Source organism: Chryseobacterium camelliae (genome assembly GCF_002770595.1).
In the GTDB taxonomy this organism is placed as follows: domain Bacteria; phylum Bacteroidota; class Bacteroidia; order Flavobacteriales; family Weeksellaceae; genus Chryseobacterium; species Chryseobacterium camelliae.
In genome coordinates, this window is sequence record NZ_CP022986.1 from 1960830 (window position 1) to 2018500 (window position 57671).

Annotated in this window: 52 protein-coding genes and 1 tRNA gene (1 of these 53 only partly in view); 31 read left to right on the plus strand and 22 right to left on the minus strand. The window is 41.3% G+C overall.

Translation table 11 applies throughout. The features are described 5' to 3' along the window. Positions 1-207: the 3' portion of an RDD family protein gene (locus CGB83_RS08910; RefSeq protein ID WP_100075481.1), read on the plus strand. It extends 291 nt beyond the left edge of the window; the window shows 207 of its 498 coding nt (coding positions 292-498); its start codon lies off the left edge, out of view; its stop codon occupies positions 205-207. A 48-nt stretch (positions 208-255) separates the two neighbouring features. After that, positions 256-326: transfer RNA gene (locus CGB83_RS08915), tRNA-Cys, on the plus strand. A gap of 44 nt (positions 327-370) precedes the next feature. On the opposite strand, the gene CGB83_RS08920 is transcribed toward CGB83_RS08915, so the two are convergent. Then, positions 371-634, minus strand: coding sequence for a SemiSWEET family transporter (locus CGB83_RS08920; protein WP_249776159.1), 264 nt, complete (start codon positions 632-634; stop codon positions 371-373). Between the two features lie 498 nt (positions 635-1132). Between CGB83_RS08920 and CGB83_RS08930 the strand changes: the two genes are divergently transcribed. Then, the gene (locus tag CGB83_RS08930; protein ID WP_100075484.1) at positions 1133-1585 is read left to right on the plus strand and encodes a hypothetical protein; all 453 of its coding nucleotides are present in this window, start codon (positions 1133-1135) and stop codon (positions 1583-1585) included. Between the two features lie 111 nt (positions 1586-1696). Here the strand turns inward: CGB83_RS08930 and CGB83_RS08935 are convergent, their stop codons facing one another. Next, positions 1697-3904 carry an ATP-binding protein gene (locus tag CGB83_RS08935; protein ID WP_100075485.1) on the minus strand — a complete coding sequence of 736 codons (2208 nt, stop codon included), beginning with the start codon at positions 3902-3904 and terminating at the stop codon, positions 1697-1699. A 299-nt stretch (positions 3905-4203) separates the two neighbouring features. On the opposite strand from CGB83_RS08935, the gene CGB83_RS08940 reads away from it, so the two are divergent. Continuing rightward, positions 4204-4440 carry a hypothetical protein gene (locus CGB83_RS08940; RefSeq protein ID WP_100075486.1) on the plus strand — a complete coding sequence of 79 codons (237 nt, stop codon included), beginning with the start codon at positions 4204-4206 and terminating at the stop codon, positions 4438-4440. 236 nt (positions 4441-4676) lie between these two features. Continuing rightward, on the plus strand, positions 4677-4904 hold the full coding sequence (locus CGB83_RS08945; protein WP_100077552.1) for a glutathione synthase: 228 nt from the start codon (positions 4677-4679) through the stop codon (positions 4902-4904). 502 nt (positions 4905-5406) lie between these two features. Here the strand turns inward: CGB83_RS08945 and CGB83_RS08950 are convergent. Continuing rightward, a complete protein-coding gene (locus tag CGB83_RS08950) occupies positions 5407-5784 on the minus strand; it encodes a hypothetical protein (protein WP_157761379.1) in 378 nt (125 codons plus the stop codon). Positions 5785-6133: 349 nt separating this feature from the next. Further along, on the minus strand, positions 6134-6583 hold the full coding sequence (locus tag CGB83_RS08955; protein ID WP_100075488.1) for a hypothetical protein: 450 nt from the start codon (positions 6581-6583) through the stop codon (positions 6134-6136). Positions 6584-6826: 243 nt separating this feature from the next. On the opposite strand from CGB83_RS08955, the gene CGB83_RS08960 reads away from it, so the two are divergent. The 8 genes from CGB83_RS08960 to CGB83_RS08995 all read left to right on the plus strand — a co-directional run bounded on the left by CGB83_RS08960 (position 6827) and on the right by CGB83_RS08995 (position 16127). Next, positions 6827-7372 (plus strand): YMGG-like glycine zipper-containing protein, encoded by a 546-nt coding sequence (locus tag CGB83_RS08960; protein ID WP_100075489.1) that lies wholly within the window; start codon positions 6827-6829, stop codon positions 7370-7372. Between the two features lie 51 nt (positions 7373-7423). Then, entirely contained in the window at positions 7424-9061 is a 1638-nt protein-coding gene (locus tag CGB83_RS08965; protein ID WP_228420146.1) for an LIC_10190 family membrane protein, read from the plus strand. A 48-nt stretch (positions 9062-9109) separates the two neighbouring features. Then, positions 9110-10180, plus strand: coding sequence for a chorismate synthase (aroC, locus tag CGB83_RS08970; protein ID WP_100075490.1), 1071 nt, complete (start codon positions 9110-9112; stop codon positions 10178-10180). Between the two features lie 11 nt (positions 10181-10191). Next, positions 10192-10755, plus strand: coding sequence for a thioredoxin family protein (locus tag CGB83_RS08975; RefSeq protein ID WP_100075491.1), 564 nt, complete (start codon positions 10192-10194; stop codon positions 10753-10755). Continuing rightward, entirely contained in the window at positions 10752-11291 is a 540-nt protein-coding gene (locus CGB83_RS08980; RefSeq protein ID WP_100075492.1) for a TlpA family protein disulfide reductase, read from the plus strand. The genes CGB83_RS08975 and CGB83_RS08980 overlap by 4 nt, the downstream gene beginning before the upstream one ends. Positions 11292-11371: 80 nt before the next feature. After that, on the plus strand, positions 11372-11719 hold the full coding sequence (locus tag CGB83_RS08985; RefSeq protein WP_100075493.1) for a YkvA family protein: 348 nt from the start codon (positions 11372-11374) through the stop codon (positions 11717-11719). 159 nt (positions 11720-11878) lie between these two features. Further along, positions 11879-13258, plus strand: a complete 1380-nt coding sequence (pyrF, locus tag CGB83_RS08990) for an orotidine-5'-phosphate decarboxylase (RefSeq protein ID WP_100075494.1) — start codon at positions 11879-11881, stop codon at positions 13256-13258. 85 nt (positions 13259-13343) lie between these two features. Further along, positions 13344-16127 (plus strand): gluzincin family metallopeptidase, encoded by a 2784-nt coding sequence (locus CGB83_RS08995; protein WP_228420147.1) that lies wholly within the window; start codon positions 13344-13346, stop codon positions 16125-16127. Positions 16128-16208: 81 nt separating this feature from the next. On the opposite strand, the gene CGB83_RS09000 is transcribed toward CGB83_RS08995, so the two are convergent. After that, the gene (locus CGB83_RS09000) at positions 16209-16979 is read right to left on the minus strand and encodes a carbohydrate binding domain-containing protein (protein WP_100075496.1); all 771 of its coding nucleotides are present in this window, start codon (positions 16977-16979) and stop codon (positions 16209-16211) included. Between the two features lie 255 nt (positions 16980-17234). On the opposite strand from CGB83_RS09000, the gene CGB83_RS09005 reads away from it, so the two are divergent. Together CGB83_RS09005 and dusB are read left to right on the plus strand one after the other, a co-directional pair. After that, positions 17235-20366, plus strand: a complete 3132-nt coding sequence (locus CGB83_RS09005; RefSeq protein WP_100077554.1) for a hypothetical protein — start codon at positions 17235-17237, stop codon at positions 20364-20366. A gap of 104 nt (positions 20367-20470) precedes the next feature. Next, positions 20471-21466 carry a tRNA dihydrouridine synthase DusB gene (gene dusB / locus CGB83_RS09010; RefSeq protein WP_100075497.1) on the plus strand — a complete coding sequence of 332 codons (996 nt, stop codon included), beginning with the start codon at positions 20471-20473 and terminating at the stop codon, positions 21464-21466. A gap of 62 nt (positions 21467-21528) precedes the next feature. Here dusB and deoC read toward each other — a convergent pair whose 3' ends face one another. The 5 genes from deoC to CGB83_RS09035 form a co-directional block, all read right to left on the minus strand. Next, entirely contained in the window at positions 21529-22272 is a 744-nt protein-coding gene (deoC, locus tag CGB83_RS09015) for a deoxyribose-phosphate aldolase (RefSeq protein ID WP_100075498.1), read from the minus strand. Between the two features lie 10 nt (positions 22273-22282). Next, the gene (locus tag CGB83_RS09020) at positions 22283-22753 is read right to left on the minus strand and encodes an Lrp/AsnC ligand binding domain-containing protein (RefSeq protein ID WP_100075499.1); all 471 of its coding nucleotides are present in this window, start codon (positions 22751-22753) and stop codon (positions 22283-22285) included. A gap of 49 nt (positions 22754-22802) precedes the next feature. Continuing rightward, on the minus strand, positions 22803-23726 hold the full coding sequence (locus tag CGB83_RS09025) for an endonuclease/exonuclease/phosphatase family protein (RefSeq protein ID WP_100075500.1): 924 nt from the start codon (positions 23724-23726) through the stop codon (positions 22803-22805). A gap of 370 nt (positions 23727-24096) precedes the next feature. After that, positions 24097-24768: a tRNA (guanosine(37)-N1)-methyltransferase TrmD gene (gene trmD / locus CGB83_RS09030; RefSeq protein ID WP_100075501.1), complete on the minus strand. Its 672-nt coding sequence runs from the start codon at positions 24766-24768 to the stop codon at positions 24097-24099. Then, positions 24765-26027 carry an NAD(P)/FAD-dependent oxidoreductase gene (locus CGB83_RS09035; RefSeq protein ID WP_100075502.1) on the minus strand — a complete coding sequence of 421 codons (1263 nt, stop codon included), beginning with the start codon at positions 26025-26027 and terminating at the stop codon, positions 24765-24767. The genes trmD and CGB83_RS09035 overlap by 4 nt, the downstream gene beginning before the upstream one ends. A gap of 65 nt (positions 26028-26092) precedes the next feature. On the opposite strand from CGB83_RS09035, the gene CGB83_RS09040 reads away from it, so the two are divergent. Then, positions 26093-26956, plus strand: a complete 864-nt coding sequence (locus CGB83_RS09040; RefSeq protein WP_100075503.1) for a glycoside hydrolase family 25 protein — start codon at positions 26093-26095, stop codon at positions 26954-26956. Here the strand turns inward: CGB83_RS09040 and CGB83_RS09045 are convergent. Together CGB83_RS09045 and CGB83_RS09050 are read right to left on the minus strand one after the other, a co-directional pair. After that, the gene (locus CGB83_RS09045; protein ID WP_157761380.1) at positions 26953-27681 is read right to left on the minus strand and encodes a GNAT family N-acetyltransferase; all 729 of its coding nucleotides are present in this window, start codon (positions 27679-27681) and stop codon (positions 26953-26955) included. The two genes, CGB83_RS09040 and CGB83_RS09045, sit on opposite strands and share 4 nt — an antisense overlap. Positions 27682-27768: 87 nt before the next feature. Beyond that, a complete protein-coding gene (locus CGB83_RS09050; protein WP_100075505.1) occupies positions 27769-28089 on the minus strand; it encodes a hypothetical protein in 321 nt (106 codons plus the stop codon). A 110-nt stretch (positions 28090-28199) separates the two neighbouring features. On the opposite strand from CGB83_RS09050, the gene CGB83_RS09055 reads away from it, so the two are divergent. Next, a complete protein-coding gene (locus tag CGB83_RS09055; protein ID WP_100075506.1) occupies positions 28200-30080 on the plus strand; it encodes an ABC-F family ATP-binding cassette domain-containing protein in 1881 nt (626 codons plus the stop codon). Between the two features lie 32 nt (positions 30081-30112). On the opposite strand, the gene CGB83_RS09060 is transcribed toward CGB83_RS09055, so the two are convergent. Beyond that, on the minus strand, positions 30113-31177 hold the full coding sequence (locus tag CGB83_RS09060; RefSeq protein WP_100075507.1) for a Gfo/Idh/MocA family oxidoreductase: 1065 nt from the start codon (positions 31175-31177) through the stop codon (positions 30113-30115). 175 nt (positions 31178-31352) lie between these two features. Between CGB83_RS09060 and CGB83_RS09065 the strand changes: the two genes are divergently transcribed. The 3 genes from CGB83_RS09065 (at position 31353) to CGB83_RS09075 (ending at position 34859) form a co-directional block, all read left to right on the plus strand. Further along, a complete protein-coding gene (locus CGB83_RS09065) occupies positions 31353-33542 on the plus strand; it encodes a TonB-dependent siderophore receptor (protein ID WP_100075508.1) in 2190 nt (729 codons plus the stop codon). A gap of 82 nt (positions 33543-33624) precedes the next feature. Next, positions 33625-34140, plus strand: a complete 516-nt coding sequence (locus CGB83_RS09070) for a PepSY domain-containing protein (protein ID WP_100077555.1) — start codon at positions 33625-33627, stop codon at positions 34138-34140. Positions 34141-34268: 128 nt separating this feature from the next. After that, on the plus strand, positions 34269-34859 hold the full coding sequence (locus CGB83_RS09075; protein WP_100075509.1) for a hypothetical protein: 591 nt from the start codon (positions 34269-34271) through the stop codon (positions 34857-34859). 103 nt (positions 34860-34962) lie between these two features. On the opposite strand, the gene CGB83_RS09080 is transcribed toward CGB83_RS09075, so the two are convergent. Continuing rightward, positions 34963-35601 carry a peroxiredoxin gene (locus CGB83_RS09080; protein WP_335621880.1) on the minus strand — a complete coding sequence of 213 codons (639 nt, stop codon included), beginning with the start codon at positions 35599-35601 and terminating at the stop codon, positions 34963-34965. A 91-nt stretch (positions 35602-35692) separates the two neighbouring features. Here CGB83_RS09080 and CGB83_RS09085 point away from each other — a divergent pair, with 91 nt between their 5' ends. Next, the gene (locus CGB83_RS09085) at positions 35693-36577 is read left to right on the plus strand and encodes a mechanosensitive ion channel family protein (RefSeq protein WP_100075511.1); all 885 of its coding nucleotides are present in this window, start codon (positions 35693-35695) and stop codon (positions 36575-36577) included. A 135-nt stretch (positions 36578-36712) separates the two neighbouring features. On the opposite strand, the gene sucC is transcribed toward CGB83_RS09085, so the two are convergent. Beyond that, positions 36713-37903, minus strand: a complete 1191-nt coding sequence (gene sucC / locus CGB83_RS09090; protein ID WP_100075512.1) for an ADP-forming succinate--CoA ligase subunit beta — start codon at positions 37901-37903, stop codon at positions 36713-36715. A gap of 324 nt (positions 37904-38227) precedes the next feature. Between sucC and CGB83_RS09095 the strand changes: the two genes are divergently transcribed. From CGB83_RS09095 to CGB83_RS09110, 4 genes are read left to right on the plus strand one after another with little or no spacing between them, the layout of a single operon-like run. Then, complete coding sequence (locus tag CGB83_RS09095) at positions 38228-38899, plus strand: TetR/AcrR family transcriptional regulator (protein ID WP_100075513.1); 672 nt, start codon at positions 38228-38230, stop codon at positions 38897-38899. A gap of 5 nt (positions 38900-38904) precedes the next feature. Next, the gene (locus CGB83_RS09100; protein WP_100075514.1) at positions 38905-40569 is read left to right on the plus strand and encodes a peptidase domain-containing ABC transporter; all 1665 of its coding nucleotides are present in this window, start codon (positions 38905-38907) and stop codon (positions 40567-40569) included. Between the two features lie 10 nt (positions 40570-40579). After that, a complete protein-coding gene (locus CGB83_RS09105; protein ID WP_100075515.1) occupies positions 40580-41893 on the plus strand; it encodes an HlyD family secretion protein in 1314 nt (437 codons plus the stop codon). Further along, on the plus strand, positions 41877-43280 hold the full coding sequence (locus CGB83_RS09110; protein ID WP_172954695.1) for a TolC family protein: 1404 nt from the start codon (positions 41877-41879) through the stop codon (positions 43278-43280). The genes CGB83_RS09105 and CGB83_RS09110 overlap by 17 nt, the downstream gene beginning before the upstream one ends. Before the next feature lie 51 nt (positions 43281-43331). Here CGB83_RS09110 and CGB83_RS09115 read toward each other — a convergent pair whose 3' ends face one another. From CGB83_RS09115 to CGB83_RS09140, 6 genes are all read right to left on the minus strand, one after another. Then, positions 43332-44609: a chloride channel protein gene (locus tag CGB83_RS09115; RefSeq protein WP_100075517.1), complete on the minus strand. Its 1278-nt coding sequence runs from the start codon at positions 44607-44609 to the stop codon at positions 43332-43334. 125 nt (positions 44610-44734) lie between these two features. Further along, entirely contained in the window at positions 44735-45121 is a 387-nt protein-coding gene (locus CGB83_RS09120) for a DUF423 domain-containing protein (RefSeq protein WP_100075518.1), read from the minus strand. Between the two features lie 18 nt (positions 45122-45139). Continuing rightward, on the minus strand, positions 45140-45769 hold the full coding sequence (locus CGB83_RS09125) for an RloB family protein (protein ID WP_100075519.1): 630 nt from the start codon (positions 45767-45769) through the stop codon (positions 45140-45142). Next, positions 45759-47072 (minus strand): AAA family ATPase, encoded by a 1314-nt coding sequence (locus CGB83_RS09130; protein ID WP_100075520.1) that lies wholly within the window; start codon positions 47070-47072, stop codon positions 45759-45761. Before CGB83_RS09130 ends, CGB83_RS09125 begins: the two co-directional genes overlap by 11 nt. A 94-nt stretch (positions 47073-47166) precedes the next feature. Then, complete coding sequence (locus CGB83_RS09135) at positions 47167-48237, minus strand: hypothetical protein (protein WP_100075521.1); 1071 nt, start codon at positions 48235-48237, stop codon at positions 47167-47169. Between the two features lie 163 nt (positions 48238-48400). Beyond that, on the minus strand, positions 48401-49732 hold the full coding sequence (locus CGB83_RS09140; RefSeq protein ID WP_100075522.1) for a hydroxymethylglutaryl-CoA reductase, degradative: 1332 nt from the start codon (positions 49730-49732) through the stop codon (positions 48401-48403). 147 nt (positions 49733-49879) lie between these two features. On the opposite strand from CGB83_RS09140, the gene CGB83_RS09145 reads away from it, so the two are divergent. The 4 genes from CGB83_RS09145 (at position 49880) to gap (ending at position 54277) form a co-directional block, all read left to right on the plus strand. After that, positions 49880-51139, plus strand: a complete 1260-nt coding sequence (locus CGB83_RS09145; RefSeq protein ID WP_100075523.1) for a putative DNA modification/repair radical SAM protein — start codon at positions 49880-49882, stop codon at positions 51137-51139. A gap of 149 nt (positions 51140-51288) precedes the next feature. Then, positions 51289-52047: a TIGR03915 family putative DNA repair protein gene (locus tag CGB83_RS09150; RefSeq protein ID WP_100075524.1), complete on the plus strand. Its 759-nt coding sequence runs from the start codon at positions 51289-51291 to the stop codon at positions 52045-52047. A gap of 209 nt (positions 52048-52256) precedes the next feature. Next, on the plus strand, positions 52257-53243 hold the full coding sequence (pfkA, locus tag CGB83_RS09155) for a 6-phosphofructokinase (protein WP_100075525.1): 987 nt from the start codon (positions 52257-52259) through the stop codon (positions 53241-53243). Positions 53244-53272: 29 nt separating this feature from the next. After that, the gene (gap, locus tag CGB83_RS09160) at positions 53273-54277 is read left to right on the plus strand and encodes a type I glyceraldehyde-3-phosphate dehydrogenase (protein ID WP_100075526.1); all 1005 of its coding nucleotides are present in this window, start codon (positions 53273-53275) and stop codon (positions 54275-54277) included. 65 nt (positions 54278-54342) lie between these two features. On the opposite strand, the gene CGB83_RS09165 is transcribed toward gap, so the two are convergent. Further along, complete coding sequence (locus CGB83_RS09165; RefSeq protein ID WP_157761381.1) at positions 54343-55296, minus strand: hypothetical protein; 954 nt, start codon at positions 55294-55296, stop codon at positions 54343-54345. Positions 55297-55468: 172 nt separating this feature from the next. Between CGB83_RS09165 and CGB83_RS09170 the strand changes: the two genes are divergently transcribed. Together CGB83_RS09170 and CGB83_RS09175 are read left to right on the plus strand one after the other, a co-directional pair. Continuing rightward, positions 55469-56266 carry a LuxR C-terminal-related transcriptional regulator gene (locus CGB83_RS09170; protein ID WP_100075528.1) on the plus strand — a complete coding sequence of 266 codons (798 nt, stop codon included), beginning with the start codon at positions 55469-55471 and terminating at the stop codon, positions 56264-56266. Between the two features lie 75 nt (positions 56267-56341). Beyond that, positions 56342-57529 (plus strand): oxygenase MpaB family protein, encoded by a 1188-nt coding sequence (locus CGB83_RS09175; protein WP_100075529.1) that lies wholly within the window; start codon positions 56342-56344, stop codon positions 57527-57529. The last annotated feature ends 142 nt before the right edge of the window (positions 57530-57671 follow it).

The window sequence follows — 57671 nt, forward strand, 5'->3', positions numbered from 1 at the left end:
AGTGTTGACGGACAACAACCTGACAGAAAACAGATTTTATACAGAAGCCTGTACAGGGTGATTCCCTTTGAGCCGCTTTCTTTTTTCGGACGCGAAGGATGGCACGACAGCTTCAGCGATACACGGGTTATTAACTGGTCAAATTATATCTCTGAAAGACAGGCAAAAGACGATATCAACCGTATCGGACAGAAAGAAATTGCGTAGATTTTTTTGTTTATTAATAAATTTCGCTATATTTGCACACCTCAAAACGGTACTTTGGCCGAGTGGCTAGGCAGTGGTCTGCAACACCATCTACAGCGGTTCGAATCCGCTAGGTACCTCTTAAAGCCTCTATCATCTGATTCAGATTGTAGAGGTTTTTTAATTATAAGGCAGTGGCAAAGGCAAAGAATCCAAAGAATATCCCCGGGCTATTCGCCACAACAATCGGCCAGTCTTTTTTAGGCTTTTTAATAAGTCCATAAATTACCCAGAGACTACAATTGATTCCGGCCACCAGAGGCTGAAGCCAGTCTCCTTTATCTCCTTTCAGATTACCGCTGATTTGCGGAATATAGGAAAAATACATCGCCATTGCCGTGACCGTAGCGACCCAGCCCAACACTTGCATTAATTTTTCATTCATGATGCTTTTGTTTAAGCGACATTATGTGAAATTATTGTGCCATGAAATATAGCTTTGATTTACAGTTAAATTTTATGATAAGCTATAGGGGACAGCTGAAGAGCATTTTCTGCAATCAATCAAAGATCAAATCCAAGATCAAAGAAGAGAGAAGGATTTACTGGTATTTCTTTATAAAGGTAAACTTTTATGCAGGTGTTTTAATTTCAATTTTCATATCACCAAATGATACCATCTGGTCTAAAGCCTTCAACAAAAACAAAATCCCCGGATATCTCCGGGGATCAAAAACTAATAACCATGAAAACTCAATTAAACATGAGAATCGGGGGCAAAGATATTAATTATTTCCTTTGTGAAACAGTACATGAAAAGGTTTTATGAATTTTTTATGATTATGATTCCCCGAGTCTTAAGAAAATAATAAAATTTAGCCTCCGCAGACTATATTTCTGGCACAACTTCTGATATAAATAAGCTACACGCCTAAAATCATGAATTATGAATATAAAAATTAAAGTCGCATACTGTACCCAGTGTCAGGGATATTCATCAGCAACTCCTGTAGAGAAAAAATATATCAATCATCCAGATATTATCGATCATTTCTTTTATCATGGAGAACCTTGGTTCACTTTGGATCATGATACATTTGAGACCATTAAAAATCTGGAAAATACGGATGAAAGAGTAATTACGCTTCAGCAACATACGCAAAATGATCATTTGTATTGCCGGTGTCAGAAAGACACGGCCCATCTTCAGCCAGCGTATGCGTCAGAAGAATATATAGGCGCTGATTCGGTTTCCTGGTATGATCATCAGAGAACCGATGCCGACTATTATTTTACAGATCTTTATCATACTTACAATACCTTTCATGGTATTGCTCCCATAAGAAATAACATGAGGCATCCGGGTCAAATGTCCCGGAACCTGAGAAAAGTTAAATAGTTATTTAACAAGAAGATGTCTCTGTCTCCCATTAAAAATAAAAACCTCAGCAAAACTGAGGTTTTAATATTTTGGGATATACAAAATATATTTGATTATTCTCCCTATTGATTATGCACTTTTAACAGCCGGGAAACGCAGGAAAAAGGTTGTTCCCTGGCTTTCAACACTTTCAAAGTCTACATTTCCACTGAGTTTTTTCATGATATTCTTAACGATTGAAAGCCCCACTCCGCTACCGAGAAAAGATCTCGTATTATCCATTCTCTGAAAGATCTTAAACACATCTTCTTTTGACCGATAAGGAATTCCAATCCCGTTATCCGATATGGTATAAAGAATGTAACTCCCGTCGTAAGATGAATCTACGGTGATCTCCGCACTTTCTTTTTGTGAAGAATATTTAACGGCATTCGTAATGATATTCTGAAATACCTGGGTGATCAGGCTTTTTTCTCCGGTAACCGGATAAATATTACGTACGGTTATTGCTGCATTTTCATTGTATGAGAGCTTAGCATCCGTACATGCTTTTTCTATGATCCCTGTAGGATCTACATTCTCAAATATGTACTCCGAATATTTCAGCCTGCTCAGCCTCAGTACATTGGACATCATTCCGGACATATTATCAATTTCACTCAGAACATTCTGTATTTTTTTGATATTATACTCATCCGTATTGTGCCTGGCCATCATCTGCACGTTCAGCTTCATTACCGTAAGCGGTGTAGCCAGATCATGCGAAATGGTATGGGAATAACTGTCCAGTTCATCATTAATTCGATTCAGTTCTTCATTAATCTTGGTCAGTTCTTCATTCATCCTACTGATGTTATGCAGCTGTTCCTGCATGGTGTGATTAACAAGATCTCTGATTTTATTGATTCTCAGCCTGTCTTTACTGGACCAGTAATGAGATTTATCTGATATTTCCTCATAAAATACCTGAAAAGATTTCCTGGGCGAATATACCAGCTTCTGCTCATTGTAGAAATTTAAAGTCTCAATCTCCTTTTTATCTTTTCCGGCCCAGGAGATGTGATCCTTGAATTCCTGGCGGAACCATATCAGGAGATGCCCGTTCTGTTTGTTGATAAAAGCTAAAGCTACGCCACAGCAGTTTTTATCAAGTCCCAGTGATGCCTGATACGTTTTATAGAATGAATCGTCGAAATACGTCTTATCTTCAATATTCTGTACCGCCCATTGATAAATCCTCAGGATGATGTTTTCATTCGGAACCTTGCCATAAGATTTTACCATATTATCTGCAATGACAGCGAATCCGTCCGTTTCAGAAACATTCCGGATATTTTCCACATTGTTGATCAGTGAATCCTTGATCGTGGTGAATTTCAAAAGCTCTTTTTTAAGATTGTAGCAGATTGTATTCAGCGCAGTTTCATATCTGGATGCTTTTTTAGCCTGATAAGACGAGTAAGCATTGGAAGCAATAAAAGTTGCAATTTCTGCAAGGATCCTGTTATCCAGGTCAATATGTTTCGGCTGTGTGCTGTGGCAGGTAACCAGTCCCCATAATTCGTTATCGATAATAATGGAAACGCTGAAGCTCGAAGAAATCCCTCCGTTTTTAAGGTATTCAATGTGAATCGGAGAGATGGCTCTGACCCCGGAGTAGGTAAGATCCACCGTTTTTACCTGGCTGATGATTTTCACCGGCGTCGCATTGATATCACTGAGGATCCTTTTATGGTTCTTCAGGTATAAAGCCCTCGCCTGTTTCGGGATGTCACTTTCAGGATAATGAAGATGCATATAGCTCTCCATGGTGGCAAGCTTTTCTTCAGCCACTACCTTTCCGCTGCCATCACTATTGAATTTGTAAACCATTACCCGGTCATAACCGGTGATCTGACAGATATTTTTCACCAATGCTTTCCAGATATCTTTCCCCTTTTTCAGGGAAGGCAGGTTTTTAATCCCTTTAAGAAGGGAACTGTTGGACAAGCCGTTCAGCAAACATTTTTCAAGCTCTATGAATAGGATATCTTTGTATTTATATACACTGATATGGTATTCCCTGCCATTGATTTCAATCTTATCGCTGTTTTTGATTTCTTCCTTACTGTTGCGGTCTACATCATAAAACTGCGGGCTGTTTACAACAGATGAAAAACAGGCCAGGTCATAAATACTTTTCTGTAAAACGGTTTCGTCCACCGGAAAAAGATCCGATATATTTTCGCTGTAAAAATTAATAATCTTGCTTTCTGCATCAATTCCGATCAGATAACCGAAATCCTGTATAAAGCCGGGGTTATAAATTTCTATTTCATTGCAATTGGTAATATTCATTCTGAAAATGAGTGTTAAATCTTTCTAACCGGGCTATACATAGGCAAATTACAGGCTATTTACAGGAGTTAAAATTTGTGTAAAAGTAAGCTAATATTCTTATGAAAAAAAATAAATATTATTAACTTCCAGAACTTATTATTAGAATATTTTTTGAAGCCGAATGATAGGCTTTAATTCCTCAGAATGTTTTGAAACCATATAAAAATTATATTTCTCCATATTATCAACAAATAAAAAATATTCGGTCAGACAGGCATATATTTTGGTTAAATAATGATACCTAAAACATATTATTTATGAAATATAATGAAGCAGTGGCGCATAAGAAGGAATCTGTTGAAAATGCGCATGAATCCATCATCCGGGATTACCACATCATCATTGTTCCTGCCAATACGGATGAAAGCCAGAAATATATTGATGACTTTTGTAAGGACCCTGAAGCTTTTGACGATGCAAGCTGTAAAAAATATTGCACCGATGACAATTATGAAGTGGTAAGTTTCCGGAAAGAGCCGGAAGAATCAGAATAGAAATCAGTTGAAAATGTATTTCCGGATTAAAGAGTTGAGGAGAATATTTTATACTGAAAAAAATAATCCCCGTCTATAACGGGGATGAATAAGGGATCCTGTGAACAGGATAGTAATTATATTAAAGTATCTGGTGTGACCTCTGATCAGCAAACATTATGCCTTATCAGGCATGGCCCATAAATTTATTCAGGGAAATCATCCTTAAGATATATAACAACTATAAAAACAAACACATGCCACAAAGAATTTTCACGAAAGAAGATTTTGTAAAGAACAGCAATAATGAATATGAAATCGAATACCACATCGGTGAAGTCGGTATAGGCGCTAATCTTATTGTAGAAAAGAAAAATGAAAACGGAGAATATGAAGTGATACAACCCGAAATGACCAGAGTTGATGACAGTATGTTTATCCGTTGGAGTAAGCCTTTTGAGGGAAGGCTAATATATGAGGATTAATGGCGTCATGCCTTTTTTCATTCATAAATAAATACATAAACTTCCCGCATGACGGGAAGTTTTGTTGTTAAGAAAATAAAGATGAAAATATAAATGGATTGATTCTATATCAAAGTTATTCAATCTATTATCCGGGAAACATGATTCAGATCATATTCCTTCTTTATTTCATAGATGTAAATGGTATAAATCACAGAATTCCAGAATAGCATCAGAAGAACTATCCTTAAAAAATAAAAAAAAGGATCTTCATAAAGAAGACCCCAAAAACACAAATGATGAAAAAAAAATTTTTTCTATACAGAAGTAAATTATCTATTTATCTATCAATTAATTCTATAACAAAGATAATAAAGCGAATACCACAATTTTATGACCATGGTCATAACCACAGAAAAAGAATTATTTTAAGCCTGGTACATGATCTCATACCTGTAAAAAAAGAAACTCCTCTTTCGAGGAGTCTGATAATGGAAGGGGATATATATGGGGGTCTAAAATATTATCTTGTCCCTGACTCGGAAGCCGTAGGAGCAGAATTTGCAGCATTGGTTGTGCTGTTTTGTGTTGCTCTGCCGTTCTGAGCACCTTGTGCACCACCCTGGCTTCCCTGGCTACCCTGTCCCTGTGTTCCCTGAGTACCTTGTGTCCCCTGAGCACCCTGCGAACCTTGAGGAGAAGTATTATTCTGATTCATGCTGCTGTCTCTCACGGTTGCTGTAGTATCCATTGGCATGGTATTCATTGTACCGGCAGAATCAGACATAGATCCTGTGCTCATGGAATCGCTCATGGTATTGTTATCATTCTGTACCTCCTGCTTCTTGCAGCTTACAGCAAAAAGACCTGCTACGGCCATTAGTAACACTAACTTTTTCATATAATAATTTTTAAGTGATTGAATATTGAATATTTAATTTTTCAATATATCTCAAAATTATAAACTAAAAATTTACCGTAATATGTTTGAAATCATAATCATGGATAAGAATATTGATTAATATAAAATGGCCTCCATTTCTGGAGGCCATAAAAACACAAATGATGAAAAAAAACTATTCAGAAGTCCTGAATAGAACTTGTCCGGCTTAATTAAGCCTTATAAAGTTATGCATTGAGATGCATGATATACATAATTAAATGTAAAATACCATACCAGTTTTACATTGAAGATGCTAATATAAAAATTTTATGCAATAATTCAGCTATAACACAGCATTCCTTTTATTTTATTCTGCCCAGGCAATAGGAATGTATACCGTAATGTATCCATCTGCATCCACCTGCTGATCAGAAACCGTACCTGTTACCGAACCATAGCCTACCCAGCCACCCTGTCCCTGCTGGGCCGTAAAAGTATAGGTTCCTGCAGGAATCCCTTCCATATAAACCGGCAGTGCCTGTAAGCCGCCGCCAGCATAAGTATCATAAGACTCTCCGGTCTGGGTATTGGTCGCTATAAAACTACCGACATCATAACTCCCGGATAATGTCTTCTCTCCACTTTGTGTCATCATGCCATATCGTATCCGGTACGTTTTGGCTTTTGATGTACCGGCAGATTTAGCGGTAACATCCTGTACAGGATTCTCTGTTGTCAGGTCATTATCGGAAGAACATCCTGACATAAAACACAATACTCCGGCGACTGCCAGAACCTTAAAAATCTGATTTTTCATATTATATAATTTTGGTTCTTTAAAAGTAACCAATTACAATGAATTTGATCTAAACTGATCTTTAAATTAATATTATGTTATGAGTTATCGGATTGAGAGTCTTAAAAAGAGTGCTACTGTACAAAAATTCATGTTAGCTGATCCGATTTTAACATTACTTAACTCATGTTTGGCGCTATTATTGAAATTATGTGGTATGGATTATATGCGAGAGCAGTTATTCCACTGTTAAAAATTTGAATTATGAAACGTATAATGCTCACAGGGCTTGTATCAGTTTTCTTACTGACAGCCTGTAAAAAAGATGATCAGATTGCTGAAAAATCACTGGAACAGCAGAAAATTGAGTTTCAGATGAGGCAGCTTGAAATAGAAAAACAGAAACTTGCCATAGAAAAAGAGAGGATGGCTTATGAAACGCAGAAAAAAGCGGACAGTATTGCAGAAGCACAAAAAGCCAAAACAGCTGCAGCCGCTGCTTCTACTCCAAAAGTGATCAGGGAAACCAGAACGGTGTACAGAGACAGGAATTATAATTCCGGATCTAACGGATCATATGCCAATAACGGAAGCAGTGCATCTCAGGGAACGACCCAGAAAAAAGGGATGAGTAAAGCGGCTAAAGGTACCATCATCGGTACAGTTGGTGGTGCAGCAGCAGGAGCTATCATCAGCAGGAAGAACAGAGGTCTTGGTGCTGTCATTGGTGGGGTTGTTGGTGGTGCTACCGGATATACCATCGGTAGGTCACAGGATAGAAAAGACGGAAGGGTAACCCCTAGAAATTAACATTTCGCATACATCATAAAAAGATTGCTTATTTTTAAGCAATCTTTTTTTATGGCCTTACTGTTCCTTTCCTGTCTTTTGATTCTTCCGGTCCTTATGGGTATGGGCCATGCCATGCAGCATTATTCCGGATGCAGGTTTTCACAGGGAATAGCGGCCAAAATAATCATGGGAATGGCAGGAATAAGCTTAGTGTGGACGGTTACTGCTTTTTTTCTCCCTCTCAATACATATACTGAAATACCGGTTATCGCAGCAGGAGTGTTTTTTTTCTTCAAAGAAAAATTGTACAAAGAATTGTATTGCTTATCGAAAAAAGATAACATTCTATTATTGATAATTACATTTATTATACTGTTCAGCAGCTCTTTTTACCCTTTTATCCTGGATCATTTCGGGTATTATGTTCCCACTGTCCGGTGGCTTCATACTTACGGGCTGGCTCAGGGGATTTCAAACCTGGATCTGATTCTCGGGCAAATGTCAGTGTGGCATATATTCCAGGCGGGTTTTTCCGGAATTGCAGACCCGTTTTTAAGGATCAATTCTGTATTGCTCATTACCTATACAGTTTATATTATTGAAAAGAAAAGCTGGGTACAGCTCTGCCTGGTTCCCTTTTTTCTATTCTTCACCCAATCCCCCAGTCCGGACTTACCCGTCCTGGTGATTTCATTAATCATCCTGAATGAGATCCTGAACGGAAACAGAAATACGGCAGTCCTTTTCGGACTTTCAGTATGGGTTTTTGCCATAAAACCGACCATGATCTGGCTTCCGATCCTGAGCTTTCTCTACGCTATTTTCATTATAAAATCTTCCTTTAGGAAAATGGCTTTTGGAATCTTTATCCTGATCCTGTTTTTCTTTAAAAACCTGTGGACATTTGGTTACCCTGTGTTTCCGGTAGCATTGGGAGATTTCGGAATATCATGGAAACCGGATCCTGAAGTATTGAGGCTGTCTTCCCAATATGCAGTGCAGAAAACGTATGATATGCAGTATTCTTATGATGCTATCCGGCAATTCTCTGTCGTGGAATCCATAAGTCATTGGCTTTTTCTTACAGGAATCAAATCAGCCATTCACATTTCCTTCGTTGTTATACTGACTATTTTTATTGTTTATACAGTGATCAAAAAAAACAGAGTACTTACCTGTATATGCATTGCTTTGGTAACCAAGTGCATCCTGGTCCTTATATTCTCCGCACAATACCGCTTTTTCATTGATGTATTTTTTGTTGTCTTTTTTATTCTTTGCCGATCACATGTCAGCAGAAAAAGCGCAATCAGCATCTGCCTCGGTTTAAGCATGGCTTCCATAGGATGCCTCACTTTTCCTTTGGCACTTCAGGCTTTGGTTCCCAGTTTCAGGCCGGGACGTTTTATGGGAAATTTCGAAAGGCAACAGCTGTACCGGCCTTCTGTTTATCAGTACAACCGTTTCAGGTCTTTTAAAGTCGGTAATCTTTCTTTTCATGTATCGGAAAAATACCCTTTTAATTTTGACACTCCCCTTCCTGCCATTTCGGAAAGCTATATTTTTGAATATGCCCGGGCAGGCGTATTTCCTCAGCTGAAAGATAAAAGGGATATACGGCAAGGCTTCAGATATAAGAAACTGACGCCGGAAGAACAACACCAGGTAAAAGAGGTTATGCACACCATCGAAAAAAGCTATCAATAGACTCCTCGTTCGCTTCTTCCCTTAAAAAAAAGCTGTAAATTTGTATCTATGTTGAATACTTTAGGCAATCTTCTCAATCTTACCACATTTGGGGAAAGTCATGGGCCGGCTTATGGCGGCATCATCAATAATTTCCCTTCCGGGCTGATGATAGATCAGGATCAGATCCAGTATGAGCTGGACCGCAGGAAACCAGGGCAATCCGCTATTGTTACCCAAAGAAAAGAAAGCGATACCGTACGGTTTCTTTCAGGAATTTTTGAAGGGCAGACTACCGGGACGCCGATCGGGTTTATTATTGAAAACGAAAATCAGAAATCAAAAGATTACGATCATATTGCACAGTCTTACCGCCCAAGCCATGCTGATTTTACCTATGACCGGAAATTCGGCATCAGGGATTACCGCGGTGGCGGAAAATCTTCTGCCCGGGAAACCATGAACTGGGTCGTAGCCGGAGCATTGGCAAAACAGCTTTTAAAGACTGTTGAAATCAATGCCTATGTGTCTTCCGTAGGTGATATTTTCTGTGAAAAACCTTATCAGGCACTAGACTTTTCCCTTACGGAAAGTAATGAAGTGCGCTGTCCTGACGCAGAAACTGCAGAAAAAATGATTGCCCGTATCAAGGAAATAAAAAAAGAAGGCAATACCATAGGCGGAACTATTACCTGTGTCATCAAAAACGTTCCTGCCGGTATCGGAGAGCCTGTTTTCTCAAAACTGCAGGCTGAACTGGCGAAAGCCATGCTGAATATCAATGCATGTAAAGGCTTTGAATACGGAAGCGGATTCTGCGGCGCCAAAATGACCGGGAAGGAACACAATGATCTTTTTAATACCGATTTCACCACCCAGTCCAACCTCTCGGGCGGGATCCAGGGCGGAATTTCAAACGGTATGGACATTTATTTCCGGGTAGCATTCAAACCGGTTGCTACGGTTCTGCGGCCTCAGGAAAGTGTTGACCGTGACGGTAATGCGGTCATGGTGGAAGGCAAGGGTAGACATGATCCATGTGTGCTGCCACGGGCCGTACCGGTGGTGGAAAGCCTGGCTGCTTTTGTCCTGGCAGATTTATACCTGATCGATAAAACAAGAAATATCAACCATTTTTAAATATTTTGGTAATGAAAAATTACTGGGAAAATGCCATTACGTTTAACGAATATGTGGCTATAGGAAAACAGAGGCTGGAATATCCGGGCAACGAACATGACCTGGAATATAAGCCGTATTACGAACTGGGGCTACAGAGAATTGAGAGGACACTGAAAAAATACCTCCCGGATCCGGAGCAGCTTGCTGAACTTGAAACCAAGCAGTTTACCGGAAAGATCCTGATTATTTCCGAAGTATGGTGCGGTGATGCCAGCGCCACGGTTCCTGCACTGGTAAAATTCTTTGAAGGCCACAACGACGTGAAAATTTTCCTCAGGGATTCCGATAAAAGCCTGATCAGCCAGTTCCTGACCAATGGTACGGAATCGATCCCGAAAGTAATCATCCTGGATGAAAATAATGGGGTGAAAGCTTCCTGGGGACCGAGGCCTGCCTACGGAAGAGAATTGCTGATGAAGCACAAGGTTGATCCTGATGGCTATCCTAAAGAACATTTTTATAATGACCTGCAAATCTATTATGCTAAAAACAGAGGCAAAGATGCGGTGCAGGAAATTCTGGATCTGCTATGAAAAAAGGAATCATTTACATTATCCTAGTACTGGTGATAGCCGGTATATTCCTGATCCCCGGAGTGAAGAACTTCCTCCAGGAACAGTTCTTTCCTGTAGCGACCATTGAAAATGCAGTGACTGTTCCTGCCGAAGACTATGATATAGAGCTGCAGGGCATCAATGTGCCGGACACTAATCTTAAGAATTTCAAAGACAAAACGGTTTTCCTTAATTTCTGGGGAACATGGTGCCCGCCGTGCCGGCAGGAATGGCCTATGATCCAGAAATTATATGAAGGCAGAAAAGATAAGGTGGACTTTATACTGATTGCAATGAATGACCAGGAGGATGCCGTCAGAAAATTCCTGAAAGAAAATAATTATTCTGTCCCTGTATATATTGCACAGAGTCCCATCTCTGAAAAGCTGCTGCCCAAAGTTTTCCCAACCACCTACCTGCTGGGGAAAAACGGCAGAATCCTGATGAAAGAAGATGCTTCAAAAGACTGGAATACAGAGTCTGTGCACCGGTTTATCGATACGGTAACCCAATAAGATTTAACTAAATTTTATACTTATTTGGTACAGAATTTGCGAATTTTCTGAATCTAAATCCGTTATAAACCGAAGACAAAATGAAGTATTCTAAACTGAGCCTTGCTAAAGAGGCTATCAATCATAAAGGATTTGTCAGAAAAATACCTGACATTTTCAGAATGATCAATATGTGGAGAAAAGGACTCTATCCTATCAGATCCATAGACATGATGCTGCCGCTGTTGGGGTTATTGTATGTGATCTCTCCTATCGATCTTCTTCCTGAGGTAGCAATACCTGTACTGGGAGTGATGGATGACCTGGCTGTTTTGTCAATCACCATCCCGAAGCTCATTAAGGAAGTTGATAAATTTTTGCTGTGGGAAGCAGAGCAGAAATATTCCTCTTCCTCAACCAACGTCATTGATGCCGAGATTATAAAATAAAGCACAGACATTACCAAGCCATTCCTTACCGGAATGGTTTTTTATGCCTATTGACCTGATCTCTGCAACGGATAATGCCTGATCGTTGATGTAAACCTGTAGGGCAGATTTCCCTATTCACTTTCAAATCCTTAAATTTGCAACATCTAATAATAAATAATGGAAAGTAAAAAAGATTTCTTTTTAGAATGCTACAAACTCGGCATCATCAAGTTTGGGAGGTTCACCCTGAAAAGCGGTATAGAAAGTCCGTTTTATGTGGATTTGAGACCCCTTGCTTCTGATCCTAAAATCCTTAAAAACCTGGCTAATTATCTTCTGGACATGCTTCCGCTGGATAATTTCGACCTGATCTGCGGAGTTCCTTATGCTGCTCTGCCTATGGCTACAGCCATGTCACTGGAAAGCTATATTCCGCTGATCATTAAGAGAAAGGAGGCCAAAGAATACGGGACTAAAAAGATGATCGAAGGCATTTATCAGAAGGGGCATAACTGCCTTCTGGTAGAAGATGTCATTACTTCCGGAAAATCCCTGATTGAAACGATTGCTGAAATTGAGCAGGAAGACCTCAAGGTAGCGGATATCGTAGTGGTCCTGGACCGTGAACAGGGCGGAAAGCAGCTTCTGGAAAGCAAAGGATACCGTGTTCATACATTGTTCAGCATATCCGAAGTATGCTCTATCCTTAAGGAAGACGGTAAGCTCGCAGATGATGAAGTACAGAGGATCCAGGATTTCCTGAAAGGAAACCACGTCCAGTTTAAAGAAGAATACCGCCAGTCTTATGAAAGCAAACTGAAATGCGCACAGCATTCCGTTTCAAAAAAGTTACTGGAAATCGCATTAGCCAAGAAATCCAACCTTATTGCTTCTGCGGATGTTACCACAACGCAGGAATTGTTAGATCTGGCCGAAAAAACCGGCCCGCACATTATCGCCCTTAAAACCCATATCGATATCCTCTCCGATTTCGACTATGAAAAAACCATACTCCCATTAAAGGAATTGGCGCTTAAGCACCAGTTCCTGCTCATGGAAGACCGTAAATTCGCTGATATCGGAAATACGCAGGAACTTCAGTTTACCAGCGGCGTGTTTAAAATTACGGACTGGGCAGACTTTGTGACCTCACAGGTTATCGGAGGATTTGAATCCCTGGACTGCTTTACCAATGTAGGAGTGGTAGCCATCATCGGGATGTCATCCAAAGGTACGCTTACCACCAACAGCTACCGTGAGGAGGCCCTGAATATTGCGTTGTCTCACCCGAATGTTATCGGTGCTGTTTCCCAGAACAAAGTTCCGGAGGATATCCTTCTGTTTACACCCGGCGTGAACCTTGCGGATTCAGGAGACGGAAAAGGACAGCAGTACAATACGCCTGAACACGTATTCAAAACGCTTCACACAGACTTCATGATCGTAGGAAGAGGCATTTACAAAGCTGAAGATGCCGAAAAAGCAGCCCTGAATTATAAAAACGAAGGATGGAATGCTTATCTGCAATCTTTAGAAAAAAATCCTGCGGAAGTGTAATTTTTTTCTTAATTTATTCAAAATAAGTTATATTTGATACTTTATCGGGATATTGAAAAAGGTTAGTATAAGTCTTATTTTGCTTTTGGGCATAGCAGAGGTATCTGCACAGAAAGACAGCATCAGTGTGGAAGCCAGGCTCTCTCCGGACAGGAAAACGATGAGCATCGATCAGAGGATTGTGTATTACAATCATTCTGAAAAACCGCTGGACTTCGTTAAGCTGCTGAATTGGGTTGTGGCCTACCAAAAGAGAAATACTTCTCTGGTATACCGTAAACTGGAAGACAGGAACAATGACCTTCATTTTGCCCGTAAAGAGCAGCTGGGTGAAGTTTCCGGACTGAATATTTCAGGAGATTCCGGTCAGCCCATTCCAGTTGACAGCCCGGCCGGTGAAAACATTTTCCTGGCGCTGTCCCGGCCTTTAGAACCCGGTAAGAATATTACGCTACACCTGCACTATCAGCTTCAGCTTCCTGATAAACGGTTTACCGGTTACGGAACATCTGAGCACGATATTGCCTTAAAATATTTTTTTATTGTTCCGGATCATTTTGATCCGGACAATAATTTCAAAAGGGATTATTACGATATTGAAGAGTCCGTAAGCTTCAATACTTTCTGGACCGTCAATTTCAGTCTTCCCACAGGCAACCATGCCGAAAGCAACCTTCCTGAAACATCGGCCAATTCTTTCCGAGGCTATCTGGATTCTGATCCGGAGTTCCTCATTTCAGATCAGAAATATCCTTCGATTACTGTAAATGCAGACGGCATCCATACAGAAATCCAGTTCGGTTATCCGCTGAAGCCGGAAGAAAAGCAAAACCTTGAATTCTTTCTTCCCCTGCACCTAGCCTTTATCAAGGAAAGAACAGGCAGCATTCCTGAAAAAATGTTTATTTCAGATAAGTTCAGGAGTAAGGAAGATTTTTTCGGAAACAATGATATTTCTTTCTGGAAATTCAAATTCCGCATGTTCACCAATGCCGAAAAAACAGATCAGGATTATTTCGGGATCATGGCCAAAAAAGTCCTGGACGAAACGGTTATTACGGACAAACAAAAAGACCACTGGCTTAAAAACGGACTGAAGTCTTATCTGGAAATGCAGTATCTGAAAAAGTTTTATCCGGACACCAGGATCCTGGGAACTTTGCCGGAAACTAAAATATTAGGGTTCAAGCCTTTGAAGCTTTTCCATGCCTCCCGGGTGAAACTGACAGAGCGCTATGGCCTGGCTTACCAGTACATCATGTCTCAGAACCTGGACCAGAAAGTAAAAGAAGAATATACCCTTCTGAGCAACTTTAATGATATGGCCATTAGCAGCTTTGAAACCGGTACGCTGTTCAGCTATACTGCAGATAAAATGGGTGAGGCAAAATTCGATGCGATCATCAGAAATTATATCCGGGATCATACGGACCGGCAGGCAGATCCGGAAGACTTCCTGAAGCAGCTTTCAGCACAAGACCCTACCAGCAATTACCTTTCCGATTTCATGGACAGGAAGCACCGGGTCAATTTTAAATTGAAGAGATTCAGAAAAGAAAATGATGCCCTGCAGATCAGGATTTCTAAAAATACAGATGCAGCCATTCCGGTAAAGCTGCAGACCGAAAACCGTACGGGAGAAACAAAAAAATACTGGACGGAAACAGGTGACGGCAGAACAACACTCACTTCCGTACCTTCTTCTGATGTATATAAGATCACCCTGAACGATGATTATATCTTTCCGGAATCCACATTCAGGGATAATTTCCTGTATACGAAAGGAATTTTTGCCAACACCCGTAAGATCAAACTAAAATTCATCAAAGACATCCCTAATCCGGAGTTCAATGAAATTTATATCAATCCAAGGGTCCGCTTCAGCAATACGTATGACAAATTCCTGATCGGAATGAATTTCAAAAACCAGTCTCTGTTTGATCAGAAATTCCTGTATTCCGTAACGCCGACCTACAGTACCGGGACCGGAAAGCTTACTGGATCAGGAGGGGTATCCTACTCTTTCCTGCCGGCAGAAAGTGCCATACGCAGTCTGACCTTCGGAGTCTCGGGATCTTACTTTCATTATGATTATGAACTGGCCTACCGCAAAGCAACGCTATATTCCAGCATCAACTTCCAGAAAAATCCAAGGAGTACCGTAAGCAGAGGCATCGGATTTTCTTATAATTATCTTGAACGGGATCTGAGCCCGGCCATGATGGCTAGAAATGATTATGGCAAATACAATTTATGGAGTGCCGGCTATGCGTATACGGATAACCAGATGATCCATGAAAAAAGCCTGAGTGTAAGCACACAGTGGATGGAAGATTTCCATAAGGTAAGTGCGGAAGGATTTTACCGCTGGGAATTTGCCCCGAGACAGAAACTGAGCCTGAGGCTGTTTGCAGGATACTTCATCAAAAATGAAACCCGTAATAATACCTTCAACTACGGAATATCAAGGGTATCCAACTATGCCTTCTCCTACACCTTGCTGGGGGAAAGTGCGACAAGCGGGATTCTTTCCCAGCAGTTTATCCTTGCTGACGGAGGATTTAAGTCATTCATTCCGAGCACGGTCAATCAGTGGATCACTTCATTCAACGTAGATTCCAGTGTATGGAAAATATTCCATGTATATGCAGATGCAGGAATGTATAAGAATAAAAACCAGCCGGCCAAGTTTATCTGGGATACGGGCGTAAAAGTACGCATCATCCCGGATTTCCTTGAAATCTATTTCCCGGTACAGTCATCACTGGGGTTCGAGCCATCCTTCAAAGATTATGCACGCCGCATCAGGTATACTCTGGTCCTAAACCTGGGTTCTGTGATCAATGCAGCACGGCGGGGCTGGTATTAATCCTTTTTATCATAAAAAATAAAAAGAGCCATTCTGTAGAACGGCTCTCATTTTTATATCATCTGTTTGCTATCAGATTGGTTAGTCTACTAAAATTTTCTGAGAAACCGGCTCGTTGTTAACCGTACCGGTAACGATATAGTTCCCTTTAGCCAGTCCAGCAATATTTAACAACTGGTTTTCTTTTACAGAAGCTGTTTTCACAACCTGTCCGAACATATTGTAAATCTTAACGTCTTTTGACTGGGCGCCGAACGTAAGGGTTTCGTTTTTAACAAGGGTGTTTTTGATTAATCGGTGCCTGGATTCAGTAACTTCTCCCACAGCTAAGGTACCTGTTGTTAAGGAAAAATCATCAAATGTTGCATTAGAATTATTGTACGTTCTTACATGAAGCTGTAGTCTGGTAGCGTTAGCAGGAACTGTAAAAGTAACCACTTTCTGTTGCCATGTCCCGTCTTTAGGGAGAAATAGATTGTTATTTCTCAACGGATCACTATTCATATCACTAACCAGATTAATAACTCCGTCATTGGCATCTAAAAAGCTGCTCCAAAGCCTTGCCCCATTACCGGAACCGCTCACCTTAAACCAGAAGCTTAATGTATATTGTGCTCCTGCTGTGACATTGATATTCTGAAAAAATCCGGTTGTTGCCGTAGCATTGTAATTGGCACTATATGTGCCCGTATGCGCATCAGTTACAACCGTAGGAGCAGTATAAGAGCTGACCCAGCCAGCTGCCCAAGGAGCCAGCGTCCCTGTTTCGAACCCCGGATTCTGAACCAGATTCTGAGCGTTGGCAACAATCAATGATCCTGCGATGCTCAAAAATGTAAAGATTTTCTTCATAAGTATAAATTTTAAGTATTAATAATTTGTACGACAAAAGTAAAAGCATTTTTCAACCCTAAAACAATAAAGAGATTAATTTTTTGTTAATAATACTGGTGTCCTTATATCAACGATTTTTTAAGTATTTTTACGAATTATTTCTAACAGGACTTGCGGGGTTATATTCTGATATTCATTCTTTTCTTCATAGGCATATTCTTCAGTAATGCCCAGGTCTTCTCATGGAAAAACCCCAACCTTCCTGAAGACTCCATGAAAAAAGATAGCATCCTTGCGGCAAGGCTCGAGCAGGATATTTTCTCCAAAGACACCCTTGATTTTGTAAAGACAAGCAACAGGATTGTGGTGGATGAAGCGGTACTCGCTAAAAATGATAAGAAACGGTTTCTGGGTGAGCTGAATTCGAAAGGATCCATCATCCGCGGAATTACATTCGGGAACAACCAGGGGCAATCGGTCCAGAGTTCCATGGACCTGCAGATTTCCGGCCGCCTGTCTAAAGATGTTACCATCCTGGCAAGTATTTCAGATCACAACCTGCCCATCCAGGCAGACGGATATACCCAGACGCTGGAAGAATTTGACAAGATCTACATGCAGCTCAACATCAAGGACAAATCCATATTAAGAGCCGGACACCTGGATCTGGTGGAAGCGAAAAATTATTTTGCCAAATACCAGCGGCGGAGCATGGGCCTTGAGTTTCAGACGCAATTCGGTAAAGAAAATAAAACATTCGTGGATGTATCTATGGGAGTGGCCCGAAGTGAATTTCACAGGGTACGTTTCCAGGGTGTTGAAGGAAACCAGGGGCCTTACCGGCTTACCGGGAAAAACGGCGAACAGTTCATTACGCTGATCTCCGGTTCTGAACAGGTATTCATTGACGGAATCCTTATGAAGCGAGGGGAAAATCAGGACTACGTCATCAATTACAATACCGGCGAGGTAACATTTACCAGTTTCAGGCCGATTTTCCAGCAGAATTTTATTACGATTTCCTATAATTATACCAACAGGAATTACTCCAGGTACCTATTTACCGGAAAAGTGGAACATACACGGGAAAAACTGAGGATGGGATTCAACTGGTTTATGGAAAATGACAATAAAAATGCTCCTTTGTCCCTGAATCTTTCTTCTGAAGACGAACAGATCCTGGCGAATGCAGGTAACAATCAGAACCTGATGTACGCTCCATCTGGAGTGGTCACGCCTTATGACGTCAATAAAATCCTCTACCGCCTTGTCCAGGATCCGAACGGTAATTATTATGAATTCTCCACCAACGCCAATGAAACCTTATACCAGGTTTCCTTCACTTATTTCGGGGCCAATCTCGGAGATTACAAAATTACACAGACCACCAATAACGGACGGGTATTCCAATATGCCGGACCTAATGCAGGAGATTACAGGGCAGTAAGGAAGCTTCCTTCCCCTCAGAAATCCCAGGTGTACTCATTCAATACGGAATACCTGCTGAAAGAAGGAAAGATCGGTGCAGATATTTCATTAAGCAACTATGACATCAACCTTTTCTCCTCTAAAGATGCTGATCAGAATACAGGATATGCATGGCGTGTTTTCGGGAATAAGACCTTCAAGAAAAACAGCTGGAAAGGGACACCAAGCTTCGAATACCAGTATATCGACCGCCAGTTCCACATTCTGGACCGGATCAATGATGTGGAATTTTCCCGGGACTTCAACTTAACGCAGGAGTTCAACCAGATTACGCAGAACAGGTTTATCTTCAGCTTCCTGAATAAATGGGGCACTACCGCTTCCGCTAATTACAGGGTGAACTACCTGGATGAAAAAGATTCTTATAAAGGCTTTAAAAACGACCTGGATTTCAGCTGGCTGAAAAACAAGTTCCTCACCAAAGGAAGCCTTTCCTATCTAAACACCAATTCCATTGTACAGGATACCAAGTTCATAAGAGGTGGTGTTTCTACAGAATACGGAGGTAAGAAAGGCAGCTGGGCAATCGGGGGAAGTATGGAGCACAATGAAAAGAAGTACAATGATACTCAGCTGATGGATGTAACCAGCTTCAGCTGGAAAGAAGTCTTTGTCCAGAAAAAAATAGGTGACAGTACCAGAACAAAACTCCTGGCCAAAGTATACATGCGGGATAATGATTCCGTACGGGACAACAGGCTTCAGAATATGAATAATATTCTCGGCTTCATGGCAGAAAGCCAGATCATCAAGACACAGAAAACAACCCTGAATGCTTTGCTGCATTACAGGAAATTCTTTTACCAGAACCAGGATGTGGACCTTTCCAGGAACAATGATTTCGTAGTCGGCAATATCCTCTACAATCAGCAGCTTTTCCGCAACGGGATGCGCCTGCAGGCATTTTATGAACTCGGGAACGGCCAGGAAGCGCAGCGGGAATTCCAGTACATCAAGGTAACGGACGGACAGGGAGTCTACAAGTGGACCGATTATAACGGAGACGGTGTGCAGCAGCTGGATGAATTCGAGATCGCGGAATATTCGGATCTTGCCCAGTACATCAGGGTGTATACCAATTCAGTGCGGTACATCCCGTCCAACAAAAATAAAATACAGCTGGCCCTTTTTGTGAATCCGTCGGTAGTTTTCAATTCCGAAAATGCATTTTTAAAACGGTGGAATTTCAATATATCCCTCAATTCACAGAACTCATTTTATAAGAGGGATAAAGTGCTTGTCCTGAATCCTTTTGAAAAAAACCAGGACCAGATCCTCAAAAACCAGAATATCCTCGCCTCGGTTCAGTTTAGTCCGACGGATAAATCCGGATGGAATGGAAACTACCGCTTTATTGCCAATGATAACCTGATCAACGCCAATTTCAGCAATGAGGAACGGCAGCAGACCTCACAGTTCCTGAACATCGGGTACTGGTTCAATAAGGAATTCAGGGTGGACTGGGAAAACTCTGTCCATGCAGTACAGAACTCATCACAGCTGTTTGCTACCCGGGATTTCAGGCTGAGCAATATCGAAACCAAGCCAAAAGCTACCTATAAATTCACTGATGCCATCCAGGCCGAGCTTTCTTCAGGCTACCGGCAGAAGCAGCGTCTTGATGGTGAAGAATTCCTGAAGGCCTTTGATGTGACGGGAACAATACAGTGGGAACGGAGGAAAACTTCAATAAGGGGGAATTTTTCCTTCATTAACAATGATTTTACGGGAAACAGCTTCAGCATTGTTGGAAACCAGATGCTGGACGGCCTGAAACCGGGAAGAAATGAAGTGTGGAGTGTATTCATACAGCAGGCCATCAATTCCTTCCTGCAGCTGAACCTGAACTATGAGGGCAGGAATTCCGGGGACCGGACCATTCACATCGGAAGCATGCAGGTAAAGGCAAGTTTTTAACTTTTTATCCATTGTAAAAAGATCATAATACGGCTTTTGCATCCTCTATTATTTAACATAATCATCATATCTTTCATTATGTGAAAGTTTTGTAAATTTGCACCATGATAAAAATTGGCAATATAGAGCTTCCTGAATTCCCGCTTCTGCTGGCCCCGATGGAGGATGTAAGCGACCCGCCCTTCAGAAGGCTTTGTAAAATGCACGGTGCAGATATGATGTATTCAGAATTTATTTCTTCCGAGGGACTGATTCGTGATGCCATCAAAAGCCGTAAGAAACTGGATATTTTCGATTATGAAAGGCCGGTGGGAATACAGATTTTCGGGGGTGATGAAGAAGCCATGGCCATGTCAGCAAGGATTGTGGAAACCGTAAATCCCGATCTGGTAGACATCAATTTCGGATGCCCTGTAAAGAAAGTGGTCTGCAAAGGTGCGGGTGCAGGGGTACTGAAAGATATCGACCTGATGGTCCGCCTTACGAAAGCCGTAGTAACCTCTACCCATCTTCCGGTTACGGTAAAAACCCGTCTGGGATGGGACAGTACATCCATCAATATTGATGAAGTTGCCGAACGCCTTCAGGAAACGGGGATCAAGGCACTGACGATCCATGCAAGGACCCGTGCACAAATGTATAAAGGTGAAGCAGACTGGGAACATATTTCCAGGATCAAGCAGAACCCGAATATTGAAATTCCTATTTTCGGGAACGGCGACGTGGACTCTCCTGAAAAAGCGCTGGAATACAAACAGAAATATGCCTGTGACGGGATTATGATCGGCCGTGCAGCCATAGGCTATCCATGGATATTCAATGAGATCAAACATTTTTTTAAGACCGGTGAACATTTGCCTGCGCCGACCATTTCCGACCGTCTTCTTGCCGTAAAGCAGCATGCGGAATGGAGCGCAGAATGGAAAGGCGAACGTCTGGGACTTGTTGAAATGAGACAGCATTACAGCAATTATTTCCGTGGCGTGCCTCACTTTAAAGAATTCAGGAAAAAATTTCTTGAAGTTTTCACCCTCGCTGAAATGGACGCGTTAATCCTGGAAACACAGGATTTTTATAACCACTATCAGGAACAGGTATAATAATATACAACAAACCCATCACGTCATGATGGGTTTGTTGTATGTATCAATTTTTCTTTCGGTCAGTACCCTCCTGCGGCAGGCTCATCCTTGAGTAAGGCGAGTGCAGAGGAAGTTCCGATTCTCTTTACGCCCATGTTGATCATTCTTTCAGCATCCCCGGGAGTCCTTACTCCTCCGGCTGCCTTTACAGAAAGCTTCCCGGCATGATCAAGCATGATCCGGATTCCTTCGAAGGTAGCTCCGTTAGGTTTGCCGTCTGATGTTTCGTAAAAACCTGTAGAGGATTTCACAAAAATACGAGGCAGATCCTGATGATCAAAATGCTGTTCTGCCCAGTCTGAAATCTTGTGGGTAAGATCAGCAATCTGGTCGTCACTGAGGGCAGCGATTTCAATAATCCACTTCACGATCTTATGATGCCTGAGGCAGAGATCCGTCCCTTTCAGGAACTCTTCTTTTACAAGCTCCAGGTTACCCTGGGTATATGCTTTGTAATTGATCACAAAGTCCAGTTCATCCGCTCCGTCCTCAATAGCCTGAGAGGCTTCGGCAAGTTTTTCTTCGGTACTATAAGTCCCCTCATGAAAACCAATGACTGTTCCCACCGCAACATCTGAATTCCTGGCCTGGATGTATTTCTTAATTTCTGAAACGTATTCCGGGCGGATCATCACCGCAAAAATGCCATGGTCTATGGCTTCCTGTGCGAGTTCCCTGTCTTTCTGTACTGTTTCTTCTTCTGAAATCCCCGACTGTTGCGGAGTCTTCAGGTAGGTTGCATCCAAATATTGAGCGATGTTCATAAATCTTTGATTATACTTTCAGTTGTCTGTAAATACCCTGCTCCAAAGATATGAAAGTTTCTGTTCTTGTTACCCCTTTCAGCTTCTGAAGCTTGCTCAGGATCTGCATCAGGTGGTCATTATCCTTGCACAGGACTTTCAGGAAAATCGTATAATTTCCGGTAGTATAGTGGGCTTCCACCACTTCATTAATGTCATTAAGGGATTTCACCATGTCAGGATAGTGACTTGGCTGATCCAGGAATACACCAATGTATGAGGTTACCTTATACCCGATTTTTTTTGGATTCAGGAAAGAAATTGAATTTTCGATCACCCCTGCCTGTTCCAGTTTTTTAATCCTCTGGTGTACTGCAGTGGTAGAAATACCTACGTTCTTAGAAATGTGTGCCAGAGAAGTCTTGGCGTTGTCCATCAACATGTAGATGATTTCTTTGTCGATTGAATCTAAATGATAACTAGTGTTAGCTGAATTTTTCATCTGTTCTACTTTTTGCTATTTATGTTTTTGCTTAAACCTTTATTCCATTTTATTTGAATGTTACAAAAACCGGAAAATGATCACTGTATCCTCCCAGATACCGGGTACCGGCATACGTCCGGAAAGGTCTCCCCTGAAACCTTTTGTCCCGGCTGCTGATTTTCTCGGGCCTGAATACCTCAGCACCCTGAAAAGACAGACCCTGTTCGTCAAAAAAAGCTTTCGACAGAATGATCTGATCAAACAGCAATCCAGATTTATAATGAAAAGTAGAATAATTTCTTTTGTAAAACAGCTCCTGAAAAGGATTGATCAGCATTTCTTTACCGCTGTTGTCATTGAGAACCTTAACTAAATTTTCATCATCCGGGTTTTCGTTAAAATCACCACACAAAATCACCTTTTCCCCTTCATTTATCCGGCCTGAAATCCTGTTACAGACTTCATTCAGAATAATATTCCTTTTAGGCTTGTTGATATCTTTCTCTCTCTGTGAAGGGAGATGCACAATAAAAACATTGATCAGTTCATCTTCATATTTTACTTTGCAGTAAAGAACATCCCTCGTTGTGTCGTAATTTTCTGTGTTTTTGTTTTTTATTTCAAAAAAGAAGGTAATAGCTTCAGAATCTATTACTTCTACTTTGAGTTTATTATACAGCATGGCTACATCCACTTTCCGCTCATCTTTAGAATTGTAATGTACAATCCCGTACCGGTTATCGAAAGGCTGCAGTGCAACCAGATCTTCTAAAACCTTTCTGCCGGACACTTCCGACAGGGCAGCGATAAAGGGCAGTTCGCCATAATTTTCCTGCATCATCTGAAAAACGTGTGCAATTCTAAAAAGCTTGTTCTTATATTTCCTTTCATCCCAGTTTCTTAATCCTGATGCAGTAGGATCAGTCGGATGAACAGGTTTTGGATCAGGCAGAAATAAGTTTTCTACATTATAAAAAGAGAACAGCTGCATTAATACGCATGTCTTAAATCGTACACTTAATTTTCAGAATGTAAATTTATTATTTTTTTTCTAATATATTTCATTAATCTCTAAGATATTGATATTAAATTTATATGTTTTAAATACAATATCAATGAATAAAATCAATTAAAATTAAAATTAAAATTCATTTCATTTATTACAGAGCTGCATTTTGAGATCATTAAAAATTAAAAAAGCATGCAAATACATACTTTTTTAGAATAATAATCTATTTTTACATTAAGAAAACAGTTAAAATTCGCATATTTATTACACAAACCCGATTATTATTCTTAAATTAAAAATTTAATCTTAACAAAATAAAAAAACCCCGTTGATTAATGCAACGGGGTTGTTTCTATAATAAATCAGGACGCTTTTCTTTGGTAATCCGTACGGCCTCATCGTGCCTCCATTCTTCTATCTTCGGAAAATTGCCGCTCAGCAGGATTTTAGGAACTTCAAGGCCTTTGTATACTTCAGGCCGCGTATAGATAGGCGGTGACAAGAGATCATCCTGAAAGCTGTCTGTGAGTGCACTCTGCTCATCATTCAGCACACCGGGCAGCAGGCGGATTATGGCATCTGCCAGTACACAGGCAGCCAGCTCACCTCCGGTAAGCACATAATCTCCTATTGAAATCTCTTTGGTCACATGCAGGTCCCTTACCCGCTGGTCTATTCCTTTATAATGCCCGCAGATAAATATCAGGTTGTTTTTTATAGACAAAGAATTGGCTATTTTCTGGTTGAGTGTCAGTCCGTCAGGCGTCAGGTAAATCACTTCATCATATCCTCTTTGGGACTTGAGTTCTGAGATGCATTTGTCCAGCGGCTCCACCATCATCACCATTCCGGCACCACCTCCGTACGGCTCATCATCAATCTGCTTGTGCTTATTGACCGCCCATTCTCTCAGGTTATGGAAATGTACTTCTGCCAGGCCTTTATCCATTGCTCTTTTCAAAATAGAAGTCCTGAAAGGGCTTTCCATAAGTTCCGGCAGTACACTTATAATATCAATTCTCATTGTAACGTTTCGTTTTTCTTATTCGGTAAAATAATCAGCCTCAGGGATGAATCCTTATTGAAATAGCTCCACATCCAGTTGAAGAAAATGGCAAGCTTGTTTCTTACGCTCAAAATAAGCATCAGGTGTAAGAACATCCAGAAATACCAGGCCAGCAATCCCTGGAACTTAATGAACGGAAGGTCAACCACTGCCCTATGCTTACCGATTGTTGCCAGGGAGCCTTTGTCTTCGTATTCATACTCGCTCCATTCATTCCTGCTTTTTCGCAACAGGTTTTTGCCAAGGTTTTTTGCCTGCGTAATGGCTACATTGGCGACCTGAGGATGGCCCTGCGGATACTTAGGCGTTTCCATATACGCAATATCTCCTACAGCGTAGATGTTATCATATCCCTGCACTTTATTGAAGCGGTCTACGATATATCTGTTTTTAACCAGCTTATCCAGAGGGAATCCGTCGACCACATTCCCGGTAACACCCGCTGCCCAGATGACATTATTGGAAGGAATTTCCTTTCCGCTTTTCATGATCACCTTGTCGCCGTCATAGTCTGTCACATATTCCCCTCTCAGAAAGGTTACGCCTAATTCTTTAAGATATTGTTCAGATTTATCCTGGGCTTCCTGGCTCATTACGGCCAAAGGTTTTTCTGTGGAACTTACGAGGATAATAGCCAGATGATCAAAATTCATATAAGGATAGTCTCTCGGAAGGATTTCCTTTTTCATTTCTGCAAAGGCACCGGCAAGTTCAACACCGGTGGGCCCGCTGCCGACAATCACGATATTCCAGTTTCCGTCATCGCTGCGGCTTTTCTCAAGGATCAGCTTTTCGAAAGTCATGAGTACATGGTTTCTGATGCTGATGGCTTCCTGAGTATTCTTCATCCCGAAAGCCCTGTTTTCCATATCACGGTTACCGAAAAAATTCGTCTTACAGCCGGTAGCGATGATCACTTTGTCATAGCTGAATTCCGCTTCGTCGGTGATCACCTTGTTATGGGCAGTATCTATCTCCTTGACTTCGGTAAGGCGGAACTGGGTATTCCTGGAACGCTGAAAAATCTTCCTGAAGGGAAAGGAAATGTTGGATGGTTCTATCCTTCCGCAGGCAACCTGGTAAAAGAGCGGCTGGAACATATGATGGTTCACCCGGTCCAGGATGATCACTTTTTTGTTCTTGTTATTAAGCTTTTTTGCAAGTTGCAGTCCCGCAAATCCTCCTCCGATAATGATGATTTTTTCGCGTGTTTCCATAGCAGACAAATTTACTGATTTTATTTAGCATTTTACTGGTGAAACAATTAGTTTTGTAAAACTTTATGCCCAGGAAAAAGTCCTTCAAAAACACTGCCGGAAAAAGATATAAGGCCAGACGGAAGAATTATTTGTTCCGCCGCGGAGCAGTTTTGGCTGTGCTGATTGTAACCCTGATCGGAACAGGATTTTACCTTAAACATTCGGTAAGCTACTACTACGCGCTCTACTTTAACAAATTCACCCACAGGAAGCTGCATAACACGGAAACAGAATCTATGCGGATCCAGAGGATCATCACGGATAACCTGGATAAAACCTATGGCTTCGATATTTCCCATTACCAGAATAAAGAAGACATCCAGTGGGACAGCCTGAGCATCGGTAACAGAACTATTCCGCTGGAATTTGTCGTTATGAGGGCTACGATGGGAAACCGGAGCGCAGACAGGCATTTTGACGAATTCTGGGAACAGGCTAAAAAACATCAGCTGATCCGCGGGGCATATCATTTTTACCGGGCAGATGAAGATCCAGTAATCCAGGCCAATAATTTCCTGGATAATGTAAAACTGGAAAGCGGAGACCTGCCTCCTATCCTGGATATAGAAAAGATCCCGAGGCGGAAAACCCGTGAGAAACTGGTTAAAGATTTAAAAGTGTGGTGTAAGATCGTGGAAGAAACATACGGGCAAAAACCTATTCTTTACACGTATTACCATTACTACAAAGACTTCCTGAAAGGCGAGTTTGACGGTTATCCGCTCTGGCTGGCCAATTACAATGACGTTCCTGCCCCATCTCCGGATGCAGACTGGAATTTCTGGCAGTTTACGGAAAACGGAATCGTATACGGTATCAACACCAAAGTTGATCTGAATATCTATAACGGCAGCACCTGGTCTCTGAAAGGCCTTACTTTGGATTAATCATCTTTAAAGGGGTTCCGCTGTATCCATTCCATCTTCGGGCTTACAGAAGAAAATGCCTTTTTCATAAACAGGTTGACAAGCGGATGGTTATGCCGGATCAGCCCGACAATCTCTACCGGCACTGCGCCAATCGTTGATTTGATCTCCAATGCAGTTCTTCCGAAAATAATCCTTTTACAGTGCTGACGGATCCCGAATTCAACCATATCAAGCAGCATATTCAGGTACAGCTGCCTGGATTTCTGGAGTTCCTTGTCATAGCCTAAGAAATAGGTATCAATATCTCCGTGATTGAGAATCAGGGTATAGAACCCAATCAGTTCATCGCCTGAAAAGTATCCGAATATCCTGAAGTTATCCGCCAGGTGCTCTTTCATGCTTTCAAAATGATGGTCAGCCAGAAAGAATGTATTGAAAGGAGCATTTTCAGCAACATAATGATACAGTTCAATGATCCGGGTCCGAAGATTTCTGATCTGCTGAAGGTCCAGCTCCTCCGCATGTATCCCTTCAAGCTTCTTTCTTGCTGTTTTCGCCCTTGCCCTGTATTTTTTGGAAAAGTCATTCAGATAATCCCCGAAACTCCTCCAATCCGATCGTAAGTGTAATATCATATTAGGCTGCACAGAAAAACGATGGTAACGCCGGTAGCTTTCCTGGTTAAAAAAGGCAGCAAAATCCGGCCGGTAATCCTTGAAAATAACAACAGATGTTCTTCCCACCAATTTTTGTATGCTATGAACGGCTTCTATGAGCCATGAAACGGCTTCATCTACAGATATTCGGGAAAGATCAAAATGAAACCCATTCTAGCCGGTCAGCATATTATTTCCCAGGATCATTACATTCCTGCTGAATTTCCTGGTTAAGAAATTTCTGATGCTGTATGAAATCTCATCCTTCCGAAATGTGGAATGCCGCCGGAAATCAAGGTACTGAAACAGCACTCCCCCGATCAGTTCACCATTCAGGAAAAATCCTGCAAAGCAGCAGTTCATATTATCGGGTACAGAATCTTCAAGCGCCGAAAAATACTCCCGGGTAAGCAGAATGTTTTGGGTGCCTACCGTACTGTTCCAGCTTTCAGGAAGCTCAGCAGCTTTCCGGTAGATTTTGAGTTGACGAAGCATATATCAGGATGCAATATTAAATTAAATCCGGGTAAAAAAATACCTGCCGATTATTTATCTGCACCGGACTTTAATATTTTGTATTTTCGCGCTACGAAATCTTTACGGAAATGCATTACGTTGCTGCTGAAAACCTGACCAAATCTTACGGAATAAAAGTTTTATTCGAACATATCTCTTTTAACATCAATGAAGGCGATAAAATTGCCATTGTTGCTAAAAACGGAAGCGGGAAATCCACGCTGCTGAAAATCCTGATGGGAAAGGAAATTGCAGACAGTGGAACGGTGAACATCAATAAAGATATCCAGGTGGTGCTTTTCGACCAGGAAATTGACTATGCTCCTGAACTTACGGTAGATGAATTTATGATGACGCTGGACTCCCCGCCCATCAAAGCACTTAAAAATTATCATCAGTCGCTCCATTCTACTGACCAGGATTTCATTGAAAAAGCCCTTGCCGATATGGAAGTGCATAAAGCCTGGGACCTGGAGAATGAAATGAAACAGATTCTTTCTCAGCTTAAGATTACCGATCTGCAGGCTACAATGGGGACGCTTTCGGGCGGGCAGATCAAAAGAGTGGCACTGGCAAAACTTCTTACAGAAACCAGAGCGGAACACCGCCATACCCTTCTGATCATGGATGAACCTACCAACCACCTGGATGTGGAAATGGTGGAATGGCTGGAAAATTACCTGAACAAAGCGAAAATCACCCTGCTGCTGGTTACCCACGACCGGTACTTCCTGGACAGCGTCTGCGACATCATCTGGGAAATGGAAGACGGAAACCTGTATGTACATAATGGCGCCTATGCCACCTACCTGGAGAATAAGATGATCCGTGAGGATAACCTTAATGCAACGATTGACAAGGCCAATAACCTGTACAGGAAAGAACTCGAATGGATGCGCCGGCAGCCTAAAGCCCGGACCACCAAATCCAAAAGCCGGATCGATTCCTTTTACGAAACTGAAAAAGTAGCCAAGACAGACACCCGCAAACAGGGCCTGGAGCTGGATTTTGAAATGAAACGTCTGGGCAGCAAGATTCTCGAGCTTCATCACATTGATAAAAGCTTTGGGGATAAAGTATTGCTGAAAGATTTCAGTTACCAGTTCCAGCGGGGCGAAAAAGTAGGCATCATCGGGAAAAACGGAGCCGGAAAATCCACACTCCTCAATATCATCCAGGGTTTTGAAAAGGCTGATGCAGGAACTATTGAGACCGGAGAAACGATATCTTTCGGTTACTTTTCCCAAAAAGGGCTTACCTATAAAGAAGATGAGCGGGTCATTGACTTCATCAAGGAAGTCGCGGAATATTATCCTTTAGCCAACGGCAAGAGCCTTTCCGCATCACAGTTCCTGAGGCTGTTCCTTTTTGATGACCAGACGCAGTACGCTCCCATTTCAAAACTTTCCGGTGGCGAAAAGAGAAGGCTGCACCTGATGTACATCCTGTACCAGAATCCTAACTTCCTGATTTTTGACGAGCCGACCAATGACCTCGACCTTCCTACTTTAACGGTCCTGGAAAATTTCCTGCAACAGTTTCAGGGCTCCCTGATCATTGTTTCCCACGACAGGTATTTCATGGACAGGATTGTAGACCATATCCTGGCGTTTGAAGGCAATGGAAAGATCAAAGATTTTTCAGGAAATTTCTCAGAATACCGGGAAGCCAAAAGCCGGGAAGGAGCATCAGAAAAAACGGCTGCAAAGCCGGAGCCGGTAAAGCAACAGATTCCGGTACAGGATACCGCTGCTCCTAAAAAGAGAAAACTCACTTTTAAAGAACAGCATGAGCTGGAAACCATAGAAAAGGAAATGCCGCAGCTGGAGCAGCAGCGCGCTAAGATCCTCGAGCAGCTCAATAACGAATCGGATTATGAGAAAATCTCAAAGCTTTCTGACGAACTGAAAGCTCTTTCTGAAAAACTGGACGGCTATGAAATGCGCTGGCTGGAGCTTCAGGAAATTTAACCGGTTACAGATATTTAAGTTCGCTCATACTTTTAACTTCTAACCACATCAACGATTTTCCCTTCCCGCGCACTTTCGAGTGCCGCGTCTATGATCCTCATGTTTTGCAGAACCTCTATGCCCTGTGAAGGAAGCGCATATCCGAAGACCATATATTCGTAAATCTGCTGGTAATAATTCATGTAGTTACCGGGCTCGCTGAAGGTAAGAAGCCTTTCGGTTGTGCCAGATTCACTACTATAATTTAAAATTCCATCGGCCTGCTGTAAAGGTTGTGTCCATAAAGTCCCATACTCAGGAATTGCGCCGGCGGTAAGCTCATTTTCCTGGTCATCGGACCTTTCCTGAAGAAAACTTCCCCGGTCACCGTGAATGATATAAGCATAATGGGCTTCCTTACTGAATACGGAAGATTTTAAACGTACCCTGAGCCTGTCAGAATAAAAAAGAATCAGCTCAAAATAATCGTTGGCATAGGCTTCGCCCTTCATGGAGAATACATCGGCAAAGATCCGGTCCGGCATTCCGAAATACTGCACTGCCTGATCAATAAGATGCGCACCCAGATCATGCAGCGCACCTGAACCGGTCTGCTCCGGGCTTTCTTTATGCTGCTTTCCGCTCGGGTCTGTACGGAACCGGTCAAAACGGATCTCCGCTTCACGGATATTGCCCAGCTTTTGTTCGCTGATCACCTTCTGAACCTGAAGATAATCACGGTCGAACCTCCGGTTTTGGTATACACTTATAAAAAGTCCTTTTTCCTCCGCCAGATCCACCAGCTGCTGCGCTTCTGAATCATTGACTGTAAAAGGTTTTTCAACAATGATATGTTTGCCTGCTTCCAGTGCTTTTTTTGCATATTCAAAATGGGTCTGCACAGGCGTATTGATGACAACAAGTTCAACATCCGACTGTTCCAGCATTTCTTCTACAGAACGGTAAATGGTAGCATCCGGATATTGTTCCGCAGAATCATTCTTAGTCCGTTCTACGATAGCAGACAGAAAAAATCCGGGATGCTCTTTCAGAAAAGGAGCATGAAAAACTTTACCGCTCATTCCAAAGGCACAAAGACCTGTTTTTACCAATTGCATACTATAATTTTTAACAAATATATCATAAACTTTCGTCTTCAGAAGCTTTTAGTGCATTTCATCGATGCGGAAATTCAGGCATGACAAAAATCATGGTTTTTATTTTTAACCATTCTAAATAAAATCTCTGAATTTTTTACATTTGCGCATTATTTAAAACTACTCTAAATAAGCTATGAATAAAACAATTATCACCTTAGGATTTCTTGTCCTGTCTTCAGCAGCATACTCACAGATGAAGTATGCTCCCGTTACGGATACGGTCAGGATCCAGACTATTGAAGACGTTAACCTTCATAAAACCGGAAATCCGAATAAAGCCCGGCCTTTATCTACAAAATCGAATCTTACGGTGATGGAAAACCCTCAGCCGATCTCCATTGTTACCCACGAGATTATTGAGCAGCAACAGGCAAGACAGCTGAGTGATGTGATAAAAAATGTAAACGGAATTTATCTTACGTCTTCTAGAGGAGGTTCACAAGACAGCTTCGGGGGACGCGGATTCACGTTTGCCAATGATAATATCTTCAAGAACGGAGCCAGAGTCAACAGTGGTGTTTTCCCTGAAGTAACCAGCCTTGAAAGAGTGGAAGTGCTGAAAGGAGCCAATGCGATGCTGTACGGAAATGTGGGACCCGGCGGGATTGTGAACCTGATTACCAAAAAGCCGAGGTTTGAGTTTGGTGGTACCCTGGGATTCAGCGCCGGAAGCTGGAATGCATACAAACCTACCGTAGATGTTTACGGTCCTCTAAGTAAAAGCGTTGCTTTCAGAATGAACGGGACTTATGAATATGCAGAAAGTTTCAGGGATGTGGTACAGTCTAAGAAGCATTACTTTAATCCTTCCTTTGTATTTAATATTGGTGAAAATACACAGCTTATCGTAGAAGGAGATTACCTTCAGCATCAGTTTACGCCGGATTTCGGTATCGGAAGCGTTGTGGATGGTGCAACCGGCATTTCCAGGCTGGCTACAGAAATCAACAGAAAACAGTTCCTGGGCGCCAACTGGCAGTATCAGACCAATAAACAAGCTACTACGGATGTTATCCTCAACCATAAATTCAGCAACAGCTGGACGTTAAATGCTGTAGCTTCCTACCAGAACTATACTAAAGATTATTTTTCTACGGAAAGGATACAGTGGAACTACGACTCTTCCAAAAACAACCTGAATCCAAGCTGGAAAAGAAGTGTAGGAAGAACGTACAACGAACAGAATTATACTTCACTTCAGGTAAACCTCAACGGGGAATTCAAAACCGGAAAGGTAAACCATAAGCTTTTGGTGGGCACAGACGGAGATTACAGCCAGGCCGACAATTATACCTATGCCATCAGCTCCGGAGACTTCGGAACATTATATCTCAACAACCCTGCTACCTGGACCAACGAAGTTACTATGCCTGCTGCTGACAGGTCATACAGGAGAAGAATTCCTACCAAACGCTTTGGGATCTACCTTCAGGATTTTGTTGAACTGACCAAATCCATCAAATTACTTGCGGGAATCCGTTATTCTTATCTGACGAACGGCGAATCCAGTGATAATGTATTTATCCCGGGGACCAAAATTCCTGCCGTGAGTGCCGAGACCAAAAACCATGCATTCTCACCTAAGGTTGGACTGGTTTACAACCCGAATGAGAACCTCTCTGTATTTGCAACCTATACGAACTCATTTGTCCCTAATGCCGGATTTGACTTTTACACCAGAGGAGCCCTGGATCCTTCTATCGTAGATCAATATGAACTCGGAATTAAGAAGAACTTCTGGAACAATGCTGTCGCTGTAAACCTTTCCGTATACCAGATCAATAACAACAATACATATACGCAGCCCATCAACAATCCTACCGGGGATACTACCCTAAGGATATATGCCGGGGCAGTGAGGAGCCGCGGAGCGGAGCTGGACCTTACCGGGAATCCGACGAAAAACCTGTCATTAATCGGTGGGGTATCTTATAACAATGCTGTTTATACGAAAACACCGAATGACGGTTTTGTGGAAGACCAGAGACTGGTAAGGACGCCTGCTTTCACAGCCAATGCCTCAGCATTTTATACCTTCACTGAATTTGCGAAAGGCCTGGTCATCGGTGCTACTGCATTTTATACCGGAGACCGGAAAGCAGGATGGAATGATGTAAAAGGTCAGTCACAGGTAACCAGGATGATTGATGTTGGCGGATTTACCACCATAGATCTGAGCTTAGGATATCAGTGGAATAAATTCATGGTCCAGGGAAAACTGGGTAACCTGTTTGATGTGGTGAACTATAATGTTCACGAGAACTATTCCGTTAATCCTATTATGCCGAGAAACGTTTATTTCACGCTCAACTATAAACTCTGATCGTTAAATAACACTAATTTTGCCAGGTGGAAGAAGCGTAGGTTTCTTCCACCTGCTCATTAAAAAAACAAAAATTTCATATATGGATAAGATCAAAGACACGAGAAGCTTTATGCGTGTTACCCACCGTTACCTGGGTTATTTTCTGGCAGGCATCATGGCTGTATATGCCATCAGTGGTGTTCTGCTGGTGTACCGGGACACCGATTTACTGAAAAAGGAAAAACATTATGATAAAGCAGTCGGAAAAAACCTGTCGGAAAAAGAACTCGGCAAGGAACTCAAAATAAAAAACCTGGAGATTGAGAAAACGGAAAACGGCATTCTATATTTTAAGCAGGGAACCTATAATTCAGAGACCGGCCAGGCTCAGTACGATAAAAAAGAACTGCCTTTTGTCCTGGATAAGATGACCAAGCTTCACAAATCCCAGTCTAAGGACGCCCTGTCTCCGCTGAATACCTTTTTCGGTATTGCCCTGTTCTTTTTTGTCATCTCCAGTTTCTGGATGTTCAATCCTAAAACCAAAGCTTTTAAGCGCGGTATGGTTTTCACTATTGCAGGACTCATTGTCTCCATTATTCTTTTATTTGTATAGATAGTATAATATAACATTTCAGGATAGATTCCTGTTAATGCCTGTCAAATCTCATATTTTAATGTTGTGGCACATTTATTGTTCTTCCCAAGACCTAGAATAATAAATTATCTATTAAATTATAAATTATGAAAAAATTAATCTTTACAGGTATACTTGCGGTAGCCGGATTAGCATCTACTGCGAATGCTCAAATTCAAAAAGGAAACTGGATGGTAGGTGGTAACCTAGTAGGAGCAAATTTCGGATTGAATACTGGTGGCGGATATAACTTTGCCATTCAGCCAAAAGCTGCTTATTTTGTTGAAGACAATGTAGCTGTCGGTGGTTACGTAGATTTAGGCTTCAGCGGAGCTAAAAACTCACCTACTACATTTACTTATAACGTAGGAGCTTTAGGACGTTATTATCTTTCTCCGGGAGAGCAGGGAGTAGACAATCTTCTTAATCACGGAAGATGGTTCTTCGAAGGTAACTTAGGTGTTGGAGGTACTTCAATCTCTAAAGGAGGTTCTTCTTCCAACGGTCTTAACTTCGGATTCGGTCCTGGATACTCTTACTTCATTACGCCTAATATCGGTCTTGAAGGTTTGGTAAAATATGACGCCAATGCCGGATTCGGTAATGGTGGATATACGAACAGAATTACTTTCGGACTTGGTTTCCAGATTTACCTTCCATCTTCAAAGGGTAGAGAAGTTATCAATGATGTAAAATAATCACTCACTTCACATACACATATATATCACAAAAGAAAAGCGCATCGGAAATTATTCCGATGCGCTTTTTCAATTAAAACTAAACTATAAAAAATCAAATCAATCATCTATTCGGTTGCGGAGTATACCTCAGATAAGGTTTAATTTCCTTTACTCCTTTCGGGAACAGCGCTTTGGCATCCTCAGTACTTACGGCAGGCGGAATAATAACATCGTCTCCGTCTTTCCAGTTGACAGGGGTGGCAATCTTGTGTGAATCAACCAACTGAAGAGAATCCAGCACCCTGATTATTTCATCAAAGTTCCTTCCTGTAGAGGCAGGGTAGGTAATAATCAGCCTTACTTTTTTCTGCGGATCGATGATCAGCAGCGAACGAACAGTAGCGGTTGCTGATGCATTAGGATGGATGAAATCATACAGTTCCGAAATTTTCCGGTCTTTATCGGCAATAATCGGGAACTGAACATCGGTTTCCTGGGTTTCATTAATATCTTTAATCCAATTCTGATGATCCTCTACTCCATCTACGCTCAGAGCAATAACTTTGGTATCACGTTTGTCAAATTCCGACTTCAGCTTTGAGGTGTATCCAAGTTCAGTAGTGCAAACCGGCGTATAATCTGCCGGATGGGAAAACAGGATTCCCCAGGAATCTCCCAGAAATTCATGAAAACGGATGGGTCCGGCTGATGTTTCAGCCTGGAAGTCAGGTACGGTATCTCCTAGTTTTATTGACATAATATTTTGTTTATTGTTAGTCTACAAATTTAATAGACTTTTTGAGACTGGCAAAATTTTTGTTGAAAATCTAGCTTATTCTTATATTTACCGTATGGATAAAAGTGGATTAGGTTATATTGATGTCGTTTACAATGTTTTAGAAAACTGGTACCTGAAATTTGCCGCAGTAACTCCGAAGCTGGTGGTAGGGATCCTGGTGTTCTTATTTTTTATGATTGCCAGTAAATACCTCAGCAAGGTTGCGGTAAAACTGTTTCATAAATTTTTTCCGAAAAGCAAGAGGGAAAGTTCACTGGTGACGCTGATCGGTATCTTCAGGTTCCTGATTGTTGTTATGGGTACTTTTATTGCCCTGGAGATCATGGGATTCAGCGGGTTTTTATGGAAATTCATCGGAAGTCTCGGAGTTGCCGGGGTGATTGCCGGGGTTGCACTGAAAGATCTTGTTTCAAGTATTTTTTCCGGGATGCTTATCGGGATTGACAAAGCGTTTAAGGTAGGCGATTATGTTATTATCGGAGGTAATTCAGGTACCGTATCGGAAATCGGGTTCCTGACAACAAAGATTATCAGTGACGATGGTAAAAAAGTATATATCCCCAATCAGGTTATTTTCAATGCCCCGTTTTCCAATATTACAGCTTCTCCGCAGCGGAAGATCATTTTTAATTTTGACATTCCCGCAGATGAAAACCTTGCCCAGGCCCAACAGGGTATTCTTGAAGTCATTCAAAGTCTGAATAATATTGACCGTAACGATACTGCCGAAGTGATTTTTACCGATTTAAAACAAGGAGTATTCAACCTTCAGGCTAAATTCTGGATGGCAGTAGGAGCCAACATGATGCAGGTGAAGAGCGAAGCTTATATGAAAATAAAACAACGCCTTGATGCAGACGGCATCCAGCTCGTCACTCCTACCAGCATTAATATCAATGGTACAGATACACTGATCAAGAATAAGGATGAACAATAGAAAAAGCAACGGTGAAGCTGTTTTTAAATCTTTATATACAGCATATCATAGGAAACCTCAATTTCCGCAGATCAAAATACAATCCAAAAAAAACCGCCTTTAAAAAAGGCGGTTTTAATATTATGAGTCAAGCAATTATGCTAAAACTTCTTTTACTTTATTGGCAGCTTCTTCCAATGTAATGGCAGAATGTACCGGCAGACCTGATTCGTCGATCAGCCTTTTAGCTTCAACGGCATTAGTCCCCTGAAGTCTTACGATCAACGGAACCGGAAGGCTTCCCATTGCTTTGTAAGCATCTACCACTCCCTGTGCTACTCTGTCACATCTTACGATACCTCCGAAGATATTGATCAGGATTGCCTTTACGTTCGGGTCTCTCAGGATAATTCCGAAAGCCGTCTGTACTCTCTGGGCATCAGCCGTTCCTCCTACGTCCAGGAAGTTGGCAGGGTTACCGCCGGATAATTTAATGATATCCATGGTAGCCATAGCAAGACCTGCTCCGTTTACCATACAGGCAACGTTACCGTCCAGTTTCACGAAGTTAAGACCAGCTTCACCTGCTTCTACGTCCATTGGGTCTTCTTCTCTCGTATCTCTCAACTCAGCTAAGTCTTTGTGACGGAATAATGAATTGTCATCTAAAGTTACTTTAGCATCTACCGCGATAATTTTATTATCAGATGTCTTCAATACCGGGTTGATTTCAAACAGAGAGGCATCAATTCCTGTATAAGCATTGTATAAAGAGGTAATGAATTTTGTAAATTCTTTGAAAGCATTTCCTTCAAGACCTAAGTTGAAAGCAATTTTTCTGGCCTGGAAACCCTGAAGACCCAAAGCAGGATCAATGATTTCTTTGTGGATCAGATGAGGGGTTACTTCAGCAACGTGCTCAATGTCCATACCGCCTTCTGTAGAGTATACTACGGTATTTTTGCCTTCAGCCCTGTCTAAAAGAATAGAAACGTAAAATTCTTTCGTTTCAGTTTCTCCCGGATAATATACATCTTCCGCAACCAAAACAGAATTCACTTTTTTACCTTCAGCAGAAGTCTGCGGAGTAATCAGCTGCATCCCGATGATGTTCTGTGCATTTTCCTTCAGCTTGTCCATGTTCGGGGAAAACTTTACACCACCGCCTTTACCTCGTCCACCGGCATGGATCTGTGCTTTTACCACCCAGCCCTGAGCGCCTGTTTCGGCAGTCAATTTTTCAGCAGCAGCTACGGCTTCGTCTACGTTATTCGCTACGAAACCGCGTTGGATCGCTACTCCATACTTTGATAAAATCTCTTTTGATTGATACTCGTGAAGATTCATATTATTTTATTATTTTATTATTTTATTTTAATAGTTAAAGGTTGACAAATTTAATAAAAATGAATAAGGCAGGAAAGAATTTATTCATCTTTTAACTCATTAGCATGGAGCACAGACTGCTGAAAATCATTAAGACTGAGCAGACCTGTTATTGTACATCTGATTTATTTCACAGCCAGTAGTTTATCCTGTGAATTATTCCCGGACATTTACATCCTTCAAGCAATGAAATTTAGAAATCAATATAATAGTATTACTATCTTTAAAGATTGTTTTATTATAACTGGTATATATTTTGCTATTTTCCATGAGTCACTTACAGATATGGAATTCCAAGTAAAATTTAGAGTCAACGAACATTTATACCTAAGGGACCCTGAAACCAGTGCCATAGGTAAATCCATTGTAAAAAATGCCATAGACCTGATCTATGAAATCGGCTTTGAGCATTTTACCTTTAAAAAACTGTCCCAGAAGATCAGTTCTACGGAAGCGACGATCTACAGGTACTTTTCTTCCAAGCATAAGTTGCTTACGTATATCCTGAACTGGTACTGGTCTTACTTAGAATTTATTTCCAAACAGAGGCTGCTGGAACTTAAAGATCCGCACCGGAAAATGGAAAAGATCCTGGAAATCATTACGCACAACGATGAAACGCATGATCAGATTGAAGATTACAACCTGTCAAGGCTTCATAATATCGTTATTTCAGAAAGCAGCAAATCCTATCATGTTAAGGATGTAGACATTATCAATAAAGAGATGGTTTTCAACCCTTTAAAAAGCCTTTGCGGATTTATTGCGGATGTTATCTCAGATGCCAGCCCGGACTTTGCCTATCCGCGTTCATTTGCCAGTACCCTGCTGGAGACAGCTCATGACCAGCAGTTTTTCAGTGAACACCTTCCGAAACTCACGGACAATGCAGAACGAAAAGAACACCAGAGATATGTGCTTAACTATCTTCGACATATAACCTTTAACCTCATATAAACTGTATGGAAACAACACCCAGGGAACAGGGATACAAACTTTTCAGGTACATCACCAAAGAAAAAAAGGATGTAACCAATATTTATTTCTATGCTATCCTCAGCGGTCTTGTGCAGCTCAGCGTTCCGCTAGGGATACAATCCATCGTAAGCTTTGTGATGGGTGCCACTATGGCAACATCCATTTACATCCTCATTTTCTTTGTAGTCATCGGGACGTGGCTGGTTGGTTTTTTCAGGCTGAAAGTCATGCAGATCATTGAAAAGATCCAGCAGAAGATCTTTGTTGAATTTTCTATTGCCTTTGCTGAAAAGCTCCCCCGAGTCAATCTTTCCAGCACCCGGAAATATTATTTGCCGGAACTGGTCAACCGTTTTTTTGACACCCAGAACCTCCAGAAAGGAATATCTAAAATACTGCTGGAAATTCCGGCAGCGATCATCCAGATCCTTTTCGGGATCCTGCTGCTTTCGTTTTACCATCCGTGGTTCCTGGCATTTGGGGCATTAGTTGTACTGAGCGTGGTGATCATCTTTAACTTCACCCTGGAAAGCGGAATAAAATCCAGCCTTGATGAAAGCGATAAAAAATATGAAACCGCTTCATGGATCGAGGATGTAGCTGCTTCGGTAAAGACCTTCAAAATCAATTCGGAAACAGAAAAGCACCTGAAGGGTACGGATGAAAGGGTTATGGGATACCTTGACCACCGAACTTCCCATTTCAGGGTTCTGGTGATCCAGTATAAAACCATTATTGCTTTCAAAGTAATCATCACACTGGCCATGCTGGTTATCGGTACGTATCTACTGGTCAACCAGAAGCTCAATATCGGCGCTTTTATAGCCACGGAAATTGTCGTCCTGAGCATTATGGCAGCTGTTGAGAAACTCATCATCAGCCTGGAGAGTTATTACGACGTCATCGCATCGCTGGCGAAGCTTACCAAAGTAACTGAACTGGCAGAAGAAAAAAACGGAGAAATCATTCTTTCCCAAAAAGGCGAAGGAATAGAGGTTGAGTTTAAGGATGTGGATTTTAATTTCAATGCCCATGTCCATATCCTCCAGAATATCAACTTCACCATCCGGGAAAACAGCATTACGGTTATTTCAGGTGAACTGGGCTCCGGAAAGTCACTCCTGCTGAATATGATGGCAGGATTCTATGAACCTTCGGCCGGAAGCATCCTGTTTAATAAAATTCCGCTGAAAAACATTGATAAAAACAAGCTGAGAACAGAAATAGGGGTATACCTTGAAGACATGAGGATTATTCAGGGCACTGTACAGGAAAACATTCTTTTAGGCAATGAAACCAGCAGCAGTGAAGATATCCTCCGCCTTTCCGAGCAGATTGGTGCAGAGAATATTTCAAATCTTTTTTCCAGCGGGTTCCTGACGGAAATCAGTGAGACAGATCCTGAAATCTCATTCAGCTCAAAGAAAAAAATCCTTCTGCTCAGGGCACTTATGGGCAATAAGCACCTTTTGCTGCTGGAAGATCCTATAGACGGCATGAATGAAAAATTCAAGTTTAAAATGCTGCAACACCTGCAGAATATCAAACACATGACAACGATTGTGATTGTCTCCCAGAATCCGGATATCCTGCACTATGCAGACCTGCACCTGCATATGGAAAACGGAACGATAAAAAGTTTATCTTAAAAATACAGGTATGAAAATTCAGTCTTTTGATAAAATATACAACATCCACAAAAAATCGCGGGTAAAAAGGTGGTTTCTATTCATCTTTCTGGCAGCAGTGGTTGTCCTTTTCCTTCCATGGACCCAGAATATCAAGGTAATGGGAACCGTTACTTCCCTGTATCAGGAGCAGCGGCCACAGCAGCTCAACTCGCCTATTCCCGGGAAGATCATTAAATGGTATGTGAAAAACGGGGATTATGTGAAAAAGGGAGATACGATCCTGCAGCTTTCCGAAGTCAAAGATGATTACTTTGATCCGTTGCTGGTTCAGAGGACACAGCAGCAGGTAGAAGCTAAAAAAGGCGTGCGGGATTATTATGAAGCCAAAGTAGGAACTACAAACAGCCAGCTCCAGGCACTTTCGACGGGAAAAGACCTTAAACTGAACCAGCTTCAGATTAAGATCAGCCAGCTTAAAAACAAGCTTGCCGGTGAAGAAGCCGAACTTGCTGCCGCTACCAATGAACTGAAGCTTTCGGAAGACCAGTATGCAAGGCAGAAAAAAATGTATGATGAAGGCCTGGTTTCCCTGACCCAGTTCCAGCAGCGCAGCATTTCCTACCAGAATGCCATCGCCAAAAAAACAGCATCTGAAAATAAAGTGGCCCAGACCAGGCAGGAGATCGTGAATACGGGAATTGAACAGAGTGCCGTCATTCAGGACTACACTGAAAAACTCAGCAAAACGGAAGGAGAAAGGTTCCAGAGCATGGGCCAGATTGAAGGCAGCGAAGGTGATATTGCCAAACTTGAAAACCAGGTGGCCAATTACAAGTTCCGCCAGGGCCTGTACTTCATCATAGCTTCCCAGGACGGACAGATCGTTCAGCTGAACAAGGCAGGAATCGGCGAAGTCCTGAAAGAAGCCGAGAGCATCGGAACCATTGTACCGAAAACAACTGATTACGCGGTAGAAATTTATATCAAACCTGTAGATCTCCCGCTGATCAAGGAAGGGCAAAGGGTGATGTGTGTATTTGACGGGTTCCCGGCGATCGTATTTTCAGGATGGCCGGATTCCAGCTACGGTATTTTTGCCGGAAAGGTAATTGCCGTTGAAAGCAACATCAGTACGAACGGCCTTTTCAGAGCGCTGGTCGTTGAAGATAAAACAGAGAAGAGATGGCCGCCGAAAATTAAAATGGGAACAGGCGCCCAGGGGATTGCCATTCTCAATGACGTTCCGGTATGGTATGAGCTGTGGAGGAACATCAACGGATTCCCTCCGGATTATTATGAAGTTAAAACTGAAAAAGCCGGCAGCAATGAAAAGCAGAAATAGCATCATCATTCTCTTTGCCCTACTGTTCTGTCAGCTGTTTTCAGCACAGGATTCGCTCAGGATTTCTGCCCGGGAATTTATTGCCATTGTCAAGGCTTACCATCCGCTTGCGATCAAATATCAGCTTCAGAACAAAATTGCGAAATCCGAGATCACACGGGCCAGAGGTAATTTTGATCCTGTGCTTGGCGGGAAGCTCGGAGAAAAAAATATTGACGGCGTACAGTATTACAGGCAGAAAAATCTTGAGCTGGGAATCCCCACATGGTATGGCATTGATCTTACAGGAAGCTACAACTACCTTGACGGGGAGAAAATCAACAACAGCGATACAAAAGGCGGACTGTACCAGTTCGGCATCACTGTTCCCCTGGCTAAAAATCTTTTGTATGACAAGAGAAGAGCCTTACTGGAGCAGGCTAAGTACGCTCTTACAATGACAGAAGCAGAACAGGCAGTACTGACCAACGACCTTCTCCTCGAAGCTGAAAACACGTATTGGGAATGGGTAAAGAATTTTGAGATCTACCGCCTTCAGCAAAAGGCTGTTGCCATTAATAAAAGCCGTCTTGAATTAACGAAAAAGACATACGAATTCGGTGAGAGGCCGGCCATCGATACGGTAGAAGCAGCGTCGCAGTTACAGAGTTTCCAGCTTCAGGAAAGGGATGCTTTCCTGAATTTCGTTAAAAGCACGCAGGACCTTCAGCTGTTTCTATGGAAAGAGAATCAGGAGATGTACGATATGACCGCCATGATCTACCCTGCTGACAACACCGCGAACAGTGAAGCGTTCAGCAATTTTGAAATGCTGGTTCAGACTATGGATACCCAGAACCCGGAACGCCATTTATCTGTACTGTATTATTTTCAGAAAGGAAATATCCTGGAAAGTGAAAGGAAGCTCAAATGGCAAAGCTTCCTTCCGAAGCTGGACTTTACCTATAATTTTTTCAATAAAGAAAATTACCGGGCAGACTACCTTCCGCTTTTCGACAACAACTTCCAGTACGGGCTTAAACTGGAAATACCGCTTTTCCAGAGGGAAGCAAAAGCCAATTACCAGATCGCAAAACTCAAAATAGAACAGAATGCCTTGGATACCCAGGTGAAAAAAAGGGAGATCGAAACAAAAATCCAGACGTATAAAAATGAGATCATGAACTACCATTCCCAGATTGATATTGCCAGGAACAACCTTACGAATTACCAGCGGCTGCTCCAGGCAGAGGAAATACGCTACAGCAATGGAGAGAGTTCGCTTTTCCTGATCAATTCAAGGGAAAATAAAATGATCGACGCACAGGAGAAATTCATTTTACTGAACAATAAATTCCTGAAAAGCTATAATAAGCTGAAGTGGATGAGGGAAAACTTCCGGTTTTAAACAGAAAAATTCAGGCATCAGCCTGAATTTTTTATTGTATGATGTACCGTACTATTCTTCAGATAACTTTTCAGATTGTGATCCGATAAACGGAATCTTTGGGGCCAGAAAATATCCGGTCAGGCTCGCGAAAAGGATCGGAACGAAATAAGTAAAGCCCGTCAGGGTTCCCAGGATTATCGTTGTGCTCATCGGCGTTCTGGTAACACAGGCATTAATGGCTGCCATACAGCTTACAATAGCCAACGTTGTATCTACCGCAGGGAAAACATGGTGGATAATGAGTCCTAAAGTTGTTCCCACAAAGAATAAAGGAATGATGAAACCGCCTCTCCATCCGGAAGTCACAGTAACGGCGATGGCGATGATTTTGAACACCAAAATGATGATCAGAAAATTCAGTGTGTATCCTCCGTTGATCAGCTGGTTGATTTCATTATGCCCGAAATACCGGGTTAACGGGAAATAAAAGGCAATAATCCCAAGGATGATTCCGCCGGCCAGGGTCTTGATATAAATGGGGATTTTCCTGTATTCAAAAATCCTTTTGAAGAACTTAACGACAAAAATAAAAATCCATCCGAATGCAGTTCCCACGATTCCGAAAGCAGTCGCAAAGGCAAAATCATACACCCCTGTATAATGATAGGCTTTCAGGTCCCAGGTAGCACCGATTCCGAGATGAATGATCAGGGCAAACATAAGATAGCTGAAACAGCTGGCTACCAATGCCGGGATGATCGCTTTGTAATACTCAACGGCATGTTTATGATGCAGGATTTCCAGAGAAAAAAGGCTTCCTCCGAGCGGCGCCCCGAAAAGAGCTGTAAACCCGGATGCCATTCCGGCAATGCTTAAAGAACGCAGCTCCTCCCCTTTCAGCCGGAACATTTTTCCCAGCCATGTCCCGGTAGAACCCGTTACCTGTACCAGCGGTGCTTCAGGCCCCAGGCTTCCGCCGGATGCCACGCAGAATAATGATGAAAGGATCATGGAAGGATTGTTCTTAGGATCCAGCTTACCTTTATTGAACCTGATGTTATTGACGATCAGGTGGATTTCCCCCGGATCGCCGATAAAGTGGATGACCAGGCCTGCCAGAAGGCCACAGACAGCCATCGTAGGAATAACCATCCATCCCTGGAATTCAGCCAGAAACTCAGTGAAATGTTCCAGGACAATCCAATATCCTCCTGCAATAGTCCCTCCTACCAGTCCGGTGATGGCCCACATGAAAAAAGTCCGGCTGAATACAAACGGATTGAACCGGATCGGCTGATCCAGAAGATTGAGAGCACGGATAATACGGCGTCTCCTGTTAATTTTCATTTTTGAATGGTATTTAAATTATATCCTGCCGGAAAAAGTTCAACCCTTTTCAGAGTTCAGACTATGTAAGGGCGGACAGGCTCATGCGGCTCACTTTATGATTCAGGACAGGCCTAAAATCTATATTATATCCTGTTTTTTGCGAAATACAAAATCAGCATTCCCCAGCTCAGGATCATCATCAGTCCCCCAAGCGGTGTAATCGGACCTAAAAATTTCAGATTCGCTCCCAGGTAATCCTGCAAGCTCAGGAAATAGATGCTGAAAGAAAAAAGAATGGTTCCGACAATCATCAGAATGGAAATCCATTTCTCCGAAGTCGTTTCAAATTTCAGAATGTATCCTACGATCAGCAGAAAGAATGCGGCATACATCTGGTAGCGTACACCCGTTTCAAAACTTTCCAGCCTTTCCACGGAAAGGATTTTCTTTAATGCGTGTGCCCCGAACGCTCCCAGAATTACGGATAACATTCCGTAAACGGCACCAAAAACTAAGGTAATGGTTTTCATTTTTATATTAATTTGTTCCTAATCATCATTAAAACTTCCATCTTTTTTAAATAGCTTATATATTTCGCAAACAGGATTATCAGGATTTTGCATATCAAAATCTCCTAGTTTAGACGCATTCGAAATTGCTGTAGACAGTTTAGGTTTTAAGGTAGAATAAATATCTGCATTATTCTTCTTATAAAATTTCTCTGTTTTTTCATAAACTGGAAATTCTTTTTTCAAATCTTTGCCTGTCTCATCACAATCTTTATAATTCTTTTTAGAATATTTAAAATGGAGATATAACCAATATTCAAAGCAAGTATTAACAACTAATATCTTAACGTTCTCAAATAAAACTAAATCCTTATAATACCTTGCAAATTCTAAACTACGTTTTTCTTCACCTTTTTTACATTCTTTAGTTTCCCTGTCTACTACATCATAATCTACAATCCAAAAAACTTTATCAAACGTTTTCGCCAATTCTTTTACATATTCATATTGCTTTGTAAGAGTAGCTTTTTTTAATAATTGTGGCTGGATATTAATTGTAAGCTGTTCTTTCTCTTTTAATAGCTGAAAATACCATTTTTCACAATCACCATCGCCGACAATTGCATAAGTCTTTTTTCCTTTAGTAAAGAACGCTTTTCTATTTTTCATTCTCTAAATCAATATAATAGTCTCCAAGGTTCGGAATACCTCCTAATTTTCCGGATTTATAAGCATTTAGAACATTGGAGGTATCTCTAACAACAGTACTATCGAAATCCGCTAAAGAATATAATTCAGTAGCAGAGTCTTCATTTTTATTGGTAAACCAAATGGCATCATCACGAAACAAATCACGATTACTAAGAATTTCTCTGTTATGTGTTGTCGCTATCAATTGAGAATTTTTCTTTCCATTTACTAGATAGGTTAAAAGAAAATGATTAAATAGATCAGGGTGAAGCGAAGATTCTAACTCATCTATTGGAAGTAGAGTATTTTCCTCCAATAAAATTGATAATAAACCTGCATACTCAAAATATCGTTGAGTACCTAAAGATTCCTGATTAATATTTAATTTATAATTAACATTATTTACTGTATGAAAAAAGTATAATTGTCTGTTAAACACAACTTCAGAATTCAGCATATCAATATATCTGCTCTTTTCATTATCATTTTTTGCTTCTTTAATTGATGTTAAAAGAAACTGTCTAAGCTGTGAGTCTTCTTTTTTGTTAACTTCCAAATCACAAATATTAAAATCCGCTTTTCTTAAAAATGAAATAATAATATTCTTATTAATTTTATTTAAATCAATTTGAGTAGTAAAAAAATCTTTTGAATCTGAATTTGTACTAAAAAAATTTGTGTAAGCATTAAACCATTCCGAGACATTTGCTAAATCTTCCACATCAAAATTTGTTTTAACTAATGCTCCTAATACTGTATTATTCCACAATGTCTGTATTTCAATTGCTTTTCCAATAGATTTTTTTACATCAACTTTACTTCCAAATTTTATTAATGTTAATTCCTTTTCTGAATTTGTTGTTCTCTCGAAAATCAATGCTTTGTTAGGATTGAAATTATGTAACTTTTCACTTGAAATGAATCTATTATTTATTTCAACTTCATAAAAATACCTTATTTCATTTTGAATAAACTCTAGCTCAAATTTAGAATCTTTTCTAGGAGTATCTTTACTAAAAAGAAACGGCTCAAAATCAAACATTTCAGTTTTCCGATCAAAAGGATTTGTGCAAATTTCTTGTAAAAAATCCAAAGCTTTTAAAACAGTAGTTTTTCCAGAAGCATTAGCACCATAAATTAAAGCCAATTTATTAAGACGCAAACCTTTTATCGGCTCAATAATATAATAATCTTCTAAATGATCAGATTTGTTTGCTAAAAAAGATAATGTCTGTTTCTCTTTTATAGAGCCAAAATTCTCTACGCTAAAATTAATTATCATTTTTTATTCATTTTTGTAATTCATTTACAAAAATACACCAAAAAACTCAATTTAGTACTTTTAGCAAATTTTAAATTATGGTGTCAATTTAACATTATAACTCCTCTAATTCCAGTTTTAAATATTTTTTTGTTTCATAATCCTGCCAGGTCCCTGTAATGGTATTGCCTTTCAGGTCTGCTTCTACAAACCCTTTCAGCATCCATTGCCTGGCTTCCTCGCTGTAATAATCGCTTTCGGTAAGGGAAATATGGTTTCCTTTCAATTTCCCGTGCCACTCGATCAGTTTTTTATTTTTATCGTACCAGTACTTTGCGGACAGGGAACCGTCAGCATATACTTCGCCCATCAGGACGGTAACAGGATATTTCCCGTCAATCTTTCCATGATACAGTTTATTGCTGATGCCGGTATGATCAACGTGCTGGGAGCCTGATAATAAATTTTTAGCATACGGCGTCCAGTATGGCGCCAGTTCCTGGTAAGAAAAATCGATGAAATGGCTGTCCAGCTCATCCAGTGCCCTCATGGCATGATTGGAACACCGTTCTGCAATAAAGGTTATTTTATCCTTTCCGAAATAATATCCGATACTCGAAATATGATAATCCGTATTGCATCCCTCATAAAGGGCAATCTGATCCTGAATATCTTCAGAAGGGTTTTTCTCAGCTTTTAATTTAACCAGGAAATCATTGATTTCTTTCTGTACCTTTTTCTTAATCATGCCTTCTACTGTTTTTACAGCTGTACGCAGGAACAGGTCTTCAGCATTGATTACGTTTCCCGTCCGGAGGTCAAAATTCTCCCATGCACTGAAACCTTCAGGATACGCTCCTGAAGCTTCCCCTTCAATAGCCATACTCAGAATATTTTCCGGAGCATCCATCTTTTTCCAGCTGTAAAAATAAACATACTGAGAAGGTGACTTTTCACTGGCCGCCACCTTCTGAAAAGGATTTCCTGTTCCGCCGGGAACATGTTCCAGCCGGTCCACCTGCAGGAATGTATTGATCTTACTTTCTATCCCGGCATTCTGCGGATACGCAACCAGCGGAAAAACGAAGTCTTCTGATTTCGGCGGCAAATCGGTAATTCTCACGTTTTTCTGCTGGGAAAAACATAAGCCGGAAATCAGGGTACACAATACAACAATCTTTTTCATTGCTTTGATGCTAAATAGATTAATATTAATTTCGCCGTCAGCGTTAACGTTCCTAAGATGATGAACAGTACAGAAAACCTCTTGGAACTCCTGAAGCCGGGATGACGGGTTACCTTTAAAAACACACCGAAAATCAGAAATACAACAGACAGGATGACCTGTATCATGACCGGCCTCTCAGTCTGTTAAATTCATGGATTACCTCATGATGGCTCACCGTTTTATCCTTGAAATACGTCACAAAATGCTGTTTTTCCTCTTCAGTTGCGCCCATTTGGTTCAGGATATTCAGCAGGTGCATTTTCATGTGGCCTTTCTGAATTCCTGTGGTCACTAAAGACCTGAGTGCCCCGAAATTCTGGGCCAGTCCGGACACCGCTAATATACTCATCAGCTCCTGCGCGGATGGTTTGCCCAAAAGTGCCAGTGAGAATTTCACCAGCGGATGGAGATTCGTTAAGCCTCCTACGACTCCTACAGAAATAGGAAGGTCGATCCAGAACCTGAAAATACCGTTATCGGTAGTACAATGCGTTAAGGAAGAATACTTCCCGTTTCTTGCGGCATAGGCATGGGCACAGGCTTCCGTAGCCCTGAAATCATTCCCGGTAGCAATAACTACAGCATCAACCCCGTTCATGATTCCTTTGTTGTGCGTAGTAGCGCGGAAAGGTTCAATTTCAGCAATGGTTACTGCCTGCTTGAATTTCCGGGCAAATTCCTCATTGGAAATCCCGCTGTCATCCTTCAGGTCTTCAATTTTACAGGAAACCTCAGCTCGTACGATGCAATCCGGGGTAAAATTGGAAAGGATGTTCATTACAATCTGGAGCGAATCCTTTTCTTCCAGGGAGAAATCATTGCTGTCTGACACTTCCTGTTTCAGGGTTTTCCCGAACTGCTCCAGGCAGGAGTTGATGAAGTTCGCTCCCATGGAATCTACCGTATCAAAGCTGGCTTTCAGCTGATAGTAGTTGGCCATTTCAGACGTTTTGTCAATCAGCTTGATATCCAGGATCCCGCCGCCACGCTTTCTCATATTGGCGGTGATATCTTCCGTGGCTTCAAACAGTTTTTTCTTCAGCCTGAAGTTGAAGAAATGCAATAACTTATGCGGTTCTACGTTTAATATAAAGTGGGTATGCCCCAGTTTTTCAGTATTGATGATGGTTGTTTTAAATCCCCCTTTATCAATCCAGAACTTGGCTGCCTTCGAGGCGGCTGCCACTACGGAACTTTCTTCAACAGCCATGGGAAGAGCCAGCAGCTTTCCGTCAATCAGGAAGTTGGGGGCAATCCCGTAAGGCATGTAAAAGTTCGACACCGTATTTTCAGAAAACTCTTCATGGAGCTTCTGAAGTTCGGCATTATTATTCCAATATTGCTGTAGGATCTGCTCGTAAGTGCGATCATTGCTGAGGTATTCTGAGATTAGCCAATCGATTTTTCGCTGCTTGGAAAGTTTGGAGAAACCTTCCACCGGTTGATGATTCATAGTGTTACTTTAAAGAAGCGTAAATATAGTGATTTTGTAACTTTCAGTTGTTGATAACTTCAATCAAAAAACGTTGATATTTGTCAATTTTTAGCCCTACATTTGATGTATAAATTTCATCTAACATAAAGATTTTCAATTTAAAGAATGAATTTTGACCGTCTGAAAGAAAAACTTGAAATCCTTGCCGATGCAGCGAAATACGATGTTTCCTGTTCGTCCAGCGGAGGAACGAGGAAAAACAAAAAAGGGGCTCTGGGCGACAGTTCAGTCAGCGGCATCTGCCATACCTATACTGAGGACGGACGATGTGTTTCACTCCTGAAAATCCTTTTGACCAATCACTGTATTTACGACTGTGCCTATTGTGTATCCAGAAGTTCGAATGATATCAAAAGAGCTGCATTCACCGTAGAAGAAGTTGTAGACCTTACCATTAATTTCTATCGCAGGAATTATATTGAAGGATTATTTCTGAGCTCCGGTATTTTTAAAAATGCAGATACGACCATGGAACGTTTGGTAAGGGTAGCCAAAAAGCTGCGGCTGGAAGAAAACTTCAACGGGTATATCCATTTAAAATCCATCCCTGGAGCAAGCGACGAACTGATGCAGGAAGCCGCTTTATATGCAGACCGGCTTTCCGTTAATCTTGAAATCCCCACCGAAAGCGGGCTTAAGCTTCTGGCTCCTGAGAAGAACCGCCAGGATATGCTGAATCCGATGAAGTACATCCAGAAAGGGATCGACCAGTATAAGGATGAAAAGAAGATTTTCAGGAAAGTTCCGAAATTTGCTCCGGCAGGACAGTCTACCCAGATGATTGTGGGTGCGACCAATGAAAATGACCTCCAGATCATCAAAGTGGCGGATCACTTTTATAAAAATTTCAGCCTGAAAAGAGTGTATTACTCAGGATATGTACCGGTATTGGAGGATAAGCGCCTTCCGGCTTTAACAACGGAAGTTCCCATGCTCAGGGAAAACCGTTTATATCAGTCGGATTGGCTGATGAGGTTTTATGGCTTCAAGGCAGAAGAAATCCTGGACCCGAACATGCCGTTCCTGGATCTTGAAGTAGACCCTAAAATGAGCTGGGCGCTGAGGCATCTTGACCAGTTCCCGGTTAACCTTCAGACTGCCGATTACCAGATGATTTTAAGAATCCCGGGGATTGGTGTAAAAACGGCCAAAAAAATTGTCAGTGCGAGGCGTTTCCAGGTACTTACCATGGATCACCTGACGAAATTAGGCGCTGCCGTTAACCGGGCTAAATATTTTATTGATTTTAATGCCGGTAATGCTTATCTAAGGTATCTCACCGATAAAAATTTCAGGAAGCTGATCATTGGGGGAAGCTCATCTAAGTTCCACAATCAGTTTTCCCAGCAGCTTACCCTGTTTTAATTTCTTTGAATCAAAAAGCCATAAAAATTTCAAGTTGGATCTTTACGTTTAAAATCTTTCAGAAATTTTTCAAAATCTGAGTCTATGGCTACTGATTTAACCATAATTTTCAAATTGTCGCATTTTCAAATTAAATTTAGCATTAATTAATGACTACCCTACTCTATGACGGAAGTTTCGACGGCTTATTTACTGCAGTATTTGAGGTTTTCGAATACCGGTATAAAGATGTTGAAATCGTAAGCAGGGAAAATTTTCATCAGGAGAATATTTTTGCAGATATCCATGAAGTGATTACCCAGCAGGAAAAGTCCGAGCGGGTTTTGAATAAGCTGGAGCAGAATATAGGGAAACAGGGCATCCATGAATTGTTAAAAGTTTACCTGTCTGAGGATCCTGAAGCCGAGCAATTAATTTTATCTGCCGTGAGGCAATCCGTACAGTTTCCCGGGGAAAATGTCCTGCAGAATTATGCCGACAGCCATATTTTGAAAATTTCCAAGATCTGCAAATCAGTAAGCCGCGAGAGACACCGGATGACGGCCTTCGTACGCTTTGAAAAAATGCAGGATGAAGTTTTCTTTGCCAAAATCGATCCCGATTTCAATGTGCTTCCGCTGATCCGGAAACATTTCAAGGACCGGTATCAGGACCAGAAGTGGATGATTTACGATCTCAGGCGGAATTACGGTATCCTGTATGACCTGGAAACCTGTGACTTCTTTTATCCTGATGAAAAGATCGACCTGAAAAAATATGAGCAGAAATTCCATGATCAGGAGAAAAGCTACCAGACGCTATGGCAGAGGTATTTTACCCGAACCAACATTGTAGAACGCAAGAACATCAAACTGCACCTCCAGCATGTCCCGAAGCGCTACTGGAAGTACCTGACGGAGAAATGGTAGCCTTTTAATGCTGGTAGATTGTCCAGACAGCTTTAGTTAACATTATCCATTGTGATGTGATTACTGGTTCAAAAGATAAAAACGGCAGGCTATATTTTCAATCCTGTAAATTTCATAAGTTTTTAACGGATAATATCCAAAAGTCTTATGCAGTTACTGCCATTATCTGAACTTGTTTTTGTAGATTTGTGTTCGAAATTTTTTACCAGATGAAAGAGAGTGCTGTGAAAAAAATTGCGGTTCTTACCTCAGGAGGAGATTCTCCGGGGATGAACGCAGCCTTAAGAGCGGTCGTAAGAACCGCTAACTATTATCATATCGAATGCTACGGAGTCAGAGAAGGCTATAACGGCCTGATCAGCGGGGATTTCCTGAAAATGGGCCCGCGTTCCGTTAAAAATATCATCAACCAGGGCGGTACGATCCTCAAATCAGCCCGCTCCATGGAGTTCAAAACCAAGGAAGGACGCCAGAAAGCGTACGATAACTGTGTGAAGCTGGGTATAGACGGTTTAGTCTGCATCGGCGGAGACGGAACCTTTACAGGAGCAAAAATCTTTAACGAAGAATTCGGAATCAGGGTTGTGGGTGTTCCCGGAACCATTGACAATGATATTTTCGGTACAGACAATACCATCGGGTATGACACTGCCCTGAATACGGCCATGGAATCCATTGATAAAATCCGTGACACGGCCACTTCCCACAACAGGGTTTTCTTTGTGGAAGTCATGGGCCGGGATGCAGGCTTTATCGCGCTGAACAGCGGACTGGCAACAGGTGCACTGGATATCCTTATCCCTGAAACCAGAGACAGCATGGAAGACCTGTTTGCGAACTTCAGAAATGCTGAAAAAACAGGGAAAGCCTCCAGCATTGTTGTCGTTGCAGAAGGGGAAAAGCTGGGGAATGTTTATGACCTGGCTAAGCAGACGAAAGATGAATTCCCGGATTATGACATCCGCGTCACTGTACTTGGGCACATCCAGAGGGGAGGTTCTCCAAGCTGTGCAGACCGGGTTTTAGCAAGCAGACTGGGCTTTGGTGCTGTCGTAGGCCTGATGGACGGACAGACCAACGTAATGGCAGGCATGCGTTCCAACGAACTGGTGTTTACCCCTATCGAGGAAGCCATTAAAAAACATAATGAAATCAATAAAGATCTTTTGCTGATTTCTGAAATCTTAGCAATCTAATATTATTTTTATAATTAAAACAAACTATTATGTCAACAATTAAAGTAGGTATCAACGGGTTTGGTAGAATCGGACGTCTTGTGTTCAGAGCAATGACTGAAAGAGATAACATCGAAGTAGTAGGAATCAATGACCTGATCAATGCAGAATATATGGCTTATATGCTGAAGTATGATTCTGTACACGGTATTTTCCCGGGAGAAGTTTCCGTAGAAGGAAATGATCTTGTGGTAAACGGAAAAAAGATCAGGGTTACTGCTGAAAAAGACCCGAACAACCTTAAATGGAATGAAGTAGGTGCAGACTATATCGTAGAATCAACAGGGCTTTTCCTGGATAAAGAAAATGCTGCCAAACACATCAATGCCGGAGCTAAAAAAGTAATCCTTTCTGCTCCTTCCAAAGATGATACGCCGATGTTCGTAATGGGAGTAAACCACAAAGAGCTTACTGACGATATCAAAATTTTATCCAACGCTTCTTGTACAACCAACTGTTTAGCACCTTTGGCTAAAGTAATCCACGATAAATTCGGGATCGAAGAAGGTCTGATGACTACCGTACACGCTACTACAGCAACTCAGAAAACCGTTGACGGTCCTTCCATGAAAGACTGGAGAGGCGGTAGAGCTGCTCTGAACAATATCATCCCGTCTTCTACCGGTGCTGCTAAAGCAGTAGGTAAAGTAATCCCTTCACTGAACGGAAAATTAACGGGTATGTCTTTCAGAGTACCAACCGTAGACGTATCTGTGGTTGACCTTACTGTAAGGCTTGAAAAAGCCGCTTCTTATGAAGAGATCTGTGCAGCCATCAAGGAAGCATCCGAAGGAGAACTGAAAGGGATCCTTGGATACACTGAAGATGCTGTGGTATCTCAGGATTTCGTAGGAGATAAGAGAACCTCTATCTTCGACAAAGATGCCGGAATCATGCTTTCTCCTAATTTCGTGAAACTTGTTTCTTGGTATGACAATGAAATGGGATACTCTAACAAATTAGTAGACATGCTGATTCACGCAGCTTCTTTGTAATGGGTAATGAGCGATAAGCAATAAGTAATAAAAAACCTTCCATCAGGAAGGTTTTTTAATTCATATCACTTCTTTAACAGACCGGTTAAAGTATTGTAACTTTCTATAAAATTAAGTCCAATAGAAAAATAGGGTTTATTATGATTTACTCCATTGATTGTCCATCCTCCTCCAAAACTTACCATATTGTAAAAAGTTGAAACAGATAATCCTGCGCCAATTGTGGTATTTTCATTATTTTGAAACACATGAAGCATTGGTCCGAAGCTTGGAGATAAAAAATGAAGCCAAAAAGAACTTGATTTTCGTGGCTGATATCTGAAGGTATATCCAATACTTGCTGCCGGAGAAAACTCTGTAAATTCTTTTTCTGCAATTTTAACAAAACTAAAACCTCCTGTCGGACTTTGTTTCCATCCAAATTCATCATACACCAAGACCATTGTAAACCCGGTATTATTTTTAGCTCTGTTGGTTATATGCAATACTATCTTATCATCATTTGAAATTTCTTCCCATGCAAGGTTAACTTCTCCGGAATATGATTCTCCATTTTTTTTGTCAGTCTTAACTGTATAAAGATATTGAATATCGTTTGAATTCAGATTTCCATTCTTCATAGATTCAGCATTTTGTGATTTGTCTTCAACAACAGTAAATCCAAAAACATTTAATGGTTTGATCGTTTTATCTTTTCTTTGAATGTATGCCAATACCTGCAATTGACAATTAGTACCTAAGGCATCCAAGTATTTCTTAGTGAAATCTATATGTATCTGCGAACCTTTTTTAAGATAATCAAGCCCTGCATTCAACATAAATTCATATGTTGTATTAGAGCCATTAGCTTTGGGCATTCGTTCAGTAATAGTTGTGAAGTTGATCGGATTATAAATATCATTAGAAAATTTCTTATCAGATTTAGTGTCCTGAAATACTTGCAAATTATCCAGAGTAATTTGAGCATTTGCAGTTCCTATCCATACAAATAGCATAAGGGATACAATTTTTGTTCTCATAATTATTAGTTTAAGATTAAGCATATTTAGAAAACTTCATCCTTAAACCGTAAGTGGTTAAGAATTGAGTTTTCATGGTTTATACTGTAAAACTACAACACATCCCGGGTGTTGAAAATACCCCAAAAGGGTGATTTTGAGAATTTTCAGTAATTTTAGAAAAACATTAACCATGACTAAAAAATATCTGACCCAAGCCAAAAAACCGCATCCTCTTATTGAGGTATGGAACGATTACCCTGAAATACTGCAAAACGACAACAGGATACTGCCTGTTCCATCTATCGAACAGATCATCGGAGAAGTTTTTGCTCCGGGTAAGTTTTATTATTACGTTATTAACTTTGCAGACAGTACCATCAGCCATCATCATGAAAATATCCTGAAGATGCACGGCCTCAGCAAATATCCTGTACACCTGAAAGACATTATAGACCTGATCCATCCTGATGACCTTGAATTTGTGATGGAGGCCGAAAGAATGTCTATAGAAAAAATGAAGCAAATCAATGGCTTTGATTACCAGCACGAGCTTAAAACCAGCTACTGCTTCAGGATGAGGACTCCCGAAGGCAATTACGGCCTCTTTCACCATCAGGCTTTGCATACCTATAAAGACGAAAACGGAAGGCTTTTACAGGCTGTGAACATCCATACGCACATTGAGCATATTACACAGAATAATTCTTACATCGTACTGGTTTCCGGCATCAATGGAAGGGAAGATTTCCACCAGATGCAATGGATCAAAAAAGACGATTTTCCAAAATCTACTGCTGTGGTCTTTACCACAAGAGAAGTGGAAATCCTCAACTGTATTGCAAAAGGATATGCTACATGTGAAATTTCCGGTATGCTGAATATTTCTGAAGAAACGGTCCGGACACACCGGAAAAACATCCTGAAAAAAGCAGATGCCAGAAACAGCTCAGAACTGGTCAAGAAAGCTTTTGAGTGGGGATACCTGTAAATAATAGCTGATAGCATGATAAAGCTCATTGTCCGTTGCGGTGCAAAAATTGTACTTTCAGCATAAAGAAAGCGTATGATGACAAGACCGAGATTTTCAGATTCCGGACACTTTATAGATTTCTGGACTACAGGTAACGGAAAGCAGCTGATTGAATTTTCCGGCGCCGAAGTAAGCCTTGATCATTTTCAGAAGTTTGCACCGTTTGTTTACCATACCGATGAAGCCGGAGACAAAGTTGTACAAGACATTTACTTCACCCGTTCGTTTCCGGAAGCGTCAAAAGCAATCGAACAGTTCATCCGGAATCCGGTTTCAGAACAGGATGATATCCCTGAAAGCGTGAAGCAGCTTTTCCTGCAAACCCAGAAGATTCCTGACTGGCTGGATTACAACCTCCTCAGAAGTGGTGCCGAACTGTGTATGCGCTGCAACCTGGATTCGCTCATCTCACTCCGTGATTACTGCCTGATGGGCGGTTATGACTTTGCTTACCTCAATAAACCGCTGATCATTACCGGTGCCCTGAAAAAGGGAGCTGTAAAAAGGCTTTCCGAGACGCTGGATTTCTGGGTAAATGTTACCCGGTATGATGCGCTGGAACTCCATGCAAAAGGATATGAATTTGCCGTCAAAACCCGGATGATCCACTCGTATGCCCGGCTTTCCATTAAGAAACACTATAAAGAATGGGATACTGAAAACTGGGGCGAGCCTATCAACTCATGGGATATGATGGCTACCTATACAGGATTCAGCCTGGTATTCCTGCACAGCCTGCATAAGCTTGGCAACCGGTTTTCGAAGGAAGAAGAACTGGGTATTTTCCATCTGTGGAAATATGTCGGCTATTTACTGGGCATACCGGAACAACTGCTGCCGGATAATAAAAAACAGGCTACCGAATATTTTTACCTCTGGACTTCCAACCAGCCTTCAGCCGATCAGGACTCTGTCCTGCTTGCCCATTCCTTACTCAACGAATCCCTGGAAAACCCTATGCTGAAATATCGTTTCCAGAGGAAAAACCTACGCTACCTGCATATCTGCTGTACATGGTTTCTGCTGGATAACGAAGTCTGCCACAGGCTTCAGATTCCTGATGTTCCGCTGAAAAAAGCCTTTCCGGTAACCAAGCTGACGCTCAACAAAATCTATGATACCGTAGTAAGCTGTAAAGAAAGAATCAGGAAAGGCGATGCAAGCCAGATGAAAGTGCTGAATGATTACCACAGCATTACACAAAATTCTAATTTTCATTAATTTACAAATGCTTTCAACAGAAAATAAACGCTCTTAACCAGCAAGTAATAAATAGAAACGGGGCTCTCGTAAACCCGGTTGAGGCTTTCTGAATAATAACGCATTTTTTATAATAATTTTAACTATAATATAGGTACCTAAA

What these genes read in the sequence shown, in the direction of transcription:
- CGB83_RS09130 (WP_100075520.1), bottom strand. Translation starts at nt 47,072, where the DNA reads ATGATAATTAATTTTAGCGTAGAGAATTTTGGCTCTATAAAAGAGAAA.
- CGB83_RS09040 (WP_100075503.1), top strand. Translation starts at nt 26,093, where the DNA reads ATGCCCAGGAAAAAGTCCTTCAAAAACACTGCCGGAAAAAGATATAAG.
- dusB (WP_100075497.1), top strand. Translation starts at nt 20,471, where the DNA reads ATGATAAAAATTGGCAATATAGAGCTTCCTGAATTCCCGCTTCTGCTG.
- CGB83_RS09025 (WP_100075500.1), bottom strand. Translation starts at nt 23,726, where the DNA reads ATGCAGCTGTTCTCTTTTTATAATGTAGAAAACTTATTTCTGCCTGAT.
- CGB83_RS09100 (WP_100075514.1), top strand. Translation starts at nt 38,905, where the DNA reads ATGGAAACAACACCCAGGGAACAGGGATACAAACTTTTCAGGTACATC.
- CGB83_RS09070 (WP_100077555.1), top strand. Translation starts at nt 33,625, where the DNA reads ATGGATAAGATCAAAGACACGAGAAGCTTTATGCGTGTTACCCACCGT.
- sucC (WP_100075512.1), bottom strand. Translation starts at nt 37,903, where the DNA reads ATGAATCTTCACGAGTATCAATCAAAAGAGATTTTATCAAAGTATGGA.
- CGB83_RS08955 (WP_100075488.1), bottom strand. Translation starts at nt 6,583, where the DNA reads ATGAAAAATCAGATTTTTAAGGTTCTGGCAGTCGCCGGAGTATTGTGT.
- CGB83_RS09085 (WP_100075511.1), top strand. Translation starts at nt 35,693, where the DNA reads ATGGATAAAAGTGGATTAGGTTATATTGATGTCGTTTACAATGTTTTA.
- CGB83_RS09055 (WP_100075506.1), top strand. Translation starts at nt 28,200, where the DNA reads ATGCATTACGTTGCTGCTGAAAACCTGACCAAATCTTACGGAATAAAA.
- pfkA (WP_100075525.1), top strand. Translation starts at nt 52,257, where the DNA reads ATGAAAGAGAGTGCTGTGAAAAAAATTGCGGTTCTTACCTCAGGAGGA.
- CGB83_RS09150 (WP_100075524.1), top strand. Translation starts at nt 51,289, where the DNA reads ATGACTACCCTACTCTATGACGGAAGTTTCGACGGCTTATTTACTGCA.
- CGB83_RS09170 (WP_100075528.1), top strand. Translation starts at nt 55,469, where the DNA reads ATGACTAAAAAATATCTGACCCAAGCCAAAAAACCGCATCCTCTTATT.
- CGB83_RS08960 (WP_100075489.1), top strand. Translation starts at nt 6,827, where the DNA reads ATGAAACGTATAATGCTCACAGGGCTTGTATCAGTTTTCTTACTGACA.
- pyrF (WP_100075494.1), top strand. Translation starts at nt 11,879, where the DNA reads ATGGAAAGTAAAAAAGATTTCTTTTTAGAATGCTACAAACTCGGCATC.
- CGB83_RS08975 (WP_100075491.1), top strand. Translation starts at nt 10,192, where the DNA reads ATGAAAAATTACTGGGAAAATGCCATTACGTTTAACGAATATGTGGCT.
- CGB83_RS09020 (WP_100075499.1), bottom strand. Translation starts at nt 22,753, where the DNA reads ATGAAAAATTCAGCTAACACTAGTTATCATTTAGATTCAATCGACAAA.
- CGB83_RS09000 (WP_100075496.1), bottom strand. Translation starts at nt 16,979, where the DNA reads ATGAAGAAAATCTTTACATTTTTGAGCATCGCAGGATCATTGATTGTT.
- CGB83_RS09065 (WP_100075508.1), top strand. Translation starts at nt 31,353, where the DNA reads ATGAATAAAACAATTATCACCTTAGGATTTCTTGTCCTGTCTTCAGCA.
- CGB83_RS09060 (WP_100075507.1), bottom strand. Translation starts at nt 31,177, where the DNA reads ATGCAATTGGTAAAAACAGGTCTTTGTGCCTTTGGAATGAGCGGTAAA.
- CGB83_RS08965 (WP_228420146.1), top strand. Translation starts at nt 7,424, where the DNA reads ATGGCCTTACTGTTCCTTTCCTGTCTTTTGATTCTTCCGGTCCTTATG.
- trmD (WP_100075501.1), bottom strand. Translation starts at nt 24,768, where the DNA reads ATGAGAATTGATATTATAAGTGTACTGCCGGAACTTATGGAAAGCCCT.
- CGB83_RS09145 (WP_100075523.1), top strand. Translation starts at nt 49,880, where the DNA reads ATGAATTTTGACCGTCTGAAAGAAAAACTTGAAATCCTTGCCGATGCA.
- CGB83_RS08930 (WP_100075484.1), top strand. Translation starts at nt 1,133, where the DNA reads ATGAATATAAAAATTAAAGTCGCATACTGTACCCAGTGTCAGGGATAT.
- CGB83_RS09135 (WP_100075521.1), bottom strand. Translation starts at nt 48,237, where the DNA reads ATGAAAAAGATTGTTGTATTGTGTACCCTGATTTCCGGCTTATGTTTT.
- CGB83_RS09115 (WP_100075517.1), bottom strand. Translation starts at nt 44,609, where the DNA reads ATGAAAATTAACAGGAGACGCCGTATTATCCGTGCTCTCAATCTTCTG.
- deoC (WP_100075498.1), bottom strand. Translation starts at nt 22,272, where the DNA reads ATGAACATCGCTCAATATTTGGATGCAACCTACCTGAAGACTCCGCAA.
- CGB83_RS09175 (WP_100075529.1), top strand. Translation starts at nt 56,342, where the DNA reads ATGATGACAAGACCGAGATTTTCAGATTCCGGACACTTTATAGATTTC.
- CGB83_RS09050 (WP_100075505.1), bottom strand. Translation starts at nt 28,089, where the DNA reads ATGCTTCGTCAACTCAAAATCTACCGGAAAGCTGCTGAGCTTCCTGAA.
- CGB83_RS09125 (WP_100075519.1), bottom strand. Translation starts at nt 45,769, where the DNA reads ATGAAAAATAGAAAAGCGTTCTTTACTAAAGGAAAAAAGACTTATGCA.
- CGB83_RS09005 (WP_100077554.1), top strand. Translation starts at nt 17,235, where the DNA reads ATGAAAAAAGATAGCATCCTTGCGGCAAGGCTCGAGCAGGATATTTTC.
- CGB83_RS08940 (WP_100075486.1), top strand. Translation starts at nt 4,204, where the DNA reads ATGAAATATAATGAAGCAGTGGCGCATAAGAAGGAATCTGTTGAAAAT.
- CGB83_RS09105 (WP_100075515.1), top strand. Translation starts at nt 40,580, where the DNA reads ATGAAAATTCAGTCTTTTGATAAAATATACAACATCCACAAAAAATCG.
- CGB83_RS09120 (WP_100075518.1), bottom strand. Translation starts at nt 45,121, where the DNA reads ATGAAAACCATTACCTTAGTTTTTGGTGCCGTTTACGGAATGTTATCC.
- CGB83_RS09075 (WP_100075509.1), top strand. Translation starts at nt 34,269, where the DNA reads ATGAAAAAATTAATCTTTACAGGTATACTTGCGGTAGCCGGATTAGCA.
- CGB83_RS09110 (WP_172954695.1), top strand. Translation starts at nt 41,877, where the DNA reads ATGAAAAGCAGAAATAGCATCATCATTCTCTTTGCCCTACTGTTCTGT.
- CGB83_RS08985 (WP_100075493.1), top strand. Translation starts at nt 11,372, where the DNA reads ATGAAGTATTCTAAACTGAGCCTTGCTAAAGAGGCTATCAATCATAAA.
- CGB83_RS09035 (WP_100075502.1), bottom strand. Translation starts at nt 26,027, where the DNA reads ATGGAAACACGCGAAAAAATCATCATTATCGGAGGAGGATTTGCGGGA.
- CGB83_RS09140 (WP_100075522.1), bottom strand. Translation starts at nt 49,732, where the DNA reads ATGAATCATCAACCGGTGGAAGGTTTCTCCAAACTTTCCAAGCAGCGA.
- CGB83_RS08980 (WP_100075492.1), top strand. Translation starts at nt 10,752, where the DNA reads ATGAAAAAAGGAATCATTTACATTATCCTAGTACTGGTGATAGCCGGT.
- aroC (WP_100075490.1), top strand. Translation starts at nt 9,110, where the DNA reads ATGTTGAATACTTTAGGCAATCTTCTCAATCTTACCACATTTGGGGAA.
- gap (WP_100075526.1), top strand. Translation starts at nt 53,273, where the DNA reads ATGTCAACAATTAAAGTAGGTATCAACGGGTTTGGTAGAATCGGACGT.
- CGB83_RS09095 (WP_100075513.1), top strand. Translation starts at nt 38,228, where the DNA reads ATGGAATTCCAAGTAAAATTTAGAGTCAACGAACATTTATACCTAAGG.
- CGB83_RS08935 (WP_100075485.1), bottom strand. Translation starts at nt 3,904, where the DNA reads ATGAATATTACCAATTGCAATGAAATAGAAATTTATAACCCCGGCTTT.
- CGB83_RS09165 (WP_157761381.1), bottom strand. Translation starts at nt 55,296, where the DNA reads ATGAGAACAAAAATTGTATCCCTTATGCTATTTGTATGGATAGGAACT.
- CGB83_RS08945 (WP_100077552.1), top strand. Translation starts at nt 4,677, where the DNA reads ATGCCACAAAGAATTTTCACGAAAGAAGATTTTGTAAAGAACAGCAAT.
- CGB83_RS08950 (WP_157761379.1), bottom strand. Translation starts at nt 5,784, where the DNA reads ATGAAAAAGTTAGTGTTACTAATGGCCGTAGCAGGTCTTTTTGCTGTA.